The organism is uncultured Sphingomonas sp. (genome assembly GCF_913062585.1).
Classification (GTDB): domain Bacteria; phylum Pseudomonadota; class Alphaproteobacteria; order Sphingomonadales; family Sphingomonadaceae; genus Sphingomonas.
On the sequence record NZ_CAJXWX010000008.1, the window covers coordinates 55417 to 112470 of the forward strand.

The window sequence follows — 57054 nt, forward strand, 5'->3', positions numbered from 1 at the left end:
CGCGGTGGATGATACCCTCCGCGCCGACCACGGTCAGCAGGTCGGGCGATACGTCCCACATCCGGTCGCGCTCGGCGGTTCGCTCGACGATCCGCTGTTCCAGCGTGACGTTCAGCGCGCGAAGTTCCTCCAGCGCCTGGGACAGTTGCACCTGGCTTTCGCGCAATGCCCTATCGGCATGAACCCGGGCCGTCGTCTCGTTGGTGAAGATGAAGAGCCCGGCCACCTTGCCCTCGCCATCGAGGACGCGCGAGTAGGAGAAGGACCAGAAGGTATGTGCCTCGCCCCGGTCGGTATCCAGCTTCCAGGGCAGGTCGACGAAACGCTGCGTCCGTCCTGCCAGCGCATCGTCGATGATCGGCCGGGCCTGTTCCAGCGCATCGGCCCAGACCTCGTCGAACCGCGACCCCATGGCCCAGGACAGCCGGGGTCCGAGCAGCGGGAAATAGGTCTCGTTGAAGAAGAAATGGAGATCGGGCCCCCAGGCGAGGATCATTGATTCCGGCGAGTTGAGAACCAGGCTGAGCGCGACCCGAAACGCCTCGGGCCATTCCTGCGGCGGACCGAGCGGGTGGCCGGTCCAGTCGCGCGCCAGGATCAGCCGGGTGGCTTCACCCCCTCCTTCCAGAAACGCGAAACGGGGATCGGACAGCGCGGTACTCATCCGCATGCTGGTAGCAAGTCGATCCCCGGTCCGCCACCGTCACAATTCTTCGCCAGCCAGGGTCGCAGCGGCCTGAATGACGGCGAGATGGGTGAGCCCTTGTGGCATATTGCCCAGATAATGGCCCGTCTTGGGGTCGATCATTTCGGCATAGAGTCCGGCACCCCGGCTATCGAGCGCCTCCGTCGCGGCGTCGAAGGCCGCCTGCGCCGCCTTCCGCTGGCCCAGGATCGCGCGCGCCTCGATCATCCAGAAGGTGCAGGCCAGGAAACAGGCCTCTTCCTTCTGCACCCCCGAATAGCGATAATGGAACGCGCCGGATCCCAATTCCCTGTCCAGCGCGTCGAGCGTGCGGGCCAGCCGGTCCTGCCCGTCGAAGCGGAACCGCACCGCCAGCGCCAGGCTCGCGTCCAGCGCGTCGCTGTCGGGATGCATCAGATAGGCGCCGCGCTTTTCCGACCAGCAATGTTCGCCGATCCATGCCTCGATCCGATCGCGTTCGCGTGCCCAGCGATCACGGCAGGTGGTCGGGATCTGCCCTTCGTCGGCCAGTTCGACCGCGCGCGCCAGCGCCTGCCAGCAGCTGATCTTCGACATGGTGTAATGCCGCTCCTCGGGCAGTTCCCAGATGCCCGCGTCGGGCAGCCGCCAGCGATCGGCGCAGGTATCGGCCAGATGCGACAGCGTCTCCGCGCTGGCGGTGTCGAGGAAGTTGCCGCAGGCGACGAAGCGGCTCGCGGTTTCGAAAATGTCGCCGTAGATACCGTGCTGGTGCTGGCCACCCGCCAGATTGCCGACCCGGACGGGCCGGGAATGGCGATAGCCGCTCACCGCGATCTCGCGCTCGGCCGGAACGGGGCGGCCGTTCAGCGTGTAGCAGACCTGCGGATCGCCCTCCCCCAGTCGCTTGAGCAGCCAGGTAAAGGCCGCCTTCGCCTCGCCATGCGCGCCGATGCGCAGGAACGCCTTGATCGTGTAGCCCGCGTCGCGGACCCAGGCGTAGCGATAGTCGTAATTCTTCTCGCCGCCGATCCCTTCGGGCAGCGACGTCGTGGCCGCTGCCGTGATGGCACCGGTGGGCGAATAGAGGAGCAGCTTTAGCGCCAGGGCGCTCCGCAGGATGCGGTCCCGGTGGAGGTCCGGCACCTTGAGCCCGCTCGCCCATTGCCGCCATTCGAAATCGGACAGGTCGATCCGCGCGTCGATCTGTTCGATGTCCTGGCAAACCAATGGCTCGTCCTCGCCCGCGATGATTGCGATCCGCGCCCGGTCGCCAGGCCCGACCGCGGCCGTGCCGATCACCAGGCCATCCTCGACATGGTCGATCGTCACATGGGCGCAGTGGCGGAAGACACCCAGCACCCGGTCGACATGGAAGACGTTATGGCCGCCCGCCAGCGCGAAATAGGGGCTGACGGTATCTCCTCGGCGACTGAAGCGCAGCGTGATAGCGAATCGGACATAGCCGTCCAGCCCCTCCACCCGCCGCGCCAACTCCGCCCAGGGCAGTCGCCCGGCGGGCCCGCTGTTGAGCGACTCGACAAGCTTCGCGCGGCCACTGGCCGTGGTGAAGATCGTCTCCAGCACATTGCTGTGGGTGCGATAGCGGCGCTCGACGGTGAAAGGCTCGACCGGCGTGATCGAAAAGGTGCCGCCGCGCTCCCCGTCCAGCAGCCGGTCGAACAGCGGCGCGGAGTCCATGTTGGGCACGCACCACCAGTCGATGGCACCATCCGCCCCACTGAGCGCAACGCTCCGCCCGTCCCCCAGCGCGGCGTAATTTTCAAGGTCGAGAAAGCCGTCGGCGTCGCGGAGCGGGTCGGCATGCTGATCGGGTAGGGTCACAGGTCGCTCATGCTCCGCCAGGTCAAAGATGATGCAGGTTAGGAGCCTGAAAACTCGTCAGAACCATTAAATCTCCGTGGGACCTTCTTTGAATTGACGCGTTGCAGCACCCGTTACGTCATTTGGGAGCATAGTCATGAGCCTGACATCGGCATTCGGTTTCGGTACGAAAAAGATTCGCTATGCGGTCGTCGGCGCAGGCGACATCACTCAATCGGCAATGCTGCCGGGCATCAAGCATACGGGCAATTCCGAGTTGACGGCGATCGTCACCGGGGACGCCGAAAAAGGGCGCGCGCTCGCGGAGCGATACGGCGTCGAGCATGTCTATTCCTATGACGAATTCGATACGCTGCTAAAGGCGGATGTCTGCGACGCCATATATTTGGGGACCCCCAATTGGCGTCACGCCGAGTTCGCCATCCCGGCACTGGACGCTGGCATCCATGTGCTGTGTGAGAAGCCGCTGGAAATTTCGAGCGAGAAGGCCCGCGCGATCCAGGAGGCCGAGCAGCGCTCGACCGCCAAGCTGATGACCGCGTATCGCCTGCATTTCGAGCCCGGCACGCTCGCCGCCATCGAGCGGATCCGCAGCGGTGAACTGGGCGAGTTGGTCGGCTTCACCTCGTGCTTCGGGCAAAAGCTCGATCCGGACAATCATCGCGCCAAGCATGGATTGGAAGCTGGGCCGCTGTTCGACATGGCGCCCTATCCTATCAACGCCATCCGTTACCTCTTCGGGGCCGAGCCGGTCGCGGTCGAGAGCGCCGTGGCGACCCGCCAGCCCAGCGCCGGGCTGGGCGATCTGGACGATACCTTCGCCGTCGTGCTGCGGATGCCGGGGGACAAGCTGGCGAGCTTCACCGTCAGCTATGTGATGAACAATGTCGACAGCCTGATGGTCGCAGGCATGAAGGGCTCGATCCATATGAGCCCGGCCTATGGCTTTCAGTCGGCGATCGAGCATGACGTGACGATCGGCGATACGCAGAGCCATGAGACGTTCAAGCACACCGATCATTTCGGCGGCGAGATGCGCTATTTCTCGGACTGCATCCTGAACGATCGCGAGCCCGAGCCGGATGCCGAGGAAGGGCTGGCCGATCTTCGCGTAATCGAGGGGATCGTGAAGGCGATGGAAACCGGCCAGCGCGTTGAGCTGCCGCCATTCACCCGCACCCGCCGGATTGATCCGGAAAGCCAGCGCCAGACCCTGTCGGCGGTCAGTGCGCCCGAGCCGGTCAAGGCCAAGTCGCCCACCGGCAATTGATTCGCATCAACGCAATTTTCGGGGAGCGGATTGGCTCTAACAATCGTTACGCTGGCGATGACAGATCTATGTCACGGCAGGGAGTCGACGGTGGACAATAAGGACGAACAGCTTCGCGCGCGGGCCTACAGCATCTGGCAGGCGGAGGGAGAGCCGCATGGGCGCGATCGCGAGCATTGGGAAATGGCTGAGCGGGAGCTGATCCCGCCGGACGCCGACCCCGCGTCGGAAACCATGGCGCCCAAGTCCACCTCGCCCAAGTCCACCTCGCCCAAGTCCACCGCGGCACGTCGCAAGAAGGCGACACCCGTCGAAAAGACCGAAGTCACCGGCGGGACGGAGGCCAAGCCCAAGACCCGCAAGCCGCGCGCACCCAAGCCCGCCTGACATTTCGTTCGGGAGCGGCGGGCCCCCACCATCATCGCCGTATTTATCCATCGGTTGGTCCATCGACTTTTGCCGGAGAGAGTTTTTGACCGATTTGCCCGACCAGATCCTGCCCGGCTCGCCCTATCCGCTGGGCGCCAGTTTCGACGGCGAAGGCGTCAACTTCGCCGTCTTTTCGGCGAATGCCGACCGGATCGAGCTTTGCCTGTTCGACGCTCAGGGCAAGCGTGAACTGAAGCGTTACACCCTACCCGAATGCACCGACGAGGTGTGGCACGGCTATCTGCCCGATGTCGGGCCGGGCCTGCTCTATGGCTACCGCGCGCACGGACCCTATGAGCCCGAGGCGGGGCATCGCTTCAATCCCAACAAGCTGCTGCTCGACCCCTATGCGCGCAAGCTGCATGGCGAGATCAAGTGGACCGATGCGCTCCATGGCTATCAGATCCGGTCCAAGAGGGAGGATCTGAGCTTCGACAAGCGCGACAGCGCCCCCGCCATGCCCAAGGCGGTGGTCGTGGACGACCATTTCGACTGGTCGCGCGACGTGAAGCCCAATACGCCCTGGTCGGACACGGTGATCTATGAGGCGCACGTCAAGGGCCTGACCAAGCTGATGGAGCTGGTGCCGCCGCTCGAACGGGGCACCTATGCGGGACTCGGCCATCCGGCGGTCATCAAGCATCTGAAGCGGATTGGCGTCACAGCGATCGAGCTGCTCCCGATCCACAGCTTCACCCAGGACCGGTTCCTGCAGGAAAAGGGGCTGCGCAATTACTGGGGCTACAACACCCTGGGCTTCTTCGCGCCCGAACAGGCCTATTTCGCGACCGACACCCAGGACGAACTGCGCCGGGCCGTGCACAAGCTGCACAAGGCCGGGATCGAGGTGATCCTGGACGTCGTCTACAACCACACTTGCGAGGGGTCGGAGAAAGGCCCGACCCTGTCGTGGCGCGGGCTCGACAATGCCAGCTATTACCGGCTGGTCCAGGATCAGCCGCGCTACACGATCAACGACACCGGCACCGGCAACACGCTGAACCTGTCCAAGGCGCGGGTGATCCAGATGGTGGCGGACTCGCTGCGCTATTGGGCGACGAGTTTCGGCATCGACGGCTTCCGCTTCGACCTGGGCCTGACCCTGGGGCGCGAGGCAGACGGGTTCGATCCGGGTTCGGCCTTTTTCGACGTGCTTCGGCAGGATCCGGTTCTCGGGCGCCTCAAGCTGTTGACCGAGCCGTGGGACGTCGGGCCGGGTGGTTATCAGCTTGGGAATTTCCCGCCCGGCTTCTCGGAATGGAACGACAAATATCGCGACACGGTCCGCAAATATTGGCGCGGCGATCCTGGCCAGCGCGGCGAGCTGGCGGCGCGTCTGTCGGGCTCGGGCGACTTGTTCGACCGACGCGCGCGGCGGCCCTGGGCCAGCCTTAACATGCTGGCGGCGCATGACGGATTCACGCTGGCCGACACGGTCATGTACGAACAGCGCCACAACGAAGCGAACAAGGAGGACAATCGCGACGGTCATTCGGAGAATTATTCGCGCAACTGGGGTGCCGAGGGACCGACCGATGACGAGGGGATCAAGGCGGCGCGCGGGCGTGTGATGCGTTCGATGATGACCACCCTGCTAGCCTCGCTGGGCACGCCGATGATCGTCGCGGGCGACGAGTTCGGCCGGACCCAGCAGGGCAACAACAACGCCTATTGCCAGGATAACGAGATCAGCTGGCTCGACTGGAAGGCTGCCGGCTCGGAGGAGGGCGAGGCGATGATCGCCTTTACCGCCCGTCTGGCGGAGCTGCGGCGGCGCTATGTCGTCTTGCGCTCACCGCATTTCCTCTATGGCCAGGATACGCCGGGGCATGGCATCAACGACATCGAATGGTGGGACGAGCGCGGGCACCAGCTGAGCCCGGAGGATTGGGACAATCCGGAGGGCCGCGCGCTGATGATGCGTCGCGCTACAGTAACGGACGACGGCCGGGTCGAGGCGGTATCGTTGCTGCTCAACGCGTCGGCGGACCCGATCACCTTCACCCTGCCCCCACCCCATGCCGCGCGGACCGTGTTGATCGACAGCGCAAAGCCCGAACAGGGCGAGATCCAGATCGACGACAGCTATGAGGTCGGGCCGCAAAGCGCGGTGCTGATCACCTGGCAGGACGCGATCGAGCCATGACGCATTGGGGCCCCGAACTGCGCGACGGCGAAGACACCCGCTTCCGCCTCTGGGCACCGGAGCGGGATTCGGTTGAGCTGGAGATCGACGGTGCCCCGTCGGTCGCCATGGACCGAGACGCGGACGGCTGGTTTACCGCCGCAGCCCCCGCCCCGGCGGGCACGCGGTATCGGTTCCGGCTGGATGCCGACCTGGCGGTTCCGGACCCGGCCTCCCGCCTCCAGTCGGGCGGCGTCCATGGCTGGAGCGTCGTGCTCGACCCCGCCTTCGCCTGGAGCGCGACCGAATGGCGCGGGCGGCCATGGGAGGAGATGGTGTTGCTGGAGGTCCATGCCGGTGTGCTGGACGGGTTCGACGGTATTCGCGAACGCCTGCCCGCCATCGCCGCCTCCGGCATCACGGCGATCGAACTGATGCCGATCAACGCATTCGGCGGGACACGCAACTGGGGCTATGATGGCGTCCTGCCCTATGCGGTTGCCGAACCCTATGGATCGCCCGCCGAATTGAAGACGCTGATCGACACCGCCCATGGGCTGGGCGTGTCGGTTTTCCTCGACGTGGTCTATAATCACTTCGGACCGGACGGGAATTATCTCAACGCCTATGCAAGCGACTTCTTCCATCAGGAGGTCGACACGCCCTGGGGCGGCGCGGTGGCGGTCGATGCCGATCCGGTGCACCGCTTCTTCGTCGACAATGCGCTGATGTGGCTGCGGGACTATCGCTTCGACGGGCTGCGCTTCGATGCGGTCCATGCCATCGCCAATGACCGCTTTCTCGACCGGATGGCGGAGGAAATCCGCGCCGCGCTGCCCGAACGGCATGTCCATCTGGTCCTGGAGAACGAAAAGAACGACGCCGATCGCCTGCGGGCCGGTTCCTACGACGCGCAGTGGAACGACGATTTCCACAATGTCCTGCACGTCCTGCTGACCGGCGAGACCAGCGCCTATTATGGCGACTTCGCCGACCACCCGGCCGAACGCCTCGCCCGGTGTCTGAAGGAAGGGTTCATTTATCAGGGTGAGGGCTCGCCCAACCATGACGGCAAAGCGCGCGGCAAGCCGTCCGGCAACTTGCCCAGCACGGCGTTCGTTGCCTTTCTTCAGAACCACGATCAGGTCGGCAATCGCGCCATGGGTGAGCGGCTGATCCAGCTTACCGACCGCGACCGGTTGCGTGCGGCCACCGCCCTGCTGCTGCTGTGTCCCCAGATCCCCCTGCTGTTCATGGGCGAGCATGAAGGCAGCGAGAGCCCGTTCCTGTTCTTCACCGACTTCCATGACGAACTGGCCGATGCGGTGCGTGAGGGACGCCGCAAGGAATTCGCCAAGTTCGAAGCCTTTGCCGATGAGGAGGCACGCGCCCGCATCCCCGATCCCAATGCGAAGAGCAGCTTCGAGGCATCCGTGCCCCGACCGGGGCCGGACGCGGGCGCCTGGCGAGCGCTATACGGCGAATTGCTGGCGCTGCGTCACGCGCATATCGTCCCCCGGCTCAAGGGGACCGTTGGGCTGACAGCCGAGGCGATCGGCGAGGCGCGGGTTAAGGCGCGCTGGCGGATGGCCGACGGAGCGAGGCTGACCATCGTGATCGACCTTGGCGACACGCCCGCGCCGATCGCGGAGGAGCCCGGAATGGCCCTGTATCGGGACGGGGACCGGTTCGCTTCCTGGATCGCGACATGAGCGACCTCCACGCCCGAGCCGAGGCCGCCGGCCTTTCGCGCGCGTGGCAGGACGCCAATGGGCGGGACCAGATCGTATCCGACGAAGCCCTGGCGGCGATCCTGACGCATCTGGACGCGGACGCGGTCGAGCCCTCATTCGTATCCGCCGATCGGGGCGAGGCCGTCGCGCTCCCCTCGTCCTGGCAGACAGGGGCGGCCCTGTTGACGCTGGAAAATGGCAGGATCGTCTCCGTCGTCATCGAGGCCGCACCGGATGGGAGCCTTTGCCTGCCCGCTCTGGCGGAATGGGGTTATCACACGCTGGAACAGGGCGATCGCCGCTGCACCTTGGCGGTCGCGCCAGAACGCTGCCCTGCTCCCCCGGCCGAGCGCCACTGGGGCAGTGCCGTCCAGATACCCTCGTTGCGCGAAGGCGGTGGCGCCTATGGCGACTTTGCCAGCCTCGCCCAGGCGGCGCGGACCCTGGGCCATGCCGGTGCGGCGGCCTTGGCGATCAGCCCGGTTCACGCCCTTTTCCCCGCCGATGCGCGCCGGTTCAGCCCCTACGCGCCGTCCAGCCGCATCTTCCGCAATATCTGGCTCGCCCCGGCCGGCGATGCCGTGCCGGACGCTCCTGCCCTGATCGACTGGACCGGTGCGGCCCCCGACCGGCTGCAGGACTTGCGGCTGGTCTATGACCGGATGGACGATAGTGCGACGAGCGCTTTCGAGGAATGGCGGCGCGCGCGTGGCGAAAGGCTGGAGGCACAGGCGCTGTTCGATGCGCTTCACGCCTATTTCCACCAGCGCGACCATGCGGCGGGATGGCGCGATTGGCCCACGCCGTTCCATGACCCGAACGGCGATGCGGTCGCCCGGTTTGCGTACGAACACAGCGACGCCATCCGCTTCTACGCCTTTGCGCAGTGGCAGGCCGATCGCGCGCTGGGCGATGCCGCCGCTCAGGCAAAGAGCGCGGGCATGGCGATCGGCCTGATCGCGGACCTCGCGATCGGCGTTTCAGGCGACGGCGCGGACGCCTGGAGCCGGGGCGACGAGCTGCTGACCGGTCTGTCGATCGGCGCGCCGCCCGATCCGCTAGGACCCGATGGGCAGAATTGGGGCATCACAGCCCTGTCCCCCTTTGCCCTTCGCCGACAGGCTTTCCGGCCCTTTATCGAAACGCTTCGCGCCGTCTTCGCCCATTCGGGCGGCATAAGGATCGACCATGCGCTGGGCCTGTGCCGCCTGTGGGTCGTACCGGAAGGGGCGCCCGCCGATCAGGGCGCGTATCTGGCGATGCCCTTTGCCGACATGCTGCGGATTTTGCGTATCGAGGCGAACCGCGCAAATGGCGGGCGCGGGGCCATCGTCATCGGCGAGGATCTGGGCACGGTACCGCCGGGCTTTCGCGACGTCATGGCCCGCGCCGAGATGCTCGGCATGCGGGTGCTGCCGTTCGAGCGGGACGATAAGGGCCGTTTCCTGCCCGCCGACGCCTGGGATGCGCAGGCGATCGCGATGACCGCGACCCACGACATCCCGACCGTCGCGGGCTGGTGGCAAGGCCGCGACCTGGACTGGCGTGCCCGGATCGCTGACCGGCCGGTCTCGCCCGACGAGCGCGATCACCGCGCGGACGAGAAAAGCGCGCTGTGGGACATGATCGGCGACGACGGGGGTGAGCCGGAGGAACCGGCTACCGTTGTCGATGCGGCGATCCGGGCGGTGGCGAAGACACCCTGCCCGCTGGCGATCGTGCCGGTCGAGGACCTGCTGGGCCTGGACGAGCAGCCCAATCTGCCCGGTACCACCGACGAACATCCCAACTGGCGCCGCCGCCTGCCCGACACGCTCGCCAATGCCCTGGCCGACCCCGCCGTCGCTGCGCGGATCGCCACCCTCAACGCCCGTTGAACGGCTCTCAGAACAGGACGTCGCCCATGACGCCACGTGCGACCTATCGCTTCCAGTTCCACAAGGACTTCCCCTTCGCCAGGGCCGAAGCGCTGCTTCCCTATCTCGACCGGCTGGGGATCAGCCATGTCTATGCCTCCCCGATCACGACGGCGACGCCGGGGTCGATGCACGGCTATGACGTGATCGATCCGACGCGGATCAATCCCGAACTGGGCGGCGAGGACGGCTTTCGTGCGCTGGCCGAGGCCGCCCGCGCGCGGGGCATGGGCGTGATCATCGACATCGTTCCCAATCATATGGGCGTCGCCGGCGGCGGCAATCGCTGGTGGAACGACGTCCTGATGCATGGACAGGCGAGCCGCTATGCCCGGTTCTTCGACATCGACTGGTCGCGCAAGCTGGTGCTGCCCATACTGGGCGACCCGCTGGCCAAGGTTCTGGACGACGGGCAGATCGCGGTCGAACGCCGCGACGGACGGGCGGAGATCGTCGCTTATGGCGAGCATTGCCTGCCGGTCCGCGACGAGGACCAGGCGGCGGCCGACACCACGCCCCTCGCCGATCTGCTCGACCGTCAGCATTATCGGCTGGCGTCCTGGCGGGTATCGAATGACGAATTGAACTGGCGGCGCTTCTTCACGATCAACGATCTGGCGGGCCTGCGGGTCGAGGACGACTTGGTCTTCGATGAAACGCACGCCCTGTATTTCCGGTTGTATGTGCAAGGGCTGATCGACGGCGTCCGGATCGACCATGTCGACGGGCTGACGGACCCGATCGGCTATTGCCGGAAACTCCGCGCCCGGCTCGACGCCCTACCTCGTGCGGATGGCAATCGGGCCTATATCGTGGTCGAGAAGATCCTGGCCGCCGACGAGCCGATGGGCGAAGATTGGGGTGTCGACGGCACCAGCGGCTATGATTTCATGGAAGAGGTCTCCGCGCTGCTCCACGCGCCCGAGGGGACGAGGCCGCTGGCCGACCTCTGGGCGCAAGTAAGTGGCCGGTCCGCCCATTTCGCGCCGGAGGAATTGCAGGCGCGCCAGGACCTGCTAGCCTGGCAATTCGCAGGGCAACTCGACCAATGCGTCGCCGCCTTCGCCGCGCTGACAGTCTCGGCCGAGACGCTGGCGGGGGCTATCACGACGCCGATGCTTCGCCGGGCGATAGAGCGCCTGTTATGGGTGTTTCCAGTTTATCGGACCTACGGCCCCAAAGCCCCGACCAGCGATGCCGCGATCCGGAGCGACGTGCGGGCCCGCGTCGCGCGGCTGATCCCGCCGGGGGAGGATTTTGTCGTCGATCAGATGCTGGAATGGCTGGCGGGCGAAGGTCCAGGCGACCGTGCGTGCCTGTCGGAGGCGGTTCGGCGGTTCCAGCAACTGTCAGCCCCCATCGCGGCCAAGGCGGTCGAAGACACCGCCTTCTACCGCCATGCCGCCCTGCTATCGCGCAACGATGTCGGCTTCGACGCGGGGCGGATGAGCATGCCCATCGCGGTCTTCCACGACCATATGCAGGGACGGGCCGATCGTTTTCCCCGCGCCATGCTGACGACCGCGACCCATGACCATAAGCGCGGCGAGGACGTCCGTGCGCGCCTGGCCGTGCTGAGCGCGATGCCGGACGAATGGCGCGCGCAGGTCGAGGCGTGGCAGGCGCAGACCACCGAACTGGCCGAGGGCGTTGACCCGGCGGATTGGTATGCGCTCGTCCAGACGCTGGTCGGGGCGTGGCCGGATCGGGGCGAGCAGGCCGACTTCGCCGAACGCATAGCCGGATGGCAGGAAAAGGCCCTGCGCGAGGCGAAGCTACGCTCGTCCTGGGAAGCGCCCGATACGGATTATGAGAGCCGCTGCAACGCGCTTGCCAGTGCCTTGATCGACGGTCCCGAAGGCGCGGCATTCCGCACCGGCGTGGCGGCGTTTCTGGAGCGGATCGCGGTCGCCGCCTCCGCCAATTCGCTGGCGCAGGTCGCGCTTCGCTACACCGTGCCGGGTGTTCCCGATTGCTATCAGGGCACCGAATTCGCGGATCTGAGCCTTGTCGACCCGGATAATCGGCGGCCGGTCGACTATACGGCGCGGCAATCTGCGCTGGAGGATACGACCTGCCCCAAACAGGCGCTGATCGCGGCACTGCTCTCGCTGCGGCGGGACTATCCGGATCTGTTCCTGAAGGGCGCTTACGTCCCGCTCGAGGCTTCGGGTCATGGCCGGGACCGGGTCATCGCCTTTGAGCGTCGCCACGAGGACATGGTGCTGACCTGCGTGTTCGGTTTGCGGCTGATGCCATTGATCCGCCCGGACGGTTCGATCGACTGGCGGGATACGACGGTCGTGGTTGGCAAAGGTCCGCTGCGACTGTCGGAATTGCTTGGGGCTAAACCGATCTGGTTCGAACTGGCCACGGGTGAGCGCTGAGCCGCTTCGATGACGCCTTTGCCGACCGGCTTCTTCGAACAGGATGTCGACCGGGTCGCACGCGACCTGATCGGGGTGGACCTGACCGTCGACGGCGTGGGCGGGATCATCGTCGAGACCGAGGCCTATGACGCCGCCGATCCAGCCTCGCACAGTTTCGGCGGGCGAACCGCGCGCAATGGGGCGATGTTTGGGCCGGTGGGCCATGCCTATGTGTATCGGATCTATGGTTTGCACCATTGCCTGAACATCGTGTGCGGGACGCCCGGCAGTGCGGTCCTGATCCGCGCGATCGAGCCGCGACATGGCGTCGACGTCATGCGCGATCGCCGCGGGCCGTCCCGACCCTTGGGGCAACTCTGTGCCGGGCCGGGGCGCGTGTGTTCGGCCTTGGGGATCGACCGCACGCTCGACGGGGCCTCGCTGACGCAGCCGCCGTTCCTTCTGTCTCGATCCTTGCCCGCAAAGACTGTTTCGGTGGGCACCAGGATCGGAATTACCAAGGCCGCAGATCGTCTTCGTCGTTTTGGCCTTGCCGACTCCCCATGGCTCAGCCGTGCTTTTCCGACCGATCACATTGCGACGCAGCATGAATAGCAGGGCAATCATCATGCATCGCAGCATCAAATTTACTTGATATTCCTCACATTTCCTACGAGCCTCATCTTCATAACAAAAAGAGGGCGAGTCGATGGAGTGGATCAAGGTCCTGGCAGTGATCGCCATGGTCTATGGAGTTTGGGCGGCCTATAGGTCCTTGGGTGCGCCAGTGCTTCACGACGGTGCCCGCTATTTCCGCCAGCCCGATGGCAGCTTCCGCCGCTGGTATGGCGGGCGACGTTTCAGCGCGGATGAAGTCGGCGTCGCCGATCAGGGCTGATCCGCCTGCACCGTCAGCTGTGGTAAATACATGACCCCCTAGGCTTGATCCTTCGCGCGCCCCATATCGGGTCGCGGAAGGATCGTTTTTTCATGATGTCGGATCTGGGCGGATCGTTGCCCCTGCTGATCGTCACGGTCGCGATCGTGCTCGCCCTGGCGCTTGCCCGGCGGATACCGGTGCTGCGCGTCGTCGCCAGCTTGGCCAGCTGGGTTTTTCTGGGTGGCTTGCTGTTCGTTCTGCTCCAACAGCGTCAGCAGTTCGATCCCTATATCCAGCGCGCGATGAAAGTGCTCAATCTTGAGGATCAGAGCGTCGTCGGCGACACGGTGCGGATCCGTATGGCCTCGGACGGTCATTTCTGGGTCCGGGTCACCATCGGCGACGTCACGCGGCGGATGCTGGTCGATACCGGGGCCACGCTGACCGCACTCTCCGTCGACACCGCACGCGCGGTCGGCCTGCGCCCCACCAAGCCCGTCTTTCCGGTCGTGCTGAACACCGCGAACGGCATGATCCGCGCCGATACCGCCCAGATCGAGTCGCTACGGATCGGCACGATCCGCGCCGACAATGTGCCCGTCGTCATTTCGCCGGCGTTCGGCGATACCGATGTGCTGGGCATGAATTTCCTGTCGCGCCTGAAAAGCTGGCGGGTGGAGGGTTCGACCCTGATCCTCGAGCCGCACCATCCGCAGCGGTCGACGGATATTTCCTGACGGCGATGTTGGAAATACGGCCCAAATCAACACGCTCGCTATAATGGCCGATTGACTTGAGGGGGGCTCTTACCCATGCGTCATGCCATGACTACTCCCCAGTCGCGAACGCTGTCGCTCCCCCCGCAGCTTGAACGATATGTCGCCCAGGCCGTGGACGCGGGCGAATTTCCCGATGAGCGGGCGATGCTGATCGCCGCGATCGAACGCCTGCGTGACGACCAGCCTTGCGCCGATCCGACCGCCTGGCTGGTGGGTGGCGGAGAGTGTGGCGAACGCGCGCGCCACCATGACTGGGCGAAGACCGCGCTGGGGCCGATCGACGGCTGGCCGGGCGTCCTGCGCACGACGGTCGCCAACATCGTGCACTCGCCGATCGCCAAGGTCCTGATGTGGGGGCCGGACCATGTGATGATCTACAACGACGCCTATCGCGCCATCGCGGGTCCGCGTCATCCGGCGGCCTTTGGCGGATTGGTGCCGGAAATCTGGCCGGAAATCTGGGACTGGAACCGCGATATCCTGAGCCGCGGTTTCCAAGGCGAGGATATCGCCTATCGGGATCAGAAGCTGATCGTCACGCGCGCCGGGATCGAAGAGGAGGTCGTTTTCGATCTCTACTACACGCCGGTCTATCTGGAGCGCGGCGATGTCGGCGGCGTGATGTGCACGGTCGTGGAGAATACCGGTCGGGTCGCGGCCGAGCGTCGGCTGGCCGAAAGCGAGGCGGAACTGCGCGTCATCACCGATTCGCTGCCGGTGCTGGTTGCCTTTGTCGATACCGAGGAACGCTATCGCTTCGCCAACGAATATTACCGCGAATTTCTGGGCATCGACCCCGAAAGCATGCGCGGCAATCGGATCAGCGACGTCCTGACCGAGGCGGATTATGCCGAACGCAAGCCGTTGATCGAGCGAGCCTTGACGGGTGAGACGGTGGTGGCCGACGTGCATCTGCATCACCGCGACGGTAGCCGCCGTCGGGCCGAGACCCGGTACATTCCCCGCCACGGCGATGACGGCAAGGTTGTGGGCTTCCATATCCTGGTCTTCGACGTGGACGAACGGATGCGCCATAGCGAGGCGCTGGCGCGCAGCAATCGCCGGTTCCGTGCGGCAATGGATGCGGTTCATGGCGTGCTCTGGACGAACAGCGCGGATGGCCGGATGGTCGGCGAACAGCCCGGCTGGTCGGCGATTACCGGCCAGACCTACGAGCAATATCAGGGCTTCGGATGGGCGAATGCCGTCCATCCCGATGATTCCGCCGGCACCATCGTCGCCTGGAACGAAGCGGTGGCAACAAAGGGTATGTTCATCCACGAACATCGCGTGCGCCACCATGACGGTGTATGGCGGACCTATGCCATCCGCGCGCTGCCCATCATCGGCGAGGATGGCGAGCTGATCGAATGGGTAGGTGTCCATACCGACATCACTGAACAGCGCGCGGCCGAGCAGGCGCTGCGCGATCAGGCCGCTCTGCTGGCCCGCCAGGTCCATCACCGCGAGCGCGCCGAGGCCCAGCTCCGCCAGCTGAACGAGACGCTGGAAAGCCGCGTCATCGAGGAGATCGCCGAGCGTCGCCAGGCCGAGATGAAGCTCGCCCAGTCGCAGAAGATGGAGACGATCGGCAAGCTGACGGGCGGCGTCGCGCACGACTTCAACAATCTGCTGCAAGTCGTCTCGGGCAATCTCCAGCTGTTGGGCAAGGATGTCGCAGGCAACGAGCGCGCCGAGCAGCGCGTCGCCAATGCGATGGCGGGTGTCGCTCGCGGCTCGAAACTGGCCTCGCAACTGCTCGCCTTCGGACGGCGGCAGGCGCTGGAGCCCAAGGTCGTCAACGTCACCCGCTTCGTCCAGGGTATGGACGACATGCTCCGCCGCGCGATCGGCGAGGGCGTGGAGATCGAGACGATCGTCGGTGGCGGCCTTTGGAACACCTTCATCGACCCGGCGCAGATCGAGAATGCGCTGCTGAACCTGGCGATCAACGCGCGCGATGCGATGGAGGGCCAGGGCAAGCTGACCATCGAGCTGAGCAACGCGCATCTCGACGACGACTATGCGCGAACCCATGACGAGGTCACGCCGGGCCAATATGTCATGCTGGCCGTGTCCGACACGGGCTGCGGCATATCGGACGACATCATCCAGAAGGTCTTCGAGCCCTTTTTCTCGACCAAGAGCGAGGGCAAGGGATCGGGCCTGGGGCTGTCGATGGTCTATGGCTTCGTCAAGCAGTCGGGCGGCCATGTGAAAATCTATTCCGAGATCGGCCACGGCACCACGATCAAGCTCTATCTGCCCCGTGCGATGGAGGCCGAGGATGTCGAGGTCGCGGTCGACACCGGCCCGATCACCGGCGGCACCGAGACGGTTCTGGTCGTCGAGGACGATGCCGAAGTGCGCGCGACCGTCGTCGAGCTGCTGTCCGACCTGGGTTACCGCGTATTGAAGGCGGTGGATGCGCAGAGTGCGCTCAGCGTCATCGAAAGCGGCATTCCGATCGACATGCTGTTCACCGATGTGGTCATGCCGGGCACGCTGAAGAGCCCGGAACTGGCCCGCAAGGCGCGCGAGCGGCTGCCCGATATCGCGGTGCTGTTCACCTCTGGCTATACCGAGAATTCGATCGTCCATGGCGGGCGGCTCGACAAGGGCGTTGAGCTGTTGTCCAAGCCCTATACCCGCGAGGCGTTGGCGCGGAAGTTCCGCCACGTGCTCGCCAACCAGCGCCAGCGGCGCATAGGTACCGGCGATGCGCCGCTGGCATCGGTTCGGGAGGAAAAGCCGGCCGAAGAGCCGCCGGCCCAGCCGCTGCATGACGGCCGCACGATCCTTCTGGTCGAGGACGACGACCTGATCCGCGCCAATACGGCCGAGACGCTGCAGGATGCGGGCTTCGTCGTCGTTCATGCGGTGACCGCCGAGGAGGCGATGACCGCGCTGCAGACGGCGCAGATCGACGTGCTGGTGACCGATCTCAACCTGCCCGGCGAATCGGGTGTGGAACTGGCGGGCAAGGCGCGGCAGTTGCGGCCGGGTCTGTCGATCGTCTTTGCGACGGGCGACGGTGGCATGGCCGCCGAGGCGTCGAAGATGGATGCCGCACTGCTGACCAAGCCCTATTCGGCGGCGCAGCTCATTGCGGCGATCCGGGGTCGGTTGGAGATCATGGAGCAGACGGCCCGGCCGTAAGCCGGGCCGCCTACCCCTTTCCGGTCGGGCTCATGCCGGAGGGGGGCGGCAGGGGAGCCCTTGCGAAACGCGTGAAACGGGAACTCTTTTGGGGGTTAGCGGGCCTTCCAGCCCTCGATGGCGGCGAAGGTGATGATCACCGCCAGCACCAGCAGGGCACCCTGCAATTCCAGTGCGGTCAAATCGAACTCCATCGTCATCGGTTACCTCCCGAATGATAGGTCCGCCATCAAAGGCGGACGGAAAATCGGAGAGACGGACTCGAACCACTCATGGAGTGACGGCGCCAGCCTCTGCTAAAAGGTAATACGCTTTGAATTTTGCTGTCGTGCAGCGAAACCGTGACAAATCATGTCCGGCAGTGCGGAAGGCGGATTTCGGCGCATAATCCGCCTGCCGGCCGATTGGCCAGGGTCAGCTCGCCCCCCTCGGCCGCGACCACCCGCGCGACGATCGACAGCCCCAGGCCGAAACCGACCGTGTCGCGCCGCCGTGCGGTGTCCAGGCGGACAAAGGGCTCCAGCACCAGCTCCAGCGACTCCGGTGGGATCCCGGGGCCGTCATCCTCCACCCGGATGCGGACATCCTGGCCGGGATCCGCGTGCAGGGTAATCGTCGCCCGTTCGCCATAATGCAGCGCATTCTCGACCAGGTTGGTCAGCGCCCGCTTCATGCCGAAACGGCGCAGGCGACAGTCGAAATGATCGGGGCCGACATAATGAACGTCGCGCCCATGATCCGCCGCATCATCGGCCAGATTGGCGCAGAGAATGGCCAGGTCGGTCAATTCGGGCTGCTCGACATCCCCCTCTCCCCCCAGAAAGGCGAGGAGCGAGGAGACCATGGCCTCCATCTCCTCGATATCCGTGCCGATCGCCTCGCGCACCTCGTCGTCACGGATCGCGTCGGCACGTAGCCGGAGGCGGGCGAGCGGCGTGCGCAGGTCATGGCCCACCGCCGCCAGCGCACGCGTCCGCTCGTCGATAAGCCGCCCGATCCGCGCCTGCATCCGGTTGAAGGCGCGGGTGACATGGCGGACTTCGCCAGGCCCCCGCTCGGGCACGATCAGCGGCGCGCCCTGCCCGCCTGCCCCCCGCCCCAGCTTGTCCGCCGCGCGCGCGAGCATCCGCAGCGGTTGCAGGATACGCCCGATCAAGACGCCGCTGAGCAGCATCAAGGCGATCGCCGGGATCAGCGCCAGCAGGACCCGCCCGAACGCCAGGTCCAGCGTGCGAACCCCCTCCCGCATTCGGAAGCTGAGGAGCGTACCGTCGTCAAGCCGCAGATCGCCGGAGACGACCGAGGTCCGCCCCGGCGAGGTCAGGCGCAGATGGATGTCCGTGGCGGCAAGCGACGGTTCCCAATCGACGATCTGCCGCCGCATACTGTCCATCGCCGGGGCGATGGTCGGCCTGGGCGGCGTTTCGGTCGACCAGCCGACGATGTAGCGGTCGGTGGTCAACTCCTCCGCCACCTCACGCCGCTCGGCCGCCGGGCGTTCGTTCAGGACGCGCCGTGCGACGATCAGATGCTCGGCAAGGCGACGGGCCTCGTCATCGCGAACCGAGACATGGCTGGCCCGCTCGTAAAGATAGGTCGATACCGCGAACTCGATCGTCACCGCCAGCAGCAGGATCGCGACGATCCGGCCAAGCAGGCCGACCGAGGGGCGGATCACCGTCGCTCCACCGGCACGTTCAGCATGTAACCGACTCCGCGTACCGTCACGATCGGCGCCGCTCCGCCAGCACCCGACAGCTTGCGACGAAGGCGACTGACTAGCACGTCGATGCTGCGATCCGAACTGTCGCCGATCCGGGCGCGCGACAGCTCGATCAGCCGCTCGCGCGCCACGACCCGCTGCGCATTGTCCAGAAACGCGACGAGCAGGTCGAACTCGGCCCCGGTCAGCTCGACCTGCGCGCCGGAGGGCGACATCAGCTCGCGGCGCGGCAGATTGGCGGTCCAGCCTTCGAAACCCAATATACCCGCCTCGCGCTCGCCCGGCGCCTTCTCCAGCCCGCCGCGGCGCAGTACCGCCCGGATGCGCGCGACCAGCTCGCGCGTGCCGAAGGGCTTGGCGAGATAATCGTCGGCGCCCAGTTCCAGTCCGACCACGCGGTCGACCTCGCTGCCCTTTGCGCTGATGAAGATGATCGGGACCGCGCTCTTCTGGCGGACCTGGCGGCACAGGTCGATGCCGCTGGTCCCCGGCAGCATGATGTCGAGGAGGATCAGGTCGATCTGGCCGACCTCCAGCGCCTGCCACATCTCCGGCGCGGCATTGGCCAGCTTCACGGCGAAGCCGTTTTCCTGCAACGCACGGGCGGTCAGGGTGCGAAGGGCGGGATCGTCCTCGACGATCAGGATGGTGGGCGGAGTCACCCCGCTTGGCTAGGCACGCGCGCTGCCCGCGTCAACGTGCCGTCCGGCCTTATCCGGGCCAAGTCGCTGCAAATGAGCGGCATAGAGTTCGGCGCGCGCCGCATAGCCGGTCGCCGATCCGCGCAACCGCTCGACCTCGCCCGGCGCCAGTTGGCGGATGGCGCGGGCGGGCGCGCCGACGATCAGGCTGCCGGGTTCGAAGACCTTGCCCTCGGTCACGAGAGCGCCCGCACCCACCAGCGATCCCGCGCCGATCTGCGCATCGTTGAGTATGGTCGCGCCCATGCCGATCAGGCAGCCGTCCCCGATCGTGCATCCGTGCAGGATAGCGCGGTGCCCGATGGTACAGTCCGCGCCCACGACCAGCGGGCTGCCCGGATCGGAATGAAGCACCGCGCCATCCTGAACATTGGTCCGCTCGCCGAGCGTGATCGCACCGTTATCCGCGCGGAGGACCGCCCCGAACCAGATGCCGACGCCCTCCCCCAATATCGCTTCGCCGATGACGTCGGCCGAAGGCGCGATCCAGGCGCTCGCGGGCACGACGGGACAGCAGTCCTTTAGCGCGTAAAGGGGCATCAGGCAGTCTCCAGCTGATCCAGCGGCTGCTTGGCCATCTGGCGATAGCGGTGCAGCAACGGCTCGGTATAGCCATTGGGCTGTGCCCGGCCTTCGAAAATCAGCGCGCGGGCAGCCCGCATCGCCAGGCTGTCGGGATCGGCGGTCATCGCCCGATAGGCGGGGTCGCCCGCATTCTGCGCATCGACCTTCGCCGCCATGCGCGCCAGGCTGGCCTCGACCTGCTCGGCGGTCACGATCCCGTGATGCAGCCAGTTCGCGATATGCTGCGACGAGATGCGCAGGGTCGCACGATCCTCCATCAGGCCGATATCGTGCAGGTCCGGCACCTTGGAACAGCCGACGCCCTGGTCGATCCAGCGCACGACATAGCCCAGCAGCCCTTGGGCATTATTGTCCAGTTCCGCGCCGATCTCGCCCTCCGTCCAATGGGGATCGGTCGCGACGGGCGGCGTCAGCAACGCCTCCAGTGCCGCCACCGGCTCCGCGGCGCGCGCGGCCTGGCGCGCGGCGACGTCGATCCGGTGGTAATGCGTCGCATGGAGCGTCGCGGCGGTGGGCGACGGCACCCAGGCTGTCGAAGCCCCGGATTGCGGATGGCCGCCCTTTTGCGCGAGCATGTCGGCCATCCGGTCGGGCGCGGCCCACATGCCCTTGCCGATCTGCGCGCGGCCCGCAAAGCCGCAGGCCAGTCCGATCTGGACGTTGCGATCCTCATAAGCCGCGATCCAGGCGCATTGCTTCACGTTGACCTTGCGAACCATCGGCCCGGCCTCCATCGCGGTGTGGATCTCGTCACCCGTGCGGTCCAAGAAGCCGGTATTGATGAAGACGATCCGGTCCTTCACTGCATAGATACAAGCGGCGAGATTGGCCGAGGTCCGGCGTTCCTCGTCCATCACCCCGATCTTGATGCGATGCCGGTCAAGCCCGAGCATATCCTCAACCGCGTCGAACAGGCGATCGGCAAAGCCCGCCTCCTCCGGCCCATGCATCTTCGGTTTGACGATATAGATCGAGCCGGTGCGACCATTGCCGCCGCACATCGCGATCAGGCTGGTGACGATGGCATCCAATATTCCTTCCGGTGCCTCGCTGCCATCGGCCAGCCGAATGGCGGGCGTCGTCATCAGATGGCCGACGTTGCGGACGAACAACAGGCTGCGGCCCGGCAGCGTGAAGGCGGTACCGTCGAGCGCGCGGTAGTGACGGTCGGGCGCGAGCCGCCGCGTGTGCGTCCGACCACCCTTCTCGATCTCGGCCGTCAGGGTGCCGTCGATCAGGCCCAGCCAATTGGCATAACCCGCCACCTTGTCCTCGGCATCGACCGCCGCGACCGAATCCTCAAGGTCGCAGATGGTCGTCAACGCGGACTCCAGCACGATGTCGGCGATCCCGGCGGGGTCGTCCCGGCCGATCGGGTGGGCCGAATCGACGATGATCTCGATATGCAGGCCGTGGTGCCGGAACAGCCAGCCCTTCTCGCTCCGCCCGCGAAACAGGCTGGGATCGTCCAGGCGACGGACCGCGTCGGCCAGGTCCCGAACGGCGTTCCAGCCGCCCGTGATCGGCAGCGTCTGGTCCAGGAAATCGCGCGCCCAGGCGATCACGAGGGCCCCTCTCTGGGGATCGTAACCGGATCCGTCGGGCAGCGACCCGATGGCATCGGTCCCGTACAGCGCGTCATAAAGACTGCCCCAGCGCGCATTGGCCGCGTTCAGCAGGAAGCGGGCGTTGAGCATGGGGACGACCAGCTGCGGCCCCGCCCGCTCGCACACCTCCTCATCCACATGCCCTGGCGCGATCGTGAAGGGCGCGGGTTCGGGCAGCAGATAGCCGATCTCGGCCAGGAAACGACGCTGGGCCGCCCCATCGGACGAACCGCCCTCGCGATACCAGGCGTCGATCCGCGCCTGCAGCGCGTCTCGCCGTGCAAGCAGGCCTGCGTTTTCCGGGGCGAAGCGGTGGAAGATGTCCGCCATTCCGGCCCAGAAGCGATCCCTGTCGACGCCGCTGCCGGGCAACGCCCGCTCTTCCAGAAAACGGACCAGCGCAGGCGCGACGGACAGGCCGTGGCGTTCAATCATGGCGTCTCTCCCAAGGCGTTGTGGGCGCAAGAATAGGGCATCGCCAGACCATCGCATAGATGGCATAATCTAAGGTCTGTCGATCGCTGGAGGAACGAATGGACCCGGACATCGCGCTGTTCGTCGACGTGGTCCGCGAAGGCAGCCTGGCGGGCGCTGCCCGGGTCTGGCGCCTGTCACCGGCGATGGTGTCCAAGCGAATGGCACGGCTGGAGACACGGCTTAGCATTCGGTTGCTGCACCGGACCACCCGACGCCTGGCACCCACGGCCGCCGGTGCGGCCTTTCATGCCGAGGTCGCACCGCTCGTCGCCGGACTTCGCGCGGCGGAAGCGCGGATGGCTAAGACGGCGTCGGAACCCGCCGGCCCCCTGTCGCTAAGCGCGCCGACCTCCTTTGGCCGCCTGTGGATCGCGCCCTATCTGCCCGCCTTTCTCGAACGCTATCCGGCGATCCGGCTGAAGGTCGAGCTGGCCGATGATTTCGTCGATCTGACGAGCGGTGGTATCGACCTGGCCATCCGGATCACCGCCACTCCGCCCTCGGGGCTGAGTGCGGAACGACTGGCCGACAATCGCCGCATTCTTTGCGCCAGCCCCGCCTATATCGTCCGTTCGGGAATGCCGGAGACGATCGCCGAGCTGCGCCACCACCGACTGCTCGCTGCGCAGGGCCAGTTGCCCTGGCGGCTGACCGGCGCGACGATCGCCGGGCAAAGCCATGTCGAGACGCATAGCAGCGAGGTGGTCCGCGAGTTGGCCCTGGCCGGCGGCGGGATCGCCTTGCGCTCGCTATGGGATGTGGCGGACGCACTGGCCGACGGACGCCTCGTCCGGGTGTTGCCGCGCCTGGAGGGATCGGTGGCGGTCGGTATCTGGGCCCTGCACGCTCCCCTGGGCGCGCCGGCGGCGGTGCCGGCCCTGCTCGCCCATTTGCGTGACCAATGGCGCGGTGCAGACTGGATGAGATGACATACCCGTCATTTTCCCGTGCATCGCCGTCACGCACGCTCTAGGCACGGGGCCACGCAATTCACGGGAGCAGGTTGGGATGGCAGGGGGTCTGGTTGCATTGCTGGACGACGTGGCGGCGATCGCCAAGCTGGCGGCGGCATCGCTCGACGATGTCGCGGGCGCGTCCGCCCGTGCGGGGGCCAAGGCCGCAGGCGTCGTCATCGACGACACGGCGGTCACCCCGCGCTATGTCGTCGGCCTGGCGCCACAGCGCGAATTGCCCATCATCGGCAAGATCGCGCTCGGATCGCTTCGCAACAAGCTGATCTTCCTGCTTCCCGCCGCCCTGCTGCTGAGCGCCTTTGCGCCCTGGGCGATCACTCCCATCCTGATGGCGGGCGGCGCGTTCTTGTGCTTCGAGGCAAGCGAGAAGATCCTGGAGACGCTGACCGGCGGGCATGAAACGGCGCATGAGGTGGCCCCCACCGATCCGAAGACCCTGGAGGATGCCCAAGTGTCCGGTGCGATCCGCACCGACCTGATCCTGTCGGCCGAGATCATGGCGATCGCGCTGTCGGAACTGCCCGATTTGTCGATCGTGACCCAGGCGATCGCGCTGGCGCTGGTCGGTATCGCGATCACCGTCGGCGTTTACGGGGTGGTCGCGGCGATCGTGAAGATGGACGATATCGGCCTGCATCTCGCCCGTCGCGAGGGCGCGGCCGCACAGGCGATCGGGCGCGGGCTGGTGAAGGCCATGCCGCTCGTCCTGCAGGTTCTGGCCGTCGTCGGGACCGCCGCGATGATCTGGGTCGGTGGCGGGATCATCGTGCACGGGCTGGAGGAGTTCGGCCTGACCCCGCTGCCCCACTGGATCCACGACGCGGCGCATCATGCGGGGGAAGCCATGCCGGTCGCGGGGGGTGCCGTGGCCTGGCTCGTCAGTGCCATCGGTGCCGCGATCGTCGGGCTGGCCGTCGGGGCGGTGATCGTCGGGGTGCTGCATCTGCTGCCCCGACGCGGCGCCGCGCACTGATCCGCGCTGCTCAGCTGCCGCGTACCCCGTCGACCTCCATCAATCCGGGGGCGAGCATCCGCCCGGTGACTGTCACCGATTTTCCGACATGGTCAACAGGTACCCGCATCAGCCGCAATTCCAGGGGCGTACCGTCATCGCCCTGAAGCAGGAACGCGCCGCCCTGCCGGATCAACCTGCCGCTCCGGGCGATGATATCGGACGTCATGTCTGTTTCCCCAGATAATGCGCAGCGCCTGTCTGGGCCAACACCGCGCCGAGGGGCCGGTTCCCCGGGGCGCGGTCAGGCCGCCTGAGCGACCTGGTCTCTTCCGTTGCGTTTGGCGTGGTATAGCGCGCTGTCGGCCCGACGGATCATCGCCCCGACATCCTCGCCCGGCTGCCACTCGGCCACGCCGCCGCTGAACGTCACCGGGACGATCCGGTCGCCCACCCTGAAGGGGCTCGACGCGACATCGTGGCGTAGCCGGTCGACGATCGCCATGGCGTTCTCCAGCGTCGTGCCAGGCAGCAGGATCGCGATTTCCTCGCCACCATAGCGGGCGAGTGTGTCGCCGACGCGGACCCCCTGCTGAAGCCGGGCCGAGAGCTGGACCAGCACTTCGTCACCCGTGCTATGACCGAAACGATCGTTGATCCGCTTGAAGTGATCGACGTCCAGCAGCGCGAAGGCGAAGCGTTCCTCCTCCGCGATCGCCCGCTCCCGCAGGGCCTCGACCTCGTTCATCAGTGTGCGGCGATTGGCGAGGCCCGTCAGGGGATCGGTGCTGGCCAGCCGGTCGAGCTGCGCGTTCGCGGCACGCAATTCCTGCGTTCGTTCGGCCACCATCGTCTCCAGCATCCGCGCCCGACGACGCATGACGGTGGTCACCAGCCAGACCAGACCAGCCAGCGCGAGCATGACCACAAGCACCATCGCGATGCGCGCGGGCCAGGTCTCATACCATTGCGGCTCGACCGTGATGCGGATGCGGCGGGTGATCGTGCGCGACGCCAGGCCCGGTATGTCCGCGCGCAGATCGAGCCAGTAGCTGCCGACGGGCAGGTTCGTATAGGTGGCACTCGCGGGTGTCCCGGCCGGGACCGTCATCCAGTTCCGATCGAACCCGTCCAGGCGGTAGCCATAGCGAATGTCCTCGGGCGCATTATAATCGGTCAGCGCAAAGTCGACCCGCAACGTCTGGCCATCGCGTTCGAGAGAGAGGAGCGGCGCCGTCGGGTCGATGGGCAGCGCATGACCGTCGATATCCGCCGCGCTGACGATCAACTGCACCTGCCTGCCATGAGCGGCGCGGCCCAGCAGCAGGTCGGGTTGCAGAACCATGAGGCCATCGGGCGATCCGAACAGCAGCGAGCCGTCGGGCAGGCGAGCCGCCGCCAACTGGTTGAACGCATTCATGCTCAGCCCGTCGCGCTGGCTCATCGTGCGAACCTGGCGTCCGGAACAGTCTATGACGGAGATACCGCCTGCGCTCGCCGCCCAGATCCGCCGCCGGCCATCCATCATCAGCGCCGCGACATTGTCGCCCGCCAGGCCGTCCGCCTCGGTGATCGCCTGGAAGCGCCAGCCGCCCGGCGCCGCCCGCCCGAAAGCGACGCCGCCATAGGTTCCGACCCAGATGTCCGGTCCGTCCGGGACGATCGAGCCGGCATAGTCCTGGGGCAGCTTGGCCGATCCCGCCGACCGGCTGGAAAAGGTCGTGAAGCGGCCGGTCCGAAGATCGAACTTGGCCACCCCTGCGGGGGAGCCGATCAGCGCCGATGTCGGCGAGCGCACGATGATGTTGATGACCTCGTTATTGGGCAGGCTTTGCCCGTCTGCGTCGTCATGCTGGAAATGCCAGACGCGGCCATCCGCCTTTCGACGAACGAACAGGCCCTTATAGGTCCCGATCAACAGGGAATCCGGGGTTTCGGCCAGCGAGATGACCGGCAGGTCGCCCAGGCCCGGCACGTCGATGGTGTGTTGCTCCAAGGTCACAGGATTGATGGCCAGCACGCCGCGCGCGCCGATCAGGATCGAACCGTCGGCGGCATCCAGCAGCGCCTTGATATCCTGGCCGACATGCCGATCCCGCAGCGTCACACGGCGCACCTCGCCGTGTGGGCGATCCAGGACGTCCAGGGTGCCGTTGCTCATGCCCAGCCAGATCAGCCCGCGCCGATCGACCAGGATCCCGCGAACATTGTCGTCCGACAGCGACATGTGCGGGTTCGGCATGGCGGAGCCGATGCGCAACACGCCGCCGCCCGGCCCCAGCGTTCGGGCCGCGCCCATCTCGGTCGCGGCCCAGATGCCGCCCGAACCGTCCAGCGCCAGCGAGCGGACCGTATCACCGGGCAGCGAGAGCGGGTTGGCCGCAAGGCGCCGGACCGACATGGCGGCGAAGTTGCGCGCCGGGTCGACCAGGACGATTCCCATGCCGTCCGTTGCGAACCACAGGCGACCATGGCCATCCTCCAGCATCGAGCGGATCGTCCGGTGGCCGACCAATGGCGAGGCGCCTGCGAGCGCCGGCAATTGCGTAAAGCGCGGCCGGTCGCCCCGCTCGGTCGCCATGTAGATCCCGTCCGACCCCGTCCCCACCCATAATCGGCCGCGTCGATCGCGCAGGATCGCCCAGACGTCGTGGACTCCGCCATCGCGTGCGAAACGTACCGGCTCGAACCGATTCTGGCCGGGACGGCGGACCCAGAGGCCCTGGTCGGCTCCGGCCCAAAGCGTACCGTCGGCATCGTAGCGCACGGAAAACACGACCTGATTATGGCCGTCCGCATCGCGCAACGCCTGCGCCGCCATCGAAGCGACCCGGTCGGTCGCGGCGATATAGTGGTGAACGCCCGCGTCCGTCGCGATATAGGCACCGCCCGCGCCATCGGGCGTGAAGCCGAAAATGCGCGATCCGATACGATGTCCGTCGCTCTTCAAGCGCAGGAATCTCCCCGTCTTCGGTTCGTAGCGCGCCAGCCCGCCGACATTGGTCCCGATCAGCAGGCCACCATCGGGCAAGGCCAGCAGCGACCGGACATAATTGTCGGGCAGCGAATTGGCGTCGGACAATCTCTGCTTGAAATTCCGCACCCGCTGGCCGTCATAGCGGGTCAAGCCACCGCGCGTCCCGATCCACATGGTGCCGTCCTTGGCGCACGCCATCGCGGTGGTCGTGACGTGCGGAAGCCCCAGCGTGTCCCCCAGACCGGAGAAGGTCACCCATTGCCATGCCGCCCATGGATCGCTTCGCTCTGCCCTGACCCCAGCGGGCAGGATGGACAGGAGAAGCAGGAGGGCCGCGGCGCCCAAGGATCGAAATTGTCTCAAGCCGATATCCCGCGCCGATATCTACGGCCGACAATCTAAAAGGATGTTAATCCGCTCGGAAAGTGGCGCAGAGTTACCAAGGGCTTGACGAAAGGCAAGTGTTCCTGTTTTGTTTTTGGGCTCGCAAGTGGCGGGCGATAGGATCGCTATAGGCTCCCGGTGCGCCACCCCTCCCCTTCGCCCGATGCCGGACCGCTGCCGGAAACCCGCAAGATCATCCATGTCGACATGGACGCCTTCTATGCCTCAGTCGAACAGCGCGACGATCCCGCCTTGCAGCGGCGCCCCGTTGCGGTCGGGGGATCGCGGGCGCGCGGCGTCGTCGCGGCGGCCAGTTATGAGGCGCGGGCATTCGGTGTCCGATCGGCCATGCCCTCCGTCACTGCAGCCAGACGATGCCCGGACCTGGTCTTCGTCCCGCCCCGGTTCGATGTCTATCGCGAGGTTTCGCAACAGATCCGCACCATCTTTACCCGCTATACGGACCTGATCGAGCCCTTGTCCCTGGACGAGGCCTATCTGGACGTGACCCAGGACCGCGCGGCGCTCGGCTCCGCCACTGCGATCGCGTCGGCGATCCGGACCGCGATCAAGGCGGAAACCGGGCTGACCGCCTCGGCCGGTGTCAGCTACAACAAGTTCATCGCCAAGCTCGCCTCGGACCAGAACAAGCCGGACGGGCTGTGCGTCATCCCGCCCGCGCTGGGCGCGGCCTTCGTCGCGAGTCTGCCGGTCAAGCGCTTCCACGGTGTCGGCCCCGTGACCGCCCGCAAGATGGAGGCGCTGGGCATATTGACGGGCCAGGACCTACGCGATCAACCTCTGGCGTTTCTTCAGCGGCATTTTGGCAGCTATGCCGATTATCTTTACGGTGCGGCACGCGGCATTGATCATCGCCCGGTCCGGGCGCATCGGGTCGCCAAGTCGATCGGGGCGGAGCGGACCTTCGAGCACGACCTGTCGGATCGCGATGCCCTGCTCGGCGCGCTGGACCGGGTGGTGGACGCGGCCTGGACCCGAATCGAGCGCAGCGGGGTCTCAGGTCGCACCGTCACCCTGAAGCTACGTCACAGCGATTTCCGGACCATCACTCGCGCCCGCTCGCTCGGCCAGTCGGTCGGCGACCGGGCACAGTTCCTGGCGATCGGGATCGAGCTGCTCGACCAGCAATTGCCGGTCGAACGCGGCGTCCGGCTTCTGGGCCTGACCCTGTCCGGCCTGACCGATGACGGAGAGGGGCGCGAAGGTGAACCCGACCAGGCCGAACTGCCGCTCTGAGCGGCAAAAGGTTCAGGCGGCGAGTTCACCGACCGACGCCACGGGATCTGGGTCGGCATCCAGCGTAAGGATCGCCACCGCGCCAGTGCCCTGCCCCGCGCTGCGCAGTTCCAGCACGCCGCCCATCGCCGCCATCGAATTGGCGCACCAATGAAGACCCAGCCCTCCCGATTTTTCGGTGCGGGTCGAAAAGCCGGGCTGGAACAGCCGCGTCGACAGGGCGGGTTCGAAGCCTTCGCCATCGTCGATGATCCGGACCGATAGGCGTCCGCCCGTGGGCGGCAGCAGTTCGACCGCGATGGTGCCGTGATCGCGCCCCGTCGCGACGATCGCTTCGACCGCATTGGAAAAGAGATTGCCGATCACCTGGCTCAGGATGACGCGATTGGCTAGCACGGGGGCGGGTTCGGCCGGAAAGCTGAACCCGATCGAGACCGACTGCGCATAGCGCGCGATCGTGGCGTTGCGCGCGACGATGTCGGTCACGTCGCACCGTTCGCGGGGCGGACGCTCATGAGCGCGGGCCTGTTGCGCGCCGATGATCTCCAGCGTCTGGCGCATCGCGTCACGCCCGACCTCCAGCTGCTGGCGAACCGCATCGCGGGCCACGGCATCGGCGTCGATCGCAGTAGCGACGAACGCGACCAGCTTGGCACGGCGCGCTGCGTCGATATCGTCGCGCCGCAGCTCCGCCAAGGCGCGATCCAGCAACTGCCGGTCGGCCACGGGCATCGGCCCGACACCGTGGCTCAGGATCGTGCTGAGCGGCGCCAGAGCGTTGCGGACATTATGGAGCACGGCCACCGCGCTTTCCGAGCGCCCCAGCGCGAAGCTCTGTATCTCATTCTGCTCGCGCAGATCCTTCAGCTGGTTCAGCATCGCGTTGAAGCTGCGCCCCAGCGACCCGAATTCGTCGACGCGCGAGCCTTCGTCCTCGAACGGCAATAGCGCGCCGGAGGCCCGCACGCGCTCCATATGGCGCTCCACCCGGTCGAGCGGGGCCAGGACGAAAGCGGCCACGGCGCGCCGTACCATCAGCAGCAGGAAGACCAGCAACAGGATCGACCCCGCCACCGCCAGCATCAATACGCGGCGGCCGAGCAGGACGACCTCGCGCGAAACCCGGAACCCGGCCGTGGCGACCGGGGCGCCATCGGCACCTCGCATCGGGACCGCGATCTCTATGGCACCCGATTGCTTGCGGATCGCATCGCCCTGCCCCTCGGGCGGGCGCGTGATATGCGCAGCCTTGCCCAGCAGGGCCGACAGATGCCCGGCGGTCAATCGCTGCATCACCGCGACATAGCCGGTCGTGTGCCCCCGTGGGTCCGTGATCCGCGCCATGCCGACGGCCATGACGCCAGCCCCGTCGGGGAGATAGAAATGGGTGGACCGCCCATCCTTCAGCGGCTTTTGCAGATCGACGGCATTCAGCCCCTGGGCCAATGCCGTGCGGGACGGATCGGTGTAGGACCGCACCCGTACGTCCCAGCCGCTGTCCGACACGGCACGATAGGCTACGGCATCGACCCTATGGGCGGAAAACAGCAGTTGCGATAAAGGGACAGGCGCCGATGTCGGCAGGGTTCGCGCGGTGTCCGCATGTTCGCGGGCGATGATCTCGGCCCCCGCCGCGAACTCGGCCAGTGCGGCATGGGCGCGGTGGCGATAGGCCACGGTCGCACGATCTTCGAGTTCGGCAAAGCTCGGCGAGATGACGAGCGCCAGCAGCGCCGCCAACGCGATCGCCCCGCCGACCCCGGTGATGGTCAGCACCGACACCATCGTATCGCGCAGCGATCGCGGGCGGACCCGCGCGCCGAACCACGCCCGTAAGCCCTTCATGTCGGTCAGCGCCGAACGCTCGCGACCATGGGCCTGTCAAAGACTTCGGCACCCGGCAGCGCCATGTAATGCTGATCCGCCAAGGCCTGCGCTTCGGCCGCAGGCACCGGGCGGGAGAAAAGATAGCCCTGCAAATGGCTTGCGCCGGCGACCCGGAGGGCCTGTGCCTGCGCCTCGGTCTCGACACCCTCGGCCACGACCCCCAGTCCCAGCGCACGCCCGAGATGGATGATCGAGTGGACGATTGCGGCCGATTCGCGCTCCCGGCCCATGCCGTCGATGAAGCTGCGGTCGATTTTGAGGCAGTCGAGCGCGAATTTGCGGATATTGTACAGGCTGGAATAGCCGGTCCCGAAATCGTCGAGCGCGATCCGGAAGCCCAGGCCGCGCAGCTCGCAAAGCGTGGCCGCGGCGCGCTCGGCATCGTCGAAGATCGCGGTTTCGGTGATTTCGATCTGCACCCGGGCCGGATCGACCCCCGCCCGCGAGACGCTGTCCATCACATGGGCGACGAAATGCGACCGGCGAAACTGGATCGGGCTGAAATTGACCGACACATATTGGCCGGGCCAGCGCTTCACCTCGGCCAGCGCCTGGTCGAGAATCCAGTCGCCCAGTTCGTGGATCAAGTGGGCTTCCTCGGCGATCGGAATGAAGATGGCCGGGTTGATCGGCCCGCGATCCTTCCGGTTCCAGCGGACCAGCGCCTCGAAACCGACGATCTCGAGATCGCCACGCCCGACGATCGGCTGATAGACCAGGCTCAACTCGTCCTTCGCAATGGCCTCGGCCAGGCCGGCCTCGATTTCGCGACGGACGCGGACGCCTTCGTCCATGCTCGCATCGAACACACGCGCCACCCCGCGCCCCGCCCGCTTGGCTTCGTTCAGCGCCATGTCCGCCTGGCGAACCAGATCGGTGGGGTCGCGCTCGCTCCGATCGCCACGCATCACCAGCCCGCAGGACGCGCCGCAACGGACCGCGTGGCCCAGTATCTGGAAACTGTCGGCACAGGCCGTCACCACGGCGTTGCAGGCGGCCACCGCTTCGGCTTCGGTCTCGACATCGAAGACCATGCCGAATTCGTCGCCGCCCAGTCGGGCGACCAAGGTTGCCTCCGGCGCCGTCCGCTGGATGGTCGCGCACACCGTCCGGATCAGTTCGTCGCCAGCCATATGGCCCAGCGTATCGTTGACCTGCTTGAACCGGTCGAGGTCGAGCATGCAGACGGCGAACGATCCCGGCCGCCGTCCGCGCTCCTGCAGGCCGCGCAGGAAGGCGACACGATTCGGCGCATCGGTCAGCGCGTCGTGCATCGCGATATGCATCGCGCGGCTTTCATTGGCTTCCAGCTCGGCGCTCTTCTGCTCCAGCGTCACGACCTGCGCGGCGAGAAGCGCCCGTGCCGCCGTCAGTTCGCGATCATTGTCCCAGCGACGGCACAGCGCGAGCGCCATTTGCGAGATTTCGGCGACCTCGAACGGCTTGGCGATATAGAAGATCTTGTCCGCCGGTCCCGCGACCCTGCCGATCTCGACCGGCGAGAAATCGGAATAGCCGGTGACGATGACCAGATGGATATGGGGGTCGAGCGCTCGGATCCGCCGCGCCGTTTCGCAACCGTCGATGCCAGGGGGCATCCGGATGTCGATAAACGCCACGGCAAAGGGATTGCCGTCCGCCAGGGCCTGTTCGACCGCCTGCACCGCATCGAGGCCCTGAAAGCAATGATGCGGCTGGAACACCATATCGGTGTCCCCGTCGGGACGTCCGTCGGCACCGAACAGATCGGCGGCCATGGCGTCCAAAGTCTGCCGCGCGTCGGTCCGACCGTGGACGAGCCCGGAGAAACAGAAGGCGTAGCTGTCGTGTACCGCCGGTTCGTCGTCAACGATCAGAATACGCATCCGGTCACCATCATTCCAAGATCATGCAATCAATGGAGTTGATGGTAACCAGAGACGCTTAAAGTGACGTAAACGGTCAGGTTCGGGGCATAAGAGCCGCCGATCTGCCGGTTATTCGACCGTAACGCTCTTCGCCAGATTGCGCGGCTGGTCGACATCGGTGCCCTTGGCGACAGCCACGTGATAGGCGAGCAGCTGCACCGGCACCGCATAGACGATCGGCGCGATCAGCGGGTGGACCTTGGGCATGGTGATCGTCGCGATGCAGCCATCGCCCGCCGCCTCGATCCCGTCATAGTCGGAGATCAGGATCACCTTGCCGCCGCGCGCCTGCACCTCCTGCATGTTCGAGACGGTCTTTTCGAACAATGGGCCGGAGGGCGCGATGACGATAACGGGCACATGCTCGTCGATCAGCGCGATCGGCCCGTGCTTCATCTCGCCCGCCGCATATCCCTCGGCATGGATATAGCTGATTTCCTTCAGCTTCAGCGCACCTTCCAAGGCAAGCGGATAATCCGTGCCGCGACCGAGATACAGGACGTCCCGCGCACCTGCGACGGCGCCGGCCATGGCTTCGATCGCTTCGTCATAAGCGAGCGCGCCGTTGATCGCGGCCGGAGCCTCGGCCAGATGGCGGACGATCTGCTTCTCCTCGTCGGACGACAGCCGCCCCTTGGCCTTGGCGAGATTGGCGGCGAGCGCGGCGAGAACGCTCAACTGGCAGGTAAAGGCCTTGGTCGAGGCGACGCCGATCTCCGGCCCGGCATGGGTCGGCAGCAGCAGGTCGGCCTCGCGGGCCATCGAGCTGGTGGGCACGTTGACCACTGCCGCGATCGTCTGCCCCTCGCTCTTGGCATGGCGCAGTGCCGCCAGCGTGTCGGCGGTTTCGCCCGACTGGCTGATGACGATCATCAGGCCGCCCGGCTCCATCACCGGCGCGCGGTAGCGAAATTCGGAGGCGACATCGAGGTCGACGGGCACGCGCGCGAACTGCTCGAACCAGTATTTGGCGACCATGCCCGCATAGAAGCTGGTGCCGCACGCCACGATCGTCACGCGCTTGATGCCCGACAGGTCGAAATCGGGGATCGGCAGCGCGACCTTGCCCTCCAGCCGCTGGAGATACGAGCGCAGCGTCTGGGCGACGACGATCGGCTGCTCGTAGATTTCCTTCTGCATGAAGTGCCGGTGATTGCCCTTGTCGATCAGGGCACCGGTGACGCCCGACAGGGTGACGGGCCGCTCGACGGGGTTGTTGTCGCGGTCATAGACCTGCGCGCCCTGACGGGTGCACACGACCCAGTCGCCCTCGTCGAGATAGGCGATGCGCTGGGTCAGCGGGGCGAGCGCCAGCGCGTCGGAGCCCAGATAGGTCTCGTCATCGCCATAGCCGACGACCAGCGGCGAGCCGAGCCGCGCGCCGATCAGCATGTCGGGCTGGTCGCGGAACAGGATGGCGAGCGCGAACGCGCCGTGCAGGCGCGGCAGCACCTCGCGGACGGCGGCGACGGGGTCGAGCCCCTGCTCGACCTTCTCGCTGACCAGATGCGCGACGACTTCGGTGTCGGTCTCGCTGGTGAAGACGCGGCCCCGGCCGATCAGTTCGTCGCGCAGCGCCTTGAAATTCTCGATGATGCCGTTGTGGACCACCGCGACATGGTCGGTGGCGTGCGGGTGGGCGTTGTTGGTCGTCGGGCCGCCATGCGTCGCCCAGCGGGTATGGGCGATGCCGACCGTCCCGGGCAGCGGATGCGCGGCCAGTTCCTTGGCCAGGTTGATCAGCTTGCCCGAGGCCCGGCGGCGTTCGATCGCGCCATGGTCGATGGTTGCGATGCCAGCCGAGTCATAGCCGCGATATTCGAGCCGCCGCAGCCCGTCGAGCAGCCGATCGGCGACATCCTCGCCGCCCAGGATTCCCACGATACCGCACATACTCTTACTCCCCAGCCTTTTTCGCGGCTTTCTTGGCCGTCATCATATCTCGGAAACGCTTGGCCCAGCCCGGCTTGGTCTGGCGTTCGGCGCGGACCAGCGCCAGGGCGTCCGCCTCGACATCGCTGGTCACGACCGAGCCCGCGCCGACGATCGCGCCCGCGCCGATCGTGACCGGGGCGACCAATGCGGAATTGGATCCGACAAAGGCCCCCTCACCGATCACGGTGCGATATTTGAGGAAGCCGTCATAATTGCAGGTGATGGTACCCGCGCCGATATTGGCCCCCGCCCCCACCTCGGCATCGCCCAGATAGGTCAGGTGGTTCGCCTTGGCGCCGGGGCCGAGCACGGCCTTCTTCATTTCGACGAAATTGCCGACCCGTGCCCCCTCCCGCACATCGGCACCGGGGCGCAGGCGGGCATAGGGACCGATATCTGCGCCGGTGGCCACGGTCGCGCCTTCCAGGTGGCTGAAGGCATGGATCGTCACGCCGTCCGCCACATGGACGCCGGGACCGAAGACCACATGCGGCTCGATCACCACGTCACGGCCGATCCGCGTGTCGTGCGCGAACCAGACCGTGTCGGGCGCGATCAGCGTCGCGCCATCGGCCATTGCGCGCGCACGACGGCGAGCCTGCCAGTCGCTTTCGACCACCGCCAGTTCGGCGCGGCTGTTGACGCCCGCGACTTCCCCCGCGCCCGTCTCGATCACGGCCGAATGGCGACCATCGGCAGCGGCAAGCATGACGATGTCGGGCAGGTAATATTCACCCGCCGCATTGTCGTTGCCGACCCGGTCGAGCAGCCCGAACAGATCCGTGGACCGGACCGCCATCAAGCCGGAATTGCAAAGGGTTACGGCGCGCTCTTCGGCACTGGCATCCTTGAACTCGACCATCCGGGCGATCCGGCCATCGGCATCCGCGATCACCCGTCCATAGGCCGCCGGATCGGCGGGGCGGAAACCCAGCACGACGGCGGCGGGCGCGTCCTGGGCACCCAGCCGGTCGATCATCGCCTGCATCGTCCGCGCCTCGACCAGTGGCACATCGCCATACAGGATCAGCACGTCGCCGTCGAAACCCGCCAGTGCCTCGCGCGCCTGCGCCACCGCATGGCCGGTACCGAGCTGCTCGGCCTGAAGCGCCGTCCCGACGCCGAGCGGCGCCACCGCCGCCTCTACCTGTTCGCGTCCCGCACCAGTCACCACGACCATCCGTTCGGGTGAGAGTTGCTTCACGCTGTCGATCAGATGGAGCAGCATCGGCCGCCCGGCGATCGGGTGGAGAACCTTGTGCAGGTCGGACTTCATGCGGGTGCCCTTACCCGCTGCGAGGATGATGGCGGCGACTGGTCTCGTCATGATGGTTGCGCCTGCCATGGATTTCGGGCCAAGGCCAGCCACAGAACGGCGACGGACACGATCATGGACGCGAATTCACCGCACGGTTTTCCCTTTTCCATCGTGGGTTTCGACCTGGATGGCACGCTGCTCGATACCAGCGGCGACTTGGCGGCGGCGGTGAACCACGCGCTCGCGTCCATCGGTCGCCCGGCGCTGAGCGTCGAGGCGGTCAAGCCGATGATCGGCGGCGGGGCGCGGGCGATGCTGAAACACGGGCTGGACGCGACGGGCGGCTATGACGAGGCGACGCTCGATGCGCTGCACCGCCTGCTGCTCGACCATTACGAGGCCAACCTCGCCGTTCACACAACGCCCTTCCCCGGTACGCTGGCCGCGCTCGACGAACTGGCGGCGCGCGGCGTGACGATGGGCGTCATGACCAACAAGCTGGAGCGGTTCGCGCGCGGCATCCTGGACGCGCTCGGCCTGACCGACCGGTTCGCCGCGATCATCGGCGGGGACACGCTGGGCGTCGCCAAGCCCTCGCCCAGACCGATCCAGGCGCTGGTCGAACAATGCGGCGGCGGGCATGCAGCGTTCGTCGGCGATTCGATCTTCGACGTGCAGGCCGCACGCGCCGCCGGCCTGCCGGTCGTCGCCTGCTCCTTCGGCTTCCTCAGTCAGCCGGTCGAGACGCTGGGCGCGGATGCGGTCATCGACGGATATGACGAACTCATTCCGACGCTGCGGCGGCTCGGCGCTTCCGCCACTTGATCCACAGATGCCGCGCGAGCAGCGGCAGCGGCATCCGGATCAGGTGCGAGCGGATATAGAAACCCAGCCGCGTCAACGGCCGCCGTTCGCGTCCCCATCCGTTGCGGGCCATCATCCGGCGGCGATAGAGGCGGTCGAGGGGCGTCAGGTGCCGCCATGGTTCGGGCACATCGGTCCCGTACAGTGCATGGCTCAGCCGCATCGCCCGGCCCATCGCCGCCGACAGGCCATGGTGCCGGGCACGGTCCTCCAGCCCCTGAGTGCCGCCTTCCTCGACTAGCGCATGAATGTCCCAGAGATTACGCAGGCCGCCGCTCAGGTCGCCATCCGCAAAAAGATGCGCCGCGGCATGAACGAGCATGTCGGTGTGGCACAGGACCGCCAGCCCGCCCTCCAGCGGCACGGCATCGGCGATCATCGCGGCCGCATCCGGCCGGGGGCGTGCGGTCAGCGGCAGGATGGTGTGGTGGACATCGACCATCCGGTCGCGCTCGCCGTGAACCAGCGGCGGCAGTTCGTGCATCCAGCGCCGGTAATAGAGATCGTCGTAGGGGTCGGACTTCAACCAATCCCATCCCGCCGCCAGCAGCAGCTGCTCGGCCTGGTCGAGGGATGCGCGGGGCAGCAGGATGTCGCAGTCTCCGATCCCCCGCCCTTGCCCCGCCGCCAGTCCCGCCGCGACAAAGGCGCTGCCCTTGAGCAGGATGACCGTCTTTCCGAGAGGTGCCAGCGCACGGGCGACGCGATGGGCTTCCCACAATGCCGTTCGCCGGACCTCCGCCGCCTCTGCACGGGCGCCGTCCAAGGCCCTTTGCACAGCCACGGGCACGGATGGCCCGTCCAGCCGATGCGCCAGCGTCCCCAGCAAGGTCTCGGCCCGCGCGACACACACGACCTCGGTCCAGGTCTCAGGGGCCAGCATCGCCGACCGCTCCGGCGACCGCAGCAGCGCGACCAGCGTCTCGGCCGCCCTCACAAGGCGCTCCAGATCGATTCCACCGCCGCGACACCGGCCTCGCCATCGGGATAGTCGAGCGCGACGGCGGGCACCTCCGCGCGAAGCCGGGTCAGCGCGCGGAAACCCGCCTCTCCCAGCGCGACATAATTGGTCGAGGCCTGGGTCAACCGGACGAAGGTTTCGGTCGGCGCCATACCCTGGAGCGTCAGGGGAAAGCCGAAGCGTGGAAAGATCATGAGCGCCGGGCGAGCGGGCTCGTCCATCGCGGCGACCGCTGCGGCATCGGGGGCGACATGGCGGACCTCGCCTTTGGGCGTGCCGGACAGGAGCGGGCCGGTCAGCCTGTCCGGCGGAATAAGGGCCACGCTCTCATTCTTCAGACTGATCGGACGCGGAAAGGGATGTGCCAAGCCGGTCGTCAGGTCGATCAGCGCGAACTCATCGCCCAGGAAACGCCAGCCGCGCTGCGACAGCAACAGCGCCAGGGTCGATTTGCCCGCCCCCGACACGCCGCTCATCAGGATCGCCCTGTCGCCTCGCGCGACGACTGCGGCGTGCAGCAGAAGGTGACGGCGATGGCCCAGCGCGACCTGCAGGTTCATTCCCATCTCGGCGGCGAGCAGCCCATGCGCCAGGGCCAAGGGGGCGGCATCGGGGAGATGATAGTCGCCCATGGTCCTGACCGCAGGCCGCAACCACCGCCGCGCCAAAGATGCTGCCTCCAGCCGGACGCTATAGTGCGCAAAATCGGCGCGCGGATAATCACGGTACAAAGCGTCCAGCGCGGCGATCGGCGCGCGCCAGTCCGAGCCGATACGGAACCCGACCAGCCCGACGCGCAGGGCGATCCGATGCCTCACAGCCGGTCGACCAGCCCCGCCGCCTCCAGTTCGTCGAGCCGGACACGCAATATCGCCGTATCGTCCTCGTCCGCATCCCCCAGGTCGTAGGTTCCGGCCAGGCGCGCGAGCAGCGCCTCGATATCGAGCGGCGCCTCGTCCAGCGCCTCGAGGATTTGCGGTGCGGGTTCGTTGAGCAGATGGGTGATGCCCGATGGGCGATGATAGACGGCGGTGAAGATATCCAGCGGCTCGACGATCAACAGCGCCGCCTCCGCCGCGCGGTAGCGCGGAACGGCCATGCGCTCAGGTCCTGGGATTCTGCACGGACAGGAAACAGGTATAGCCGCTCTGCCCCATCTTCAGCTTCCTGATATAGGCGAGATAGGCCTGCGTAGCCTTGCTGGTCGCCCCGGGCAGGTTCTGCCCCTGGAACATCGCCTTCTGCACCTCGTCGCCGGTAAAGGGACGCGACGGCGGCGGGAACGGGCCATAGCCGGTGATCGGTCCCAACAGGCTGGGCGGCGCCAGCGATCCGTCGCTCGCGATATATTTGCCCGCATTGCCGGGGTCCGGCACGGGGATCTGACACGCCAGGATAGACGCGGTGGCCTGTGCCAAGGCCGGGCGGATCGCAACAACCGAACTCGCGCCGACCGCGCCCAGCATCAGCATCCGGCGGCTCGTCACGCTGGAAGGAACAGGGGTGGCCGGTTCCTCGGGCGCGGGGCCGTGGTCGGGAGGCGTGTCATCCATGACGTTGCGATGTCCCATATTCATGGCGTTATCACAAGAAGCCGTGCAGGCGCGGTCGTTTCCCAAAGCTGGAAAAGCGGATGCGCGAAGGCAGACAGCGCCGTCGTCGCCCGCTACATCGACACCTCATGGGATTCGGCATTCGCACCTTATGGGCCGTCGTCGTGGCCGTCGTCGCCACGGTCGTGGTGTTTCTGACTGGCGGCCCCGCCCCGGCGATCATCACGCTGGTCGGCGGGATCGCGGCCGCGCTCGTCGCGAGCGAAGGCGTCTCCGACACCCCGGACGATCTTCCCGCGCTCGAAGAACAGGGCAGCCTGTCACCCCTGCTCGAAGAGACGCTGGATGCCATCGTCGAACCGGTATTGTTGATCGAGCGGGGCCGCGTGATCCTCGCCAACCGTTCGGCGCGGGGGCTGCTCGGCTCGCATATCGTCGGCGAGGATGCGCGGATCGCCATTCGTCACCCCGCCGCCGCCGAGCGCCTGATCGCACGCGAAGGCGTGACCGACCCCGACCACCCTATATCGCTCGTCGGCCTGGGTTCGTTGGAACAGCGTTGGGAGATGCGGGTCGCCGACACCTCCAGCGGGCAACGCATCGTCCATCTGATCGACCAGACCGCGCATGACGCCGCCGAACGGATGCGCGTCGACTTCGTCGCCAATGCCAGCCACGAATTGCGCACGCCGCTCGCCTCGATCCTGGGTTTCATCGAGACGCTGGGCGACGAAGCGGGCGAAGACGCCGAAATCCGCGCCCGCTTCCTGAAGGTCATGTTCGACGAGGCGCGGCGGATGCAGCGGCTGGTCGAGGATCTGATCTCGCTGAGCCGGATCGAGGCCGACAAATATCGCCAGCCGGCGCAGCCGGTCGACATGAACGACCTGGTCCAGCATGTGTGGGACGAGTTCCTCGACTCCGGCTCGCGCCGGGCCGAGGATATCAACTGCGACCTGACGCCCGACCTGCCCCCGATCGCGGGCGACCGGGCCCAGTTGTCGCAGATGCTGCACAATCTGATCGGCAATGCGATGAAATATGGGCGGGCGGACACGCCGGTCCGGGTCACGCTGGAGCGTGACGGCGCCATGCTGAAGCTCGCGGTCGCCGATCGCGGCGAAGGCATCGCCGCCAGCCATATTCCGCGCCTGACCGAACGCTTTTACCGGGTCGATTCGGGCCGCAGCCGGAGCATCGGCGGCACCGGGCTTGGCCTGGCGATCGTCAAGCACATCGTCGAGCGTCATCGCGGCAAGCTGGAAATCGCCAGCGAAGTGGGCGTCGGCACGACCTTCACCGTGCGGCTGCCCACGATCAAAAACGCCGATCGGACGGTTTCCGAGGTGAGTGTCACAAAACCACAATAAAAATGTCACACGGGGGTCCGGCGAGCATGGCAGCGCCGGTTCGCAACCAAGATGGTCGCCCTCCCTCCAAGGAACCCGATGCGCCTGCCCTGCCTTCTCGCCGCGATATTCGCGCTGGCCGCCTGTCACGACCAGGCCAATGGCGGCGGCGCGGGCGTGCGCGAGCAGATCACGGCGGTCGGCTCCTCGACCGTCTACCCCTTTACCACCATCATCGCCGAGCGTTTCGTCGCGTCGGACCCGGATGCCAAGGCGCCGGTGATCGAGTCGACCGGCACGGGCGCGGGCATGAAGCTGTTTTGTGCCGGGATCGGGGCGGGCCACCCGGATATCGAGGACGCATCCCGCCGGATGAAGGCGAGCGAATATCGCGAGTGCGCCGCGCACGGCGCGCCCGATATCCTAGAAATTCAGATCGGCATCGACGGCATCGCCTTTGCCGAATCGAAGCGCGGGCCGCGCATGGCCCTCACCACGGTCGATCTCTACCGTGCCCTGTCGGCGCATCCGGGCGGTCGACCCAATCGCGCGCGGACCTGGGCCGATGTGAACCCGGTGCTGCCCGCCACGCCGATCCAGGTCTATGGCCCGCCCGCGACCAGCGGCACCCGCGACGCGCTGGCCGAGCTGATCCTGATGAAGGGCTGCGACGCGGTCGAACCGGGCGCGGTCGCGCTTAGCCACCGTGATCCCGACGCGCACCGGCTGATGTGCGCCCGGGTCCGGGACGACGGCGCCTATATCGATGCGGGCGAGAACGACAATCTGATCGTCCAGAAGCTCCAGGCCAATCCGGATGCGATCGGCGTCTTCGGCTATTCCTATCTGGAGGAGAACCGCCAGACGGTGGACGGCGTCGCGATCAATGGCGTGAAGCCGACCTATGCCGCGATCGCCGCCGATCAATATCCCGGATCGCGCGCGCTCTATGTCTATGTGAAGAAGGCGCATCTCGACGCCATTCCGGGCCTGCGCGACTTTCTACGCCTCTATGCGGCCAATTGGGGCAAGGACGGACCGCTGGTCCGGCGCGGACTGATCGCCGCGCCCGCCGCCGTCGAAGCCCGGTCGAGAGCGATCATCGCCCGCGAAATCCCGCTCGATCCGGCGGCGCTGCCGCTATGAATGGGGCGATCCTCCTGATCCTGATCGTCGGGCTGGGCGTCATCGCCTGGGCCAGCACCCGGATGCGCGCGCTCGGTTTCCGGCGCGGGACGGGCGCGCGGGCCAGCTCGCTGCCGCATCATCATGGCTGGTATGTCGCGCTGTGGACGGTCGTGCCGCCGCTGTTGTTCCTGGCGGTCTGGGTCGCGACCTCGCCCGCGCTGGTCACCGAGACGGTCGTCGCGACGCCGGCCGCCGCGCAGCTGCCGCCACCGGGGTTCGAGCGCGCCGCGATCCTGTCCGAAGCGCGCGCGCTGGCGGCCGGACGGGCGCACGGTGCCTTCCATGCCCTGTCGCGGACCCTAGCGCCCGCCTATGACCGGGCGCAGACGCGCTTCGACTGGATCGCGACGGCGGTCGTCCTGCTGCTCGCGCTGGCGGGGGGAGCCTATGCCTATCTCCGCGTCCGCCCCGATTTCTCGGCGCGCACCCGAATCGAGCGGGTGGTGCTCGGGCTGCTGCTCGGCGCGTCGCTGATCGCGATCCTGACGACGGCGGGGATCGTCGCATCCCTGCTCTACGAAGCCGGGCGCTTCTTCTCGGTCGTCCCGATCACGGACTTCCTGTTCGGCACGCATTGGAGCCCGCAGGTCATCGACCCGCGCGATCCGGGTGCGTCGCTGGGCGCGGTGCCGCTATTCTGGGGCACGTTCTTCATCGGTGCGGTCATCGCGATGGCGGTGGCCATCCCCTTCGGTCTGATGAGCGCCATCTATCTGACGCAATATGCCGCCCCCCGCGCCCGCCGGATCATGAAGCCGGTGCTTGAGGTGCTGGCTGGCATACCGACCGTCGTCTACGGCTATTTCGCCGCGCTGACCGTCGCGCCCGCCGTTCGTCAGTTCGCGGTCGCGATCGGCATCGACTGGGCCTCGTCCGAAAGCGCGCTGGCGGCCGGGCTCGTGATGGGCGTGATGATCATCCCCTTCGTCTCCTCGATGGCCGATGACAGCCTGGCGGCGGTGCCCAGCACGATGCGCGACGGCAGCCTGGCGATGGGGGCGACGCCGTCGGAGACCATCACCCGCGTCATGCTGCCCGCCGCCCTGCCCGGCGTCGTCGGCGGCGTCCTGCTAGCCGTGAGCCGCGCGATCGGCGAGACGATGATCGTCGTCATGGCCGCAAGCGGCGTCGCCACGCTGACCGCCAATCCCTTTGCCAGCACGACCACGGTCACGCGCCAGATCGTCGATCTGCTGACCGGCGAGGCCGAGTTCGACAGCCCCAAGACGCTCGCCGCCTTCGCGCTGGGCCTGACCCTGTTCGTCATCACCCTGCTCCTGAACATCGTCGCGCTCAGCGTCGTGAAGCGGTACCGGGAAAGCTATGAATAGCCCGCCGCCTCCTGCGCCCCATTCGTGGGACAGCCCGGCCATGGTCCGGCGGCTGCGGCGGCGCTATGCCGCGGAGCGCCGCTTCCGGCGCCTCGGCGCGGCGGCCGTGGCGCTGTCGGCGGCGTTTCTGGCATTCCTGCTCATCACCATGCTGGCGCAAGGGATACGCGGCTTTACCGAGACCCGGGTGACGATGCCGGTCGACCTGGCCGTAGCGGGATTGCCGATCGAGCCGGCGCGCCTGAAGGGGCGCGGTGCCGACCTTGCCCTGGCCGGGGCGGGTCTGGAGGATGCCGTCAATCGGGCCGCGACGACCGCATTCGGCCCGGACGGCACCGATCTTCTATCGCCGGGCGCATGGATCACTGTGCGTGACGCGGTCAAGGCAGACCCAGCGCTGCTCCACCGCCAGACGATGTTCGCGCTTCCCGTCGCCAGCCGGTTCGACGTCGCCGCCAAAGGCGTCGGCACGCCCGATGCGGAGGCGGTCGTCGCGCGGTTGCGGGCCAGGGGTGTCTTGTCGACCGGATGGGACCTGGGCTTCCTGCGCGATGCCGATGCCACCGATCCCACCCGGGTCGGCATCTGGGGCGCGGCCAAGGGATCGCTGCTGACCATGCTGGTCACGCTGGCACTGGCCTTTCCGATCGGCGTGCTTGCCGCACTTTACCTCGAGGAATATGCCCCCAAGAACCGCTGGACCGACATGATCGAGGTGTCGATCAACAATCTGGCGGCGGTCCCCTCGATCATCTTCGGCCTGCTCGGCCTGGCGGTATTCCTCGGCACCTTCGGCCTGCCACGTTCGGCGCCGCTGGTCGGTGGCCTGACGCTGGCGCTGATGACCATGCCGGTCATCGTCATCGCAGGGCGCAACGCGATCAAGGCGGTGCCGCCGTCGATCCGCGACGCCGCGCTGGCGATCGGCGCGTCGCGGGTGCAGGTGATCTTCCACCATGTCCTGCCGCTGGCTTTGCCGGGCATCCTGACCGGCACGATCATCGGCATGGCGCGCGCGCTGGGCGAGACCGCGCCGCTGCTGATGATCGGCATGCGCGCCTTCATCGCAGCACCGCCGCGGGGACTGACCGACCCGGCGACCGTGCTGCCGGTGCAGATCTTCCTCTGGTCGGATCAGGTCGATCGCGGGTTCATCGAACGCACCTCCGCCGCGATCATCATCCTTCTGGTCTTCCTGCTCGCGATGAACGGGCTGGCCATCTATCTCCGCAATCGGTTCGAGACACGCTGGTGAGCACACCCAAGATAAGCGCGCGCAACGTCAGCGTGTCCTACGGCGCCAAGCAGGCGATCCGCGACATCTCGATCGACGTCGACATGGATCACGTCATCGCGTTCATCGGCCCGTCCGGCTGTGGCAAGTCCACCTTCCTGCGCACGCTCAACCGGATGAACGACACCATCCCCTCGGCACGCGTATCGGGCGACGTGCGGCTGGACGGGCAAGACATCTACGCGCCCGAGATGGACGTCGTGCAGTTGCGCGCGCGGGTCGGCATGGTGTTTCAGAAACCCAACCCCTTCCCCAAGTCGATCTACGAGAATGTCGCCTATGGCCCGCGCATCCACGGGCTGGCCGCGTCACGCGCCGAGCTGGACATGATCGTCGAGCGGTCGCTGACCCGGGCGGGCCTGTGGAACGAGGTGAAGGATAGGCTGTCCGAGAGCGGCACCGCCTTGTCGGGCGGCCAGCAACAGCGGCTGTGCATCGCGCGCGCCATCGCGGTCGACCCGGAAGTCATCCTGATGGACGAGCCGTGCAGCGCGCTCGATCCGATCGCGACGGCGCGCATCGAGGAGCTGATCCACGACCTGCGCGGGCGCTACGCCATTGCGATCGTCACCCATAATATGCAGCAGGCAGCCCGCGTCTCCCAGCGTACCGCCTTTTTCCACCTCGGCACGCTCGTCGAGTACGGAAAGACGTCCGACATCTTCACGAACCCGAAGGAAGAGCGGACGAAGGATTATATTACCGGCCGTTACGGCTGAGGACGAGGATCATGGACCACACCGTAAAAGCCTTTGACAACGATATCGGCCGGTTGCGCGGGCTGATCAGCCAGATGGGCGGATTGGCCGAGGAGGCGATCGCCAATGCGATCAAGGCGCTCCAACGCTCCGACCTGGAACTGGCGCGCAAGGTTCGCGAGGACGACAAGGCGATCGACCTGATCGAGGCGGAGGTCGAGCGGCTGGCCGTGCGCACCATCGCCCTGCGCGCGCCGATGGCTAACGACCTGCGCGAGGTCGTCGCCGCGCTGAAGATCGCCAGCGTCGTCGAGCGGATCGGCGACTATGCCAAGAACATCGCCAAGCGCGTGCCGATGATCGAGAGCGAGGACCGGATCGAGCCCGTCTCGATCCTGCCCGCCATGGCGCGGATCGCCTCCGCGATGGTGCACGACGTCCTCGACGCCTTCGCCGCGCGCGATGCCGAGGCGGCGGTGCGGGTCCGCGACAGCGACAACGCGCTCGACGATTTCTACGACTCCATCTTCCGCACGCTCGTCACCCATATGGTCGAGAATCCCAAGACGATCGGACAGGTCGCGCACCTGCTGTTCATCGCCAAGAATCTCGAACGTATCGGCGACCATGCGACGAACGTTGCGGAGATGGTCTATTTCGCCGCCACCGGCACCCAGATGGGTGAGCGGGACCGCGGCGGTACTTTGCCTTCTTGAGGGAACAGGCACGATGGCACGGGTAAAGATGTTGCTGGTCGAGGACGACGCCGCGCTGGCGGAATTGCTCGTCTTCCATTTCAAGCGCGAGGATTTCGAGGTCGCCCATACGCCCGACGGCGAGGAGGCGTTGCTGCTGGCGCGCGAGAGCACGCCGGACATCGTCCTGCTCGACTGGATGGTCGAGGGGATTTCGGGGATCGAGGTCTGCCGCCGCCTGCGCCGTTCGCCCGAGACGGCGAATGTGCCGATCATCATGCTGACCGCGCGCGGTGAGGAAGAGGATCGGGTGCGCGGGCTGGAGACGGGGGCGGACGATTATGTCACAAAACCCTTCTCCCCACGCGAACTGGTGGCGCGCGTCGGCGCGGTGCTGCGGCGCGTTCGACCGGCACTGGCGGGCGAGGCGCTGACCTATGCCGATATCGAGATGGACACGGTCGGCCACAAGGTCCGCCGGGCGGGCGAAGTCGTCTCGCTCGGGCCGACGGAGTTCCGCCTGCTCAAGCATTTCCTGGAGCATCCCGGCTGGGTCTTCTCACGTGAACGGCTGCTCGACGCGGTCTGGGGCCATGACTCGGATATCGAGAGCCGCACGGTCGACGTGCATATCCGTCGCCTGCGCAAGGCGATCAATATCGGCGACCGTCCCGACATCATCCGCACCGTCCGTTCGGCGGGCTACTCGCTGGACGCGGGCGGCTAAAAAGCGCGTCACGATCGGGTCGCAAGCGAAACGAGGGAGCCAAGTGCGGCATGGGGCGTTCACCCCACGCGCTAACGCACTTGCGCTTCTGAACAGGAGATTCGCATGAAGCTCGTTTTTCTGGCCGTCGCCGCGCTGATGGCGACGCCCGCCGTGGCTCAGACCACGACCCAGACCGATACTACCGCACAGGCCGGGATGCAGGCCGGCGGCGCGACGGACACCACCACCGGCTCGACCCAGGCCAATGCAGCCGCTTCAGCCGCGACGATGACCGCCGGCGGTTATCAGCCCGCCCAGCCGCCCATGGCCTCGCCCCCGCCCCCGGGCGCGCCGGTCGTGTTCCAGCAGGCGCCCAGCCCGTCGCAGGCCTATCCGGCCCCGGCGGCGCTGAAGAGCTATCCGATCTGCAAAAAGGGTCAGTATGACCAGTGCCGTCAGCGTGGCGGCAAGTAATCGGTCGATCACCCGGCTGTAAGAATGGCGCCGGTTCCCAATTCGGGGACCGGCGTTTTCTTTTGGCCGCTTATTCCTCGACCAGCTTCATCAGACGCCGCTCGACGGGCGCCAGCACCGGGCCCAGTTCATGGCCGCGCTTCAGGACGGCACCGCCCTCGCCGATCAGCGCCCACATGCCCTGCCGGTTGCGGAGCGCCGGTCGCTTTTCGATGCGATATTCCGGCCGCTCGGCGGTACGGCGAAAGGCCGAGAAGATCGCCGCATCGCGCCCCAGATCCATCGCATAATCGCGCCAGTGTCCGGCGGCGACCATGCGGCCGTACAAGTCCAGGATGCGGTTCAACTCAGCCCGCTCGAACCCCACCTGACCGGGGACATTGGGGAAGGGCAGGACTCCCATCAGGCGCGGTCGCGCTTGTCTTCCTGTTCGGCCAGGACGGCATCCAGCCGCCGCCGCATGGTATCCAGTTCGCAGCGCAGCATCTCGATCTTCTGGGTTTGCGGATCGAAGATTTCCGAACAGGGCGTGCCGTAAGGAACGAAGCGCTTCTCGGTGGCCGCACCGCCCTCGACCACCGTCGGTCGAGCGGGGATGCCGACCATGACCGCGCCTTCCGGCACGTCACGGGTCACGACCGCATTGGCGCCAATCCGTGCCCGCGGGCCGACGGTGATCGGCCCCAGCACCTGCGCGCCCGAGCCGATGATCGACCCGTCCGCCAGTGTCGGGTGACGCTTGCCCGCCACGCCATTGTCCGGGCTGGTCCCGCCCAGCGTGACGCATTGATAGATGGTGACGTCGTCGCCGATCTCGGCCGTCTCGCCGATCACCACGAAGCCATGGTCGATGAAGAAGTTGCGACCGATCCGGGCGCCGGGATGAATGTCGACCGCGGTCAGGAAGCGGGTGAAGTGGTTGACCAGCCGCGCCAGGAAAAAGGCCCGCGCCTTATACAGCCGATGGGCAATGCGGTGTCCGGCGAGCGCCCACACCCCCGGATAAAGCAGGATCTCGGCCCGCGAATGCGGCGCGGGATCGCGAGCCCGGATCGAATCGAGATAAGCGGCCAATCGGCTCGGCATGTGCATGTCCCCAGATGCGATACCGGCATTTAGGCACGATATGGCTTGAAATCCAGATAGTCGCAGAGACGGTGTCGTCGCGACAAACTCTATCTTTGTTGCAGCGTTCGTCCCGACACGGCATGGCCGCCCGGCCGAAAGGCGCAAAGGAGACATGATGGACCCGACGAGTAGCGAACTGATCCATATCCTGCCCTTCGTGGGTGTCGGCTTTGCCGCCCAGGTCGTCGACGGCGCATTGGGAATGGCGTTCGGCGTGATCTCCAACACCCTGCTCATCAGCCTGGGCGTCCCTCCCGCCGCCGCCTCGGCCGGGGTCCACAGCGTCGAGACCTTCACCACCGCCGTCTCCGGCATCAGCCATGCGATGCACCGCAACGTCAATTGGCGGCTGTTCCTGCGGCTGATGATCCCGGGCGTCATCGGCGGGGCGCTGGGTGCCTATGTCCTGTCCAATATCGACGCGGCGGTCGTGAAGCCGTTCATCCTGGCCTATCTGACCGCCATCGGCCTGTACCTGCTGGTCCGCGCCTGGCGGCACAAGGCGCATATGCGCGAGCCGAAAGTGGTCGAGCCCTTGGGCTTCATCGGCGGCTTTCTCGATGCAGCGGGCGGCGGCGGCTGGGGCCCGGTCGTGACGTCCAACCTGCTGGCGCAAGGCGCCGCACCGCGGACCACCATCGGCACGGTCAACACCGCCGAGTTCTTCCTGACCGCGACGATCTCGGCGACCTTCATCAGCCAGCTGGGCTGGGGCGCCTTCACCATGGCGACGGTCGGGCTGTTGATCGGCGGCATCTGCGCCGCGCCGTTCGGGGCCATCCTCGCCAAGCGCGTGCCGCCACGGACGCTGCTGACGTTGGTCGGGGTGATCCTGACGCTGACCAGCCTGTGGGGGCTGTATCAGGCGATCAAAGGCTGACCGCCGGATTCCGGAGGGGTGTCACCGCCAGCGGGTACGCCCCTCCACCACCGGGCTGCGCCCGGCGGTCCCCCTTCCCAAGCCGAGCTTGGGGAGGACTTTTTACGCAATGGCCGCGTGGACGGTCGCGACCGCCTGCATGACCGCTGCGATCCGGACCGAGGTCTGGATGATCTCGGCCGAGACGCCCGCCTTTTTCAACACCGCCTCATGCGCGTCGATGCACATGCCGCAGCCGTTGATCGCCGAGACGGCGAGGCTGAACAGCTCGAAATCGACCTTGTCGATACCCGGCGCCGCGATGACGTTCATGCGCAGCTTGGCGGGCAGGTTGCGATATTCCTGGTTCCCCGCCAGATGGGTGAAGCGATAATAGACATTGTTCATCGCCATCACCGCCGCCGCCGCGCGCGCCGCGTTGGCGGCCTCGGGCGACAGCTTGGGGGCGCATTCCGCCTCGGCGGCATCGACCAGCGGCTTGTGGCCGGTGCCGTGCGCGCAGGCGAGCAGCAGGCCATATTTGCGCTGATCGTTCAGCAGCGCCTCGTTCAGCAGCGATCCGACATTCAGCCGAATGTCCTTGGCGAAGTCGGGCAACTGCCCGGCGAATTCCTTGAGCGACATGGAAGAGCTCCAGATAAACGACGCCCCAGTCCGAGTTGCCGACCGCCATGGGTCGGCAACCCTCGCCGGGGCATCGGGAATGGGGTCCGGGGACGGTCTCGCCCCCGGATGACGGGATTACTCGGCCGCGAGCTGGAGGACGTCGTCGCCCTTGTTCCAGTTGCAGGGGCAGAGCTCGTCGGTCTGCAGCGCGTCGAGGACGCGGAGCGTCTCGGCCGGGTTGCGACCGACGTTCAGGCCGTTGATGGTGACATGCTGGATGACATTGTCGGGATCGATGATGAACGTCGCGCGGTAGGCGACATGCTCGTTCTTGTCGACGATGCCCAGCGCGTCGGCCAGGACGCGGCCATTGTCCGCGATCCAGGGGAAATCGGCGGCGGCCAGATCCGGGTCCGACTTGCGCCATGCCAGGTGGACGTGCGCGGTGTCGGTCGACGCGCCGATCAGCACGGCGTCGCGATCCTCGAAATCGCCCTTCAGCTGCGAATAGCCGACGATCTCGGTCGGGCAGACGAAGGTGAAGTCCTTCGGCCAGTAGAACAGGACCTTCCACTTGCCCTCGTACGACGTGTCGCTGATCGTCTCGCCGGCGGGCAGCGCGTTCGTGCCCTGCTGGACGGGAACAGTGAATGCGGGGAGCTTGTCTCCAACGGTCAACATGGCAATAGCCTCCATTTCTACGCAAAAATTCGGCTTCAGCCATCCTCTCGGGCATCGACGGTGGACCGCCTGTATTCGTTGTAGTGACGGATATGGGGACTGGCGCCTTTGATCCAACAAGCTATTTGTCAAATCGCAATCGACTGAGGCGATCAATGGCCGCGACCTACCTACCCACGTTGAAACAGCTGCAATATCTGGTGGCCCTGCAGGATCATGGCCATTTCGGCCGGGCGGCCGACGCCTGTTTCGTCACCCAGTCGACCCTGTCGGCGGGCCTGCGCGAGCTGGAGACGCTGATCGGCGTGACCCTGGTCGAGCGGACTCGGCGCGTGGTGCGCTTCACGCCGCTGGGCGAGCGGATCGCGGACAAGGCACGGCGCGTCCTGCGCGAGGCGGACGAGCTGGGCGATATGGCGCGTGCGGCCGGGCGTCCGCTCTCGGGCGAAATGCGCATGTCGGTCATCCCGACCATCGCCCCCTTCATGCTGCCGCGAATCCTGCCGCGTCTGCGCCGCGACTATCCGGACCTGAAGCTGTTCCTGCGCGAGGAGCCGAGCGGCCCGGCCTGCGAACGTCTGCACAATGGCCGCACCGACTGCGTCCTGCTCGCCTTGCCCTTCGCCTGTGGCGAGGTGACCGCTGAGCCCCTGTTCGACGACCGGCTGTTCGTGGCTTTCCCGTCCGACGAGGACAGAGCGCCACCCGCCGCCATTCCGGCCGCTGCGATCGACGAGAACCGACTGCTGCTGCTGGAGGACGGGCATTGCCTGAAGGATCATGCGCTCGCCGCCTGCAATCGCCCAGAGCTTCGCGCCGAGGCGACGATGCTGGGCACCTCGCTCCACACCATCGTTCAGATGGTCGACAATGGCCTCGGCATGACGATGCTGCCCGAAATGGCGCTGAAGTCCGGCATACTCGACAATACGAACATCACCGCGCGACCGCTCGACGCCGATAACGCCATGCGCAAGATCGCGCTGGTATGGCGCCGCGCCAGCCCGCGCGAAAAGGATTTCCGCCTGCTCGCCCAAGTCCTGTCCGAAGCGGCCTGAGCGCCACACGCAACCGGAGCGGCCCTGCGGGCGTCATGCCCCGCGGCCCCCATCAGCCAAGGAGATTTCGCCCATGACCCTCCCCATGACCCTCAACGCACGCCGACTGGTCGTTCTCTTGCCAATCGCCGCTCTGGTCGGGCTCGGCGGATGCGGACGCGGGCGGGATCAGCGGGAGGCGCCCGCCGCCCCGTCGAGCGAGCCGGTCACCGTCGCGCCGCCGATGCCGGCACCGACCGACCAGCCGATGGCGCCCACCCGCACAATCCTGGACAATGCGGCAGCCACGGGTTCGCTGTCATCGCTGGTGTCCGCCATCCGGGCAGCGGGCCTGGCGACGACGCTGGCCGGGCCCGGCCCCTATACCTTGTTCGCCCCCTCCAATGCGGCCTTCGGCCGTTTGGCGCCGGGTGTGTTCAATCAGCTTCTGCAACCCGCCAACCGGGAATCGCTGGTCCGGCTGATCCGTTTCCATCTGGTCCCGGGCGTCGTCGGCGTCGCCGATCTCCAACAGCGTATCGCGGCGGGCGGCGGCAAGGCGACGCTGATGACCGTTCAGGGCGAACCACTGACTGTCACCATGACGCAATCGGTCATCACCCTGACCGATGCGGGCGGCAACAAAAGCTATATCGAGGCGGGTGACATGGCCCAGGCGAACGGCATGATTCACATCGTGAACGGCGTATTGGTGCCAAAACTGGATTAAGTGCGTTACTCCCGGCAGGTGGGCCGTTTCGGTTGCCGAACGGCTCGCCTGCCCTTCACCATACGGCGCGACGCGACCACGCTCCGCCGTCCGAAGAATGGGAGTATGCTTTTCATGTTGAAGACTTTCGCAATCCTCGCCGCCACCTCAGGCCTTACAATGGCCGGCGTCGCGACGGCGCAGACGACCACGGCTCCAGCGGCGCCCGTCGCCCCTGCCCAGCCAGCGCCCGCCGCGCCGGCGGCTGCGACGCCTGTCGCGACCGGCACCATCGTTCAGGTTCTCGCCGCCACCCCGGACCGCAGCACGCTGGCCAAGCTGGTGGCGACGGCCGGGCTGACGGCGGACCTGTCGGGCCCCGGCCCCTTCACCGTCTTTGCGCCGAGCGACGAGGCGTTCAGCCGGATGCCCCCGGGTGCCCTCGATAATCTCAGCAAGCCGGCGAACAAGCCGGTGCTGGCGACGATCCTGAAATATCATGTCGTATCGGGCAAGCTGACCGCCGAGCAGCTGAAGGCCCAGATCGCAGCGGGGAACGGCACCGCGACGCTGACCACGCTGGCGGGCCAGCCGCTGACGGCGCAGCTGGGGCCGAACGGCAATATCATGCTGACCGACGTCAACGGGCAGAAGGCCTATGTCGACAAGGCCGATGTCGATGCGACCAATGGCGTCGTCCACCTGACCAACGGCATCAACGTGCCGAAGATCGGCTGATCCCAACCGGATCGACATGAGGAAAGGCGGGGCTTCGGCTCCGCCTTTTTCTATGGGGTCGGGTCGGTCCAGCGCGCTGCCGCCACGGCGTCCCCGTGTCGCGCCTCGACCCAGCGCGCCTCCCCACCCCGCGTCTCCCGCTTCCAGAAGGGGGCATCGGTCTTCAGCCGGTCGATCAGATAGGCGCAGGCGTCCAGCGCATCGTGGCGATGCGGCGCGGCGGCGAGGACCAGGACGATCCGCTCGCCGGGATGCATCGGCCCGACCCGGTGGATGATCGTCGCCGCCTGAAGCGACCAGCGTTCGGACGCGGCCCGGGCGATCCGGTCGAGCGCAGCCTCGGTCGCGCCCGGATAATGCTCCAGCTCGAGGCGATCGACACCGTCATCGGCGCGGACGAGCCCGCAAAAGCTGGCCACCGCGCCGACATCGTCGCCCTCCATCCGCGCCATTTCCCCGGCCAGGTCGATCGGATCGGAGGACACCAGTATGCGGATCATCCGCCCGTCACCGGCGGAAAGATCGCGATTTCACGCGCGCCTGTGATGACGGCGTCGAGCGCGACGAAATTCTGGTCCACCGCCGCCCGCAGCCGCTCCGGCTCGGCCAGGGCCTCGGCATGACCAGCGCTCCGCCCCGCCAGCCAACCGATCAGGTCCGCGACCGAGACGACGTCGGTCGGTGGCGTGACGCTTTCCTCGGCCTGCCCGATCCGCTCGCGGACCCAGGCGAAATACAGGATGGTCAGGGGCATCAGCTATCCATGTGCTTGAGGCCGACGCGCAGATAGTCCCATCCGGTGACGATGGTCAGCACCGCTGCGCCCCACAGCGCTGCCAGCGCCGCGACATGCAGCCAGGGCCAGGCCGGAAGCGCACCGCCCAGGATCAGACCGCCGAGCGCGATCAGTTGCAACGTCGTCTTCCACTTGGCCAGCCGCGACACAGGCACCGAGACCTGCAACTGCGCGAGAAACTCGCGCAGGCCCGACACCGCGATCTCTCGGAGCAGGATCACGAGTCCTGCGACCACGCTCCACCCGCTCAGCACCTGCACGGCGACCAGCACCAGGATGACCGAGGCGACCATGATCTTGTCGGCGATCGGGTCCAGGAAGATGCCGAGCTTCGACACGGCACCCTGCGCGCGCGCCAGATAGCCGTCGAAATAATCGGTGATGCCCATCAGGCAGTAGAGTGCGAAGGCGATCCCATAGCCCAGCGCCCAGTCGGGCTGCCACAGCAGCCCCGCGAGCAGCGGCACGGCCAGGATTCGCGAGAGCGTCAACAGGTTGGGCAGCGTCAGCATGACGCCTTCTAACCGCTCGCCCGCACATGACAAACCGCTTTAAGCGGTTGGCGATGCCAGCCCGCATGGTTATGTTGGCGTCATCCTGTTGCCACGATCGGGCCATTTTTCGTTATGCTTAATGCCCTCGGGCTTCTTAAACGGCGTCGGTTCCTGCCGCTGTTTACCACCCAGTTTCTCGGCGCCTTCAACGACAATCTGTTCAAGACGTCGATGGTGCTGTTCGCGACCTACGCGATCTTCACCGATCCCCGTTCGGAATTCTATTTCAACTCCGCCGCCACGGGCGCTGCCATCCTGCCCTTCGTATTCCTGTCCGCGCTGTCGGGCCAGTTGGCCGACGGGCATGACAAGGCGCGCATCATCCGGATCGTCAAGACGGTCGAGATCGCGATCATGCTGGTGGGCGCGGGCGGCCTGCTGATCGCCAAGGCCGGATATACCACCATCGGCCTGTCGCTGATGCTCGGCACCGTGTTGGCGCTCGGCGTCCATTCGACCTTTTTCGGCCCGATCAAATACGCCATTCTGCCGCAGCATCTGGAGCCCGAAGACATATTGGGCGGCACCGGTCTGGTCGAGGCGGGGACCTATCTGGCCATCCTGCTCGGCACCGTCGCGGCGGGCTGGATCCCGGTCGAGGCGGCCGCGATCGGCGTGATGGTGGTCGCGATACTCGGCTGGTTCACGGGGCGGCAGGTTCCGCCAGCGCCACGCGAAGGGCCGCCCATTCCGCTCAACTACAATCCGTTCACCGCGTCGTGGCGGCTGATCTCGGCGACGTTGCATATCCGCCGCCTGTTCCTGGCGATCATCGCGATCAGCTTCTTCTGGACGATCGGCGCGGTGCTGATCATCATCTTCCCGCCGCTGGTGAAGAACGTCCTCACCGCCGACAAGGAAGTGGCCAGCCTGGCGATCGCGATCTTCTCGATCGGCGTGGCCATCGGGTCGGTCGTCATCAACACCATGCTGCGGGGCGAGATCTCGGCGCGCTACTCGCCCATGTCTGTCATCGCGATGGGGGCGTTCGTCGTGCTGTTTTCGGTGCTGTGCCGCAACTGGACCCCGGCGCCCGATGGCGGCCTCTACACCTGGCATGCCTTCCTGGCGGAGCCGCGTGCGATCGGCATCCTGGCGGCGCTGCTGGCCATCGCGACCACGGGGGGCATGTTCGTGGTGCCGCTCTACGCCTTCCTGACGACGACGGTGGAAAAGGATCAGACGGCCCGGACCGTGGCGGCGAACAATATCGTCAACTGCTTCGCCATGACGATCGGATCGGTCGCGGTATTCGGGATCAGCGCGGCGGGCGTGTCGTCGGAGGACATGCTCTTCGTCGTGGCGGGCATGTGCCTGGTCTCGGCCTGGCTGGCGCTTCGCCTGCACCGGGCCTGTGACGACGGCTGCGTCACCCCCGCCTGATCACATCAGGAAGCTGTAGAAGCACACGAAAAAGGCGGTGAAGCTCAGCACGAACAGGCGCAGATCCTGTTCATCGTCCCGGCGGCTGCGCAGTCCCGAAGGCGGCGGTAGCGAACGCCGAAAGGGATGGCGGGCGGCTTCGTTGGTCAGGACAAGGCGGCGTCTCATGGCGCGGACGTTAACCCGGCGTTGACCATTTTTGCATCGCCCCAATTCCGGGCGACTGTACCCGCTGCCCCGATAAGGGACAGCGGGTCAGGAACTTGGCGGGAACCTAGTGGTGATGCGCCGACGACGCGCCGATCCCGGTTTCGGAGCGGACCCGCTGCGCAGGATAGCCCGCCCGGTCGACCGCCGCACGTCCGGTGCGATCGGTGACCGACACCAGCCAGATGGTCAGAAAGGCCAGCGGCATGGAAAAGATCGTCGGCGAGCCATAAGGGAAGATCGGCTCCGCATATCCCAGCACCTTCACCCAGATGGCGGGCGACAAGATGGTCAGGACCAGCGCCGTCGACAGGCCCACCAGACCGCCCGCCACCACACCGCGCGTGGTGCAGCCCGACCAGAGCAGCGACAGGAACAGCACCGGGAAATTGGCCGACGCCGCCAGTGCGAAGGCCAGGCTGACCATGAAGGCGACATTCTGCTTCTCGAACAATATGCCGAGCAGGATCGCGACGACCGCCAGCACCAGCACCGTGATCCGCGACACCCGAAGTTCGGACGCGGAGTCGGCCTGGCCACGCTTGATGACGGTCGCATAAAGATCGTGGCTGACCGCCGAGGCGCCCGACAGCGTCAGGCCAGCAACCACCGCCAGGATGGTCGCGAACGCCACGGCCGAGATGAATCCGAGGAACAGGTTGCCGCCGACCGCCTGTGCCAGGTGAATGGCGGCCATGTTGCTGCCGCCCCGAAGCGCGCCCTCCGCATCGAGGAAGCCGGGATCGGTTGCGACCAGCACGATCGCGCCGAAGCCGATGACGAAGGTCAGGATGTAGAAATAGCCGATCCACCCCGTCGCCCACAGCACCGAGCTGCGCGCCGCCTTAGCATCGGGCACGGTGAAGAAGCGCATCAGGATGTGCGGCAGACCCGCCGTCCCGAACATCAGGGCGGCACCGATCGAAATGGCGGAGACGGGATCCTTGATGAAGCCGCCCGGCCCCATGATCGCATGCCCCTTGGCCGCCGCTTCATCCGGTCCTGCGCCGGCGAGCGCAGCGAGCGCCGTCTTTACCTCGACCGCGCGGGCGAACAGCGCCTCCGGGCTGAAGCCGAACCGCGCCAGCACCGCGACCGCCATGAAGCTCGCCGCGCCGAGCAGCATCATCGCCTTGACGATCTGGACCCAGGTCGTGGCGGTCATGCCGCCGAACAGCACATACATCGTCATCAGCACGCCGACGATGACCACCGCATAGCCATAGGGCAGGCCGAAGAGCAGCCGGATCAGCTGCCCCGCGCCGACCATCTGCGCGATCAGATAGAAGAGCACGACAAGCAGCGTCGAACAGGCCGCGACCATCCGCACCGGTGTCTGCGCGAACCGGAAGGACGCGACATCGGCAAAGGTGAAGCGCCCCAGATTGCGCAGCCGCTCGGCCATCAGGAACAACAGGATCGGCCA

General features: G+C 66.6%; 52 protein-coding genes (2 of these 52 cut by a window edge). 27 read left to right on the forward strand and 25 right to left on the reverse strand.

What is annotated here, in order from left to right:
• On the reverse strand, positions 1–664 hold the beginning of the coding sequence (locus QZ546_RS07575; RefSeq protein WP_294235980.1) for an ATP-binding protein. The gene continues 1385 nt to the left of window position 1, outside the view; the window shows 664 of its 2049 coding nt (coding positions 1–664); the start codon lies at positions 662–664; the stop codon falls past the left edge of the window.
• Positions 665–703: 39 nt separating this feature from the next.
• A complete protein-coding gene (locus QZ546_RS07580) occupies positions 704–2509 on the reverse strand; it encodes a glycoside hydrolase family 15 protein (protein ID WP_294235981.1) in 1806 nt (601 codons plus the stop codon).
• 136 nt (positions 2510–2645) lie between these two features.
• Between QZ546_RS07580 and QZ546_RS07585 the strand changes: the two genes are divergently transcribed.
• The 10 genes from QZ546_RS07585 (at position 2646) to QZ546_RS07630 (ending at position 17169) form a co-directional block, all read left to right on the forward strand.
• A complete protein-coding gene (locus tag QZ546_RS07585; protein ID WP_294235982.1) occupies positions 2646–3779 on the forward strand; it encodes a Gfo/Idh/MocA family oxidoreductase in 1134 nt (377 codons plus the stop codon).
• A 90-nt stretch (positions 3780–3869) separates the two neighbouring features.
• Positions 3870–4166, forward strand: a complete 297-nt coding sequence (locus QZ546_RS07590) for a DUF2934 domain-containing protein (protein ID WP_294235983.1) — start codon at positions 3870–3872, stop codon at positions 4164–4166.
• Positions 4167–4251: 85 nt separating this feature from the next.
• Positions 4252–6354 (forward strand): glycogen debranching protein GlgX, encoded by a 2103-nt coding sequence (gene glgX, locus QZ546_RS07595; RefSeq protein ID WP_294235984.1) that lies wholly within the window; start codon positions 4252–4254, stop codon positions 6352–6354.
• Positions 6351–8045 carry a malto-oligosyltrehalose trehalohydrolase gene (gene treZ / locus QZ546_RS07600; RefSeq protein WP_294235985.1) on the forward strand — a complete coding sequence of 565 codons (1695 nt, stop codon included), beginning with the start codon at positions 6351–6353 and terminating at the stop codon, positions 8043–8045. Before glgX ends, treZ begins: the two co-directional genes overlap by 4 nt.
• Positions 8042–9943, forward strand: coding sequence for a 4-alpha-glucanotransferase (gene malQ, locus QZ546_RS07605; protein WP_294235986.1), 1902 nt, complete (start codon positions 8042–8044; stop codon positions 9941–9943). The genes treZ and malQ overlap by 4 nt, the downstream gene beginning before the upstream one ends.
• Positions 9944–9969: 26 nt before the next feature.
• Positions 9970–12369, forward strand: a complete 2400-nt coding sequence (gene treY, locus QZ546_RS07610; RefSeq protein ID WP_294235987.1) for a malto-oligosyltrehalose synthase — start codon at positions 9970–9972, stop codon at positions 12367–12369.
• 9 nt (positions 12370–12378) lie between these two features.
• On the forward strand, positions 12379–12966 hold the full coding sequence (locus tag QZ546_RS07615) for a DNA-3-methyladenine glycosylase (protein WP_294235988.1): 588 nt from the start codon (positions 12379–12381) through the stop codon (positions 12964–12966).
• 94 nt (positions 12967–13060) lie between these two features.
• On the forward strand, positions 13061–13249 hold the full coding sequence (locus tag QZ546_RS07620; protein WP_294235989.1) for a hypothetical protein: 189 nt from the start codon (positions 13061–13063) through the stop codon (positions 13247–13249).
• 92 nt (positions 13250–13341) lie between these two features.
• Positions 13342–13968, forward strand: coding sequence for a TIGR02281 family clan AA aspartic protease (locus QZ546_RS07625; RefSeq protein WP_294235990.1), 627 nt, complete (start codon positions 13342–13344; stop codon positions 13966–13968).
• A gap of 75 nt (positions 13969–14043) precedes the next feature.
• Positions 14044–17169, forward strand: coding sequence for a PAS domain-containing protein (locus tag QZ546_RS07630; protein ID WP_294235991.1), 3126 nt, complete (start codon positions 14044–14046; stop codon positions 17167–17169).
• 349 nt (positions 17170–17518) lie between these two features.
• Here the strand turns inward: QZ546_RS07630 and QZ546_RS07635 are convergent, their stop codons facing one another.
• The 4 genes from QZ546_RS07635 to QZ546_RS07650 are packed head-to-tail and all read right to left on the reverse strand — an operon-like array spanning position 17519 to position 22220.
• Positions 17519–18847, reverse strand: coding sequence for an ATP-binding protein (locus QZ546_RS07635; protein ID WP_294235992.1), 1329 nt, complete (start codon positions 18845–18847; stop codon positions 17519–17521).
• The gene (locus QZ546_RS07640; RefSeq protein WP_294235993.1) at positions 18844–19554 is read right to left on the reverse strand and encodes a response regulator transcription factor; all 711 of its coding nucleotides are present in this window, start codon (positions 19552–19554) and stop codon (positions 18844–18846) included. The genes QZ546_RS07635 and QZ546_RS07640 overlap by 4 nt, the downstream gene beginning before the upstream one ends.
• A 9-nt stretch (positions 19555–19563) precedes the next feature.
• Entirely contained in the window at positions 19564–20133 is a 570-nt protein-coding gene (locus QZ546_RS07645; RefSeq protein ID WP_294235994.1) for a gamma carbonic anhydrase family protein, read from the reverse strand.
• On the reverse strand, positions 20133–22220 hold the full coding sequence (locus QZ546_RS07650) for a malate synthase G (RefSeq protein ID WP_294235995.1): 2088 nt from the start codon (positions 22218–22220) through the stop codon (positions 20133–20135). The genes QZ546_RS07645 and QZ546_RS07650 overlap by 1 nt, the downstream gene beginning before the upstream one ends.
• Before the next feature lie 98 nt (positions 22221–22318).
• On the opposite strand from QZ546_RS07650, the gene QZ546_RS07655 reads away from it, so the two are divergent.
• Together QZ546_RS07655 and QZ546_RS07660 are read left to right on the forward strand one after the other, a co-directional pair.
• On the forward strand, positions 22319–23191 hold the full coding sequence (locus QZ546_RS07655; protein ID WP_294235996.1) for a LysR family transcriptional regulator: 873 nt from the start codon (positions 22319–22321) through the stop codon (positions 23189–23191).
• Between the two features lie 79 nt (positions 23192–23270).
• The gene (locus QZ546_RS07660) at positions 23271–24209 is read left to right on the forward strand and encodes a DUF808 domain-containing protein (RefSeq protein WP_294235997.1); all 939 of its coding nucleotides are present in this window, start codon (positions 23271–23273) and stop codon (positions 24207–24209) included.
• 10 nt (positions 24210–24219) lie between these two features.
• Here QZ546_RS07660 and QZ546_RS07665 read toward each other — a convergent pair whose 3' ends face one another.
• Positions 24220–24417: a DUF5818 domain-containing protein gene (locus QZ546_RS07665; RefSeq protein ID WP_294235998.1), complete on the reverse strand. Its 198-nt coding sequence runs from the start codon at positions 24415–24417 to the stop codon at positions 24220–24222.
• Between the two features lie 75 nt (positions 24418–24492).
• Positions 24493–27420 (reverse strand): ligand-binding sensor domain-containing diguanylate cyclase, encoded by a 2928-nt coding sequence (locus QZ546_RS07670; protein WP_294235999.1) that lies wholly within the window; start codon positions 27418–27420, stop codon positions 24493–24495.
• Between the two features lie 267 nt (positions 27421–27687).
• Here QZ546_RS07670 and dinB point away from each other — a divergent pair, with 267 nt between their 5' ends.
• Entirely contained in the window at positions 27688–28806 is a 1119-nt protein-coding gene (gene dinB / locus QZ546_RS07675) for a DNA polymerase IV (protein ID WP_294236000.1), read from the forward strand.
• Positions 28807–28818: 12 nt separating this feature from the next.
• Here dinB and QZ546_RS07680 read toward each other — a convergent pair whose 3' ends face one another.
• From QZ546_RS07680 to glmU, 4 genes are all read right to left on the reverse strand, one after another.
• Positions 28819–30651, reverse strand: a complete 1833-nt coding sequence (locus tag QZ546_RS07680; protein WP_294236001.1) for a HAMP domain-containing sensor histidine kinase — start codon at positions 30649–30651, stop codon at positions 28819–28821.
• Between the two features lie 5 nt (positions 30652–30656).
• Positions 30657–32558: an EAL domain-containing protein gene (locus QZ546_RS07685; protein ID WP_294236002.1), complete on the reverse strand. Its 1902-nt coding sequence runs from the start codon at positions 32556–32558 to the stop codon at positions 30657–30659.
• Positions 32559–32669: 111 nt separating this feature from the next.
• Positions 32670–34493: a glutamine--fructose-6-phosphate transaminase (isomerizing) gene (gene glmS, locus QZ546_RS07690; RefSeq protein ID WP_294236003.1), complete on the reverse strand. Its 1824-nt coding sequence runs from the start codon at positions 34491–34493 to the stop codon at positions 32670–32672.
• Between the two features lie 4 nt (positions 34494–34497).
• The gene (gene glmU, locus QZ546_RS07695; RefSeq protein WP_294236048.1) at positions 34498–35865 is read right to left on the reverse strand and encodes a bifunctional UDP-N-acetylglucosamine diphosphorylase/glucosamine-1-phosphate N-acetyltransferase GlmU; all 1368 of its coding nucleotides are present in this window, start codon (positions 35863–35865) and stop codon (positions 34498–34500) included.
• A gap of 60 nt (positions 35866–35925) precedes the next feature.
• On the opposite strand from glmU, the gene QZ546_RS07700 reads away from it, so the two are divergent.
• On the forward strand, positions 35926–36618 hold the full coding sequence (locus tag QZ546_RS07700; protein WP_294236004.1) for an HAD-IA family hydrolase: 693 nt from the start codon (positions 35926–35928) through the stop codon (positions 36616–36618).
• On the opposite strand, the gene QZ546_RS07705 is transcribed toward QZ546_RS07700, so the two are convergent.
• The 4 genes from QZ546_RS07705 to QZ546_RS07720 are packed head-to-tail and all read right to left on the reverse strand — an operon-like array spanning position 36578 to position 39171.
• Entirely contained in the window at positions 36578–37540 is a 963-nt protein-coding gene (locus QZ546_RS07705) for a nucleotidyltransferase family protein (RefSeq protein WP_294236049.1), read from the reverse strand. The genes QZ546_RS07700 and QZ546_RS07705 overlap by 41 nt on opposite strands.
• 50 nt (positions 37541–37590) lie before the next feature.
• Complete coding sequence (locus QZ546_RS07710; protein ID WP_294236005.1) at positions 37591–38436, reverse strand: HprK-related kinase A; 846 nt, start codon at positions 38434–38436, stop codon at positions 37591–37593.
• Positions 38433–38717, reverse strand: a complete 285-nt coding sequence (locus tag QZ546_RS07715; protein WP_294236006.1) for an HPr-rel-A system PqqD family peptide chaperone — start codon at positions 38715–38717, stop codon at positions 38433–38435. The genes QZ546_RS07710 and QZ546_RS07715 overlap by 4 nt, the downstream gene beginning before the upstream one ends.
• A gap of 4 nt (positions 38718–38721) precedes the next feature.
• Entirely contained in the window at positions 38722–39171 is a 450-nt protein-coding gene (locus tag QZ546_RS07720; protein WP_294236007.1) for a hypothetical protein, read from the reverse strand.
• Positions 39172–39299: 128 nt separating this feature from the next.
• On the opposite strand from QZ546_RS07720, the gene QZ546_RS07725 reads away from it, so the two are divergent.
• From QZ546_RS07725 to QZ546_RS07760, 8 genes are all read left to right on the forward strand, one after another.
• Positions 39300–40541 carry an ATP-binding protein gene (locus tag QZ546_RS07725; protein WP_294236008.1) on the forward strand — a complete coding sequence of 414 codons (1242 nt, stop codon included), beginning with the start codon at positions 39300–39302 and terminating at the stop codon, positions 40539–40541.
• A gap of 78 nt (positions 40542–40619) precedes the next feature.
• Positions 40620–41666: a substrate-binding domain-containing protein gene (locus tag QZ546_RS07730; RefSeq protein WP_294236009.1), complete on the forward strand. Its 1047-nt coding sequence runs from the start codon at positions 40620–40622 to the stop codon at positions 41664–41666.
• A complete protein-coding gene (pstC, locus tag QZ546_RS07735; RefSeq protein ID WP_294236010.1) occupies positions 41663–43039 on the forward strand; it encodes a phosphate ABC transporter permease subunit PstC in 1377 nt (458 codons plus the stop codon). The genes QZ546_RS07730 and pstC overlap by 4 nt, the downstream gene beginning before the upstream one ends.
• 40 nt (positions 43040–43079) lie before the next feature.
• Entirely contained in the window at positions 43080–44294 is a 1215-nt protein-coding gene (gene pstA / locus QZ546_RS07740; RefSeq protein ID WP_294236011.1) for a phosphate ABC transporter permease PstA, read from the forward strand.
• Positions 44288–45052: a phosphate ABC transporter ATP-binding protein PstB gene (gene pstB, locus QZ546_RS07745; RefSeq protein WP_294236050.1), complete on the forward strand. Its 765-nt coding sequence runs from the start codon at positions 44288–44290 to the stop codon at positions 45050–45052. Before pstA ends, pstB begins: the two co-directional genes overlap by 7 nt.
• Before the next feature lie 11 nt (positions 45053–45063).
• Positions 45064–45747, forward strand: coding sequence for a phosphate signaling complex protein PhoU (gene phoU / locus QZ546_RS07750; protein ID WP_294236012.1), 684 nt, complete (start codon positions 45064–45066; stop codon positions 45745–45747).
• 13 nt (positions 45748–45760) lie between these two features.
• Positions 45761–46453, forward strand: a complete 693-nt coding sequence (gene phoB, locus QZ546_RS07755; RefSeq protein ID WP_261267735.1) for a phosphate regulon transcriptional regulator PhoB — start codon at positions 45761–45763, stop codon at positions 46451–46453.
• Positions 46454–46558: 105 nt separating this feature from the next.
• Positions 46559–46909, forward strand: a complete 351-nt coding sequence (locus QZ546_RS07760; protein ID WP_294236013.1) for a hypothetical protein — start codon at positions 46559–46561, stop codon at positions 46907–46909.
• A 70-nt stretch (positions 46910–46979) separates the two neighbouring features.
• Here QZ546_RS07760 and QZ546_RS07765 read toward each other — a convergent pair whose 3' ends face one another.
• Together QZ546_RS07765 and epsC are read right to left on the reverse strand one after the other, a co-directional pair.
• Positions 46980–47312: a DUF2794 domain-containing protein gene (locus QZ546_RS07765; RefSeq protein ID WP_294236014.1), complete on the reverse strand. Its 333-nt coding sequence runs from the start codon at positions 47310–47312 to the stop codon at positions 46980–46982.
• Positions 47312–47995, reverse strand: coding sequence for a serine O-acetyltransferase EpsC (gene epsC, locus QZ546_RS07770; protein WP_294236015.1), 684 nt, complete (start codon positions 47993–47995; stop codon positions 47312–47314). The genes QZ546_RS07765 and epsC overlap by 1 nt, the downstream gene beginning before the upstream one ends.
• A gap of 157 nt (positions 47996–48152) precedes the next feature.
• Here epsC and QZ546_RS07775 point away from each other — a divergent pair, with 157 nt between their 5' ends.
• Positions 48153–48917, forward strand: a complete 765-nt coding sequence (locus QZ546_RS07775; protein WP_294236051.1) for a sulfite exporter TauE/SafE family protein — start codon at positions 48153–48155, stop codon at positions 48915–48917.
• Between the two features lie 102 nt (positions 48918–49019).
• On the opposite strand, the gene QZ546_RS07780 is transcribed toward QZ546_RS07775, so the two are convergent.
• Both QZ546_RS07780 and QZ546_RS07785 read right to left on the reverse strand, forming a co-directional pair.
• Entirely contained in the window at positions 49020–49541 is a 522-nt protein-coding gene (locus tag QZ546_RS07780) for a carboxymuconolactone decarboxylase family protein (RefSeq protein ID WP_294236016.1), read from the reverse strand.
• Positions 49542–49658: 117 nt separating this feature from the next.
• The gene (locus tag QZ546_RS07785; RefSeq protein WP_294236017.1) at positions 49659–50204 is read right to left on the reverse strand and encodes a peroxiredoxin; all 546 of its coding nucleotides are present in this window, start codon (positions 50202–50204) and stop codon (positions 49659–49661) included.
• A gap of 155 nt (positions 50205–50359) precedes the next feature.
• On the opposite strand from QZ546_RS07785, the gene QZ546_RS07790 reads away from it, so the two are divergent.
• The 3 genes from QZ546_RS07790 (at position 50360) to QZ546_RS07800 (ending at position 52688) form a co-directional block, all read left to right on the forward strand.
• The gene (locus QZ546_RS07790) at positions 50360–51262 is read left to right on the forward strand and encodes a hydrogen peroxide-inducible genes activator (RefSeq protein WP_294236018.1); all 903 of its coding nucleotides are present in this window, start codon (positions 50360–50362) and stop codon (positions 51260–51262) included.
• A 73-nt stretch (positions 51263–51335) separates the two neighbouring features.
• Positions 51336–51971 (forward strand): fasciclin domain-containing protein, encoded by a 636-nt coding sequence (locus QZ546_RS07795; protein WP_294236019.1) that lies wholly within the window; start codon positions 51336–51338, stop codon positions 51969–51971.
• A gap of 114 nt (positions 51972–52085) precedes the next feature.
• A complete protein-coding gene (locus QZ546_RS07800; protein ID WP_294236020.1) occupies positions 52086–52688 on the forward strand; it encodes a fasciclin domain-containing protein in 603 nt (200 codons plus the stop codon).
• A 50-nt stretch (positions 52689–52738) separates the two neighbouring features.
• Here QZ546_RS07800 and QZ546_RS07805 read toward each other — a convergent pair whose 3' ends face one another.
• Genes QZ546_RS07805 through pgsA form a run of 3 tightly spaced genes read right to left on the reverse strand, consistent with a single transcriptional unit; the run spans position 52739 to position 53996 of the window.
• Positions 52739–53188 carry a molybdenum cofactor biosynthesis protein MoaE gene (locus QZ546_RS07805; protein WP_294236021.1) on the reverse strand — a complete coding sequence of 150 codons (450 nt, stop codon included), beginning with the start codon at positions 53186–53188 and terminating at the stop codon, positions 52739–52741.
• The gene (gene moaD, locus QZ546_RS07810; protein ID WP_294236022.1) at positions 53185–53442 is read right to left on the reverse strand and encodes a molybdopterin converting factor subunit 1; all 258 of its coding nucleotides are present in this window, start codon (positions 53440–53442) and stop codon (positions 53185–53187) included. The genes QZ546_RS07805 and moaD overlap by 4 nt, the downstream gene beginning before the upstream one ends.
• Complete coding sequence (pgsA, locus tag QZ546_RS07815) at positions 53442–53996, reverse strand: CDP-diacylglycerol--glycerol-3-phosphate 3-phosphatidyltransferase (RefSeq protein ID WP_294236023.1); 555 nt, start codon at positions 53994–53996, stop codon at positions 53442–53444. The genes moaD and pgsA overlap by 1 nt, the downstream gene beginning before the upstream one ends.
• 114 nt (positions 53997–54110) lie before the next feature.
• Between pgsA and QZ546_RS07820 the strand changes: the two genes are divergently transcribed.
• Positions 54111–55421: an MFS transporter gene (locus QZ546_RS07820; protein ID WP_294236024.1), complete on the forward strand. Its 1311-nt coding sequence runs from the start codon at positions 54111–54113 to the stop codon at positions 55419–55421.
• Here QZ546_RS07820 and QZ546_RS07825 read toward each other — a convergent pair whose 3' ends face one another.
• A complete protein-coding gene (locus QZ546_RS07825) occupies positions 55422–55589 on the reverse strand; it encodes a hypothetical protein (RefSeq protein WP_294236025.1) in 168 nt (55 codons plus the stop codon).
• 106 nt (positions 55590–55695) lie between these two features.
• Positions 55696–57054 carry the 3' portion of a cation acetate symporter gene (locus QZ546_RS07830; RefSeq protein WP_294236026.1) on the reverse strand. 345 nt of this gene lie beyond the right edge of the window, so the window shows 1359 of its 1704 coding nt (coding positions 346–1704); its start codon lies off the right edge, out of view — the gene reads right to left on this strand; the stop codon is at positions 55696–55698.

What these genes read in the sequence shown, in the direction of transcription:
- QZ546_RS07585 (WP_294235982.1), top strand. Translation starts at nt 2,646, where the DNA reads ATGAGCCTGACATCGGCATTCGGTTTCGGTACGAAAAAGATTCGCTAT.
- treZ (WP_294235985.1), top strand. Translation starts at nt 6,351, where the DNA reads ATGACGCATTGGGGCCCCGAACTGCGCGACGGCGAAGACACCCGCTTC.
- malQ (WP_294235986.1), top strand. Translation starts at nt 8,042, where the DNA reads ATGAGCGACCTCCACGCCCGAGCCGAGGCCGCCGGCCTTTCGCGCGCG.
- treY (WP_294235987.1), top strand. Translation starts at nt 9,970, where the DNA reads ATGACGCCACGTGCGACCTATCGCTTCCAGTTCCACAAGGACTTCCCC.
- QZ546_RS07615 (WP_294235988.1), top strand. Translation starts at nt 12,379, where the DNA reads ATGACGCCTTTGCCGACCGGCTTCTTCGAACAGGATGTCGACCGGGTC.
- QZ546_RS07620 (WP_294235989.1), top strand. Translation starts at nt 13,061, where the DNA reads ATGGAGTGGATCAAGGTCCTGGCAGTGATCGCCATGGTCTATGGAGTT.
- QZ546_RS07625 (WP_294235990.1), top strand. Translation starts at nt 13,342, where the DNA reads ATGATGTCGGATCTGGGCGGATCGTTGCCCCTGCTGATCGTCACGGTC.
- QZ546_RS07630 (WP_294235991.1), top strand. Translation starts at nt 14,044, where the DNA reads ATGCGTCATGCCATGACTACTCCCCAGTCGCGAACGCTGTCGCTCCCC.
- QZ546_RS07645 (WP_294235994.1), bottom strand. Translation starts at nt 20,133, where the DNA reads ATGCCCCTTTACGCGCTAAAGGACTGCTGTCCCGTCGTGCCCGCGAGC.
- QZ546_RS07650 (WP_294235995.1), bottom strand. Translation starts at nt 22,220, where the DNA reads ATGATTGAACGCCACGGCCTGTCCGTCGCGCCTGCGCTGGTCCGTTTT.
- QZ546_RS07655 (WP_294235996.1), top strand. Translation starts at nt 22,319, where the DNA reads ATGGACCCGGACATCGCGCTGTTCGTCGACGTGGTCCGCGAAGGCAGC.
- QZ546_RS07660 (WP_294235997.1), top strand. Translation starts at nt 23,271, where the DNA reads ATGGCAGGGGGTCTGGTTGCATTGCTGGACGACGTGGCGGCGATCGCC.
- QZ546_RS07665 (WP_294235998.1), bottom strand. Translation starts at nt 24,417, where the DNA reads ATGACGTCCGATATCATCGCCCGGAGCGGCAGGTTGATCCGGCAGGGC.
- QZ546_RS07680 (WP_294236001.1), bottom strand. Translation starts at nt 30,651, where the DNA reads ATGAAGGGCTTACGGGCGTGGTTCGGCGCGCGGGTCCGCCCGCGATCG.
- QZ546_RS07685 (WP_294236002.1), bottom strand. Translation starts at nt 32,558, where the DNA reads ATGCGTATTCTGATCGTTGACGACGAACCGGCGGTACACGACAGCTAC.
- glmS (WP_294236003.1), bottom strand. Translation starts at nt 34,493, where the DNA reads ATGTGCGGTATCGTGGGAATCCTGGGCGGCGAGGATGTCGCCGATCGG.
- QZ546_RS07700 (WP_294236004.1), top strand. Translation starts at nt 35,926, where the DNA reads ATGGACGCGAATTCACCGCACGGTTTTCCCTTTTCCATCGTGGGTTTC.
- QZ546_RS07705 (WP_294236049.1), bottom strand. Translation starts at nt 37,540, where the DNA reads ATGCTGGCCCCTGAGACCTGGACCGAGGTCGTGTGTGTCGCGCGGGCC.
- QZ546_RS07715 (WP_294236006.1), bottom strand. Translation starts at nt 38,717, where the DNA reads ATGGCCGTTCCGCGCTACCGCGCGGCGGAGGCGGCGCTGTTGATCGTC.
- QZ546_RS07720 (WP_294236007.1), bottom strand. Translation starts at nt 39,171, where the DNA reads ATGGATGACACGCCTCCCGACCACGGCCCCGCGCCCGAGGAACCGGCC.
- QZ546_RS07725 (WP_294236008.1), top strand. Translation starts at nt 39,300, where the DNA reads ATGGGATTCGGCATTCGCACCTTATGGGCCGTCGTCGTGGCCGTCGTC.
- QZ546_RS07730 (WP_294236009.1), top strand. Translation starts at nt 40,620, where the DNA reads ATGCGCCTGCCCTGCCTTCTCGCCGCGATATTCGCGCTGGCCGCCTGT.
- pstC (WP_294236010.1), top strand. Translation starts at nt 41,663, where the DNA reads ATGAATGGGGCGATCCTCCTGATCCTGATCGTCGGGCTGGGCGTCATC.
- pstA (WP_294236011.1), top strand. Translation starts at nt 43,080, where the DNA reads ATGGTCCGGCGGCTGCGGCGGCGCTATGCCGCGGAGCGCCGCTTCCGG.
- phoU (WP_294236012.1), top strand. Translation starts at nt 45,064, where the DNA reads ATGGACCACACCGTAAAAGCCTTTGACAACGATATCGGCCGGTTGCGC.
- phoB (WP_261267735.1), top strand. Translation starts at nt 45,761, where the DNA reads ATGGCACGGGTAAAGATGTTGCTGGTCGAGGACGACGCCGCGCTGGCG.
- QZ546_RS07760 (WP_294236013.1), top strand. Translation starts at nt 46,559, where the DNA reads ATGAAGCTCGTTTTTCTGGCCGTCGCCGCGCTGATGGCGACGCCCGCC.
- QZ546_RS07765 (WP_294236014.1), bottom strand. Translation starts at nt 47,312, where the DNA reads ATGGGAGTCCTGCCCTTCCCCAATGTCCCCGGTCAGGTGGGGTTCGAG.
- epsC (WP_294236015.1), bottom strand. Translation starts at nt 47,995, where the DNA reads ATGCCGAGCCGATTGGCCGCTTATCTCGATTCGATCCGGGCTCGCGAT.
- QZ546_RS07775 (WP_294236051.1), top strand. Translation starts at nt 48,153, where the DNA reads ATGGACCCGACGAGTAGCGAACTGATCCATATCCTGCCCTTCGTGGGT.
- QZ546_RS07780 (WP_294236016.1), bottom strand. Translation starts at nt 49,541, where the DNA reads ATGTCGCTCAAGGAATTCGCCGGGCAGTTGCCCGACTTCGCCAAGGAC.
- QZ546_RS07785 (WP_294236017.1), bottom strand. Translation starts at nt 50,204, where the DNA reads ATGTTGACCGTTGGAGACAAGCTCCCCGCATTCACTGTTCCCGTCCAG.
- QZ546_RS07790 (WP_294236018.1), top strand. Translation starts at nt 50,360, where the DNA reads ATGGCCGCGACCTACCTACCCACGTTGAAACAGCTGCAATATCTGGTG.
- QZ546_RS07795 (WP_294236019.1), top strand. Translation starts at nt 51,336, where the DNA reads ATGACCCTCCCCATGACCCTCAACGCACGCCGACTGGTCGTTCTCTTG.
- QZ546_RS07800 (WP_294236020.1), top strand. Translation starts at nt 52,086, where the DNA reads ATGTTGAAGACTTTCGCAATCCTCGCCGCCACCTCAGGCCTTACAATG.
- QZ546_RS07805 (WP_294236021.1), bottom strand. Translation starts at nt 53,188, where the DNA reads ATGATCCGCATACTGGTGTCCTCCGATCCGATCGACCTGGCCGGGGAA.
- moaD (WP_294236022.1), bottom strand. Translation starts at nt 53,442, where the DNA reads ATGCCCCTGACCATCCTGTATTTCGCCTGGGTCCGCGAGCGGATCGGG.
- pgsA (WP_294236023.1), bottom strand. Translation starts at nt 53,996, where the DNA reads ATGCTGACGCTGCCCAACCTGTTGACGCTCTCGCGAATCCTGGCCGTG.
- QZ546_RS07820 (WP_294236024.1), top strand. Translation starts at nt 54,111, where the DNA reads ATGCTTAATGCCCTCGGGCTTCTTAAACGGCGTCGGTTCCTGCCGCTG.
- QZ546_RS07825 (WP_294236025.1), bottom strand. Translation starts at nt 55,589, where the DNA reads ATGAGACGCCGCCTTGTCCTGACCAACGAAGCCGCCCGCCATCCCTTT.